Below are 56714 nucleotides of genomic sequence, written 5' to 3'. Positions count from 1 at the left end.
GCGCCGGATTCGGTACGTTGCTGACCAGCGTGGCGTGGCTCAGCGCGCCGCTGGCCGGATCGACCTGCACCCGGTAAACGCCTTCGCCGTTGGGATTGTAGGTGCCAATATAGGCGAAATGAGATGACGTGGAGTTCATTGCATCCTCAGCATGCAGCGCCGGGCCGGTCACGGCCAGCAGCGCCAGGAACAACGCGGTGCGTCGGGTTGGAGCCTGCCAGTTTCGCATAGTAGTCCTCAGTATATACCCGTCATCTTTCAAGCCGCAGCGTTGTTGGCTGCCCACACTCACCCCAGTCACTTACTTAAGTAAGCTCCTGGGGCTCCTGCGCTTGCCGCCTAGCTGCAACTTGAAAGCTATAGGCTATAGGTAACGGCGCGGCATGCCGCGCCACGGGAAAACCTTCGCCTCCCAGCGTTTACCTCATCCCATTGTGCGTTCAGCCCACCAGCTTTTTGGTCATCGCCAGCAGGGTTTTCACGTCCTGCGGACGCGTGTCGCCGCTGGCGGCGTCGATGATCGAGCTGTAGATATGCGGGATCACGCGTTTCACGCCGGCCGCCAGCGCGATCTCGACGATCGGCTCAAAGTTCTCCAGATCGATGCCGCCGGTCGGCTCCAGCATAAAGTCATGCTCGGCGCAGGCCTTGGCGACGTACTGGTATTCGTCCTTGCACTTCAGGCCGCCCATCGGGAAATACTTGATGGAGCTGCCGCCCATGTCCTTCAGCAAGGCGATGGCGGTTTCCACCGGCACGATGCCGTCCGGCGCCGCGGCGCTCAATGGGCCGGTAGAAATCTTCACCCAACCGACGCGGCCGGTCGGCGACACCAGGCCGTTGACCACGCTGTCGTTCTGGCCCAGCAGCGCGCGGCTAGCGCCGACGCCGGTAAACACCTGGTTAACGTGCTGCGGCTGCACCTGCTGAGCGATCAGGCTGACCATCGCCGACTGCTTCGGATCGCCGGCGCCCAGGCCGACCGACAGCGCGTTTTCGATCAGGCGCGCATAGCGCAGCATGTCGGTCACCGCGCTGTCGACGTCCGGGTAGTTCTTGGAGAGCACGCCCACCAGCACATGGCCTTCCGCCGCGGCGTAGATGTCCTGCGCGTTGGCTTTGGAGCCGGCGAGCACGTTCAGGCAGACGCGGTCGCGATAGTAGTTAGGCTGCAGCTTCATGCTTGTTTCTCCGTAAACAGGTTTTTGATACAGCTAAAGACGGTCATCAGCTGTTGCTCGTCGACGCTGCGCACGTCGACCTCAATCTTGCCCTCGTTGGCCTTATAGCCGCGGAAGTAGATGGCGATATCGCCGGTTTTCAACGCCTGGACGATGTCATAGGTCGAACGCCCCAGCACCGCTTCGTCAAAGGCGATCTCGGCGCGGGCGATATCGCGGCCGGCGCTGTCCCAGACGGTCTTGGCGCTGACGCCGGTCAGGGTGTTGAGGCTGTTGAGGAATGGCGTCATCCGCTCCACCATCTGTTGCCCGGTGGTTTTCTCAAGCGTCAGATAGCTTTCAATCGCCTGCGTCAGGCCGAGGATGCCCTCTTTACCGACCTTCATCGCCCGGCCGATGCCGCCGGATTGCAACTTCACCCACTCGACGTACTGTTTCTTGCCGACAACCAGACCGCTGGTCGGCCCCTCGATGGCTTTGGCGCCGCTGTAGATCACCAGATCGGCCCCCATCTGGTAGTAACACATCAGATCTTCTTCCGCCGCGGCGTCGACGATCAGCGGCAGGTTATGCTTGCGCGCCACCACCGCCGCCTGTTCGACGGACAAAATGCTTTTCTGCACGCAGTGGTGCGACTTGACGTACAGGATCGCCGCAGTCTGCGGCGTGATGCAGGCTTCAATCTGCTCCGGCGAACATTCGTTGGCGTACCCCGCCTCCACCACCTTGCCGCCGCCCAGCGCCACCATGGTGTCCACCGGCGCGCCGAAGTTGACGTTGTGACCGCGCGGCAGCACGATCTCGCGCGGCACGGTCACCGGCGCCGAATGCAGGTTCACCAGCAGATTGGCGTTATCTTTAACGATCACCGCCGCCACCGACTGGGCGATGCCCGCCGAGGCGCAGGAGACGATCACCGCATCCTCCACGTTGAGCAGATCGGCGATGTAGGCGCCGGTCTTGTTGACCAGATCCTTGATTTCGAAATAGTGGTTCAGGCCGTAATCAACGGCGTCGATCACGTCCTGGCGCGGCGTAGAAACGCCGAGAATGGTCATGCGGCCGGAGGTGTTGATCACCTGCTTCAAACCGTATTTTTCATAAATCGAAGACATGGCTTGCCTCCCCTTGTTCGGTTAATAGGATTTCCCCGGCCACCACCGCGGCCAGTGGCACCAGCAGCCGTTCGCCCTCGGCGGTTTGCCCTTCGGCGTCAGCGAAGACTTGCGGTTCGCGGCGCAGCTCAAACAGCGTGAAATCGGCGTCATAGCCCGGCTCCAGCCGCCCTTTGCCGCTCAGCTGCAGCGCCGACGCGGCGTTCTCCGTCACGCAGGCGATCACCTGCGGCAGCGTCAGGCCGACGCTGAAGAATTTGGACATCACCGTCGCCAGGCTGTGTACCGGTCCGTTCATGCGGTTGCGGCAGTAAATATCGGAGCTGATGGTGTGCGGCAAAATACCCAGCGTGATCGCCTGGCGCGCCACCTCGAAGCTGAAGCTGGCGGTGCCGTGCCCCACGTCGAGCAATACGCCGCGCCGCAGCGCGCGCTGGATAGACTCGCGCAGCGTGCCCGCCGGCGTCAGAATGCGGTTCGGTTTGCCGTTGTAGCAGTGGGTGATGATGTCGCCACGGGTCAACAGATCGGCAATCTCGTCCAGATCCGGCGGGTTATTGCCGATATGCACCATCAGCGGCAGCTGGCGGTTTTCCTGCTGGATCTCTTTAGCCAACACCAGCGGGCGGGTGCCGTTCTTGCCCACCACGCTGCTGCTCATGCGCGCCTTGATACCGATGATGAAACCGGGATGGTTGGCGATGGCCTGGCCGGCCTCGCGCTTGTCGATGTCCGTCAACTCCGCCAGCTCGTTCTGCCGCAGCAGGCCGATGCGCGAGATATTGAGGAAGGCGAAAACGTTGGTTTTGGCGCTGCGCGTCAGTTGATAAAAGGCGTCGATATCGTCGGCGCCGGTGCTGCCGGCATCGACCACGCTGGTGACGCCGCTGGCGACGCCGACCCGATCCGGCTCGTCATGATAAATCGGCGATTCGGGATAGCAGTGCACGTGCGCATCGATCCAACCGGCGCTCAGGCGGCAGTTGCCCGCCAAATCCAGCTGGCGAACGGCGCTGATGTCCGCCGCCAGCCGCCCCACCGAGGCTATTTTGCCGTCTTTCACCGCCAGATCGATCAGCGTATCGTCCGCCAGTCTGGCGCCTCTGATTACTAAGTCATACATACCGCATTGCTCCTGTTAGCCCGGGCGCCGCCGCAGCATCGGGCGGCGCCTGGCGCAGGCCTCTTAAGAAATGGCTACCGGGAAGATCGCCCCCAGGATCATCGCGCCGAGGATCGCTCCGCCGGTGATCGGTTTACCCCAGATATAGAACAGCAGCGCGCCGAGCAGCGAACCGATGCCGATCGGGATCGAGGCGGTCATCGCCGACAGGATGATCAACGGCCCGAGGAAGCGGCCCGAGGAGTTGCCCGCCCCCATCATCACGTCCGCCCCGTAGGTGGAGTTGCTCTGATTGATGGTGAATTTACGCGCCAGAATGATCACGTAACCGATCGCCAGGCCGATGATCAGGCCGGTGGCCAGCGAAGCGGCGAAGTTGGCGACCGGGAACACGATGCCGGCCCCCAAAAGCAGCGCCGGTACGCCCAGCCCGACGCCGGTCTGGATCGCGCCGCCGATGTCCAGGATGCCCACCAGCGAGCCTTCGATGATGCGCGCGAACAGGAAGCTGGCGCCGAACGCCGCCACCGCGCCATACACGCCGGTATCCATCCCCGCCCGCAGCATGGAAACGAACGCCACTTCGTTAAAGGCGCCGATGCCGTACAGGTAGTACATGTGCGTCCCGGCGAACACGCCGGAGGACAGCAGGCCAACAAAAATCGGGAATGACCAGTCGGCGTACCAGAAGCCTTTTTGGGTTTGTTCTTCCATCATCCCGCTCCTTATTTACCGCTCAGGGTATTGTGAATGGCGTCCAGCCAGCCCGGCACGCCGAGGCTGAAGGACTCGAGAACTTTCATGTCGAAGCCGCGGAAGAAGCCGCTCAGCACGAACAGCAGCACGATCACCGCCATCATGATCTTGGTGATCTTGTTCCAGCCGCTCTCTTCCACGCCTTTGCCGATCAGAATGCCCAGCACCAGGCCCGGTACGGCGTTGCCCATGATCAGCTGCGCCAGGCCGCCGAAGATGGTGCCCCAGAAGCCGGAACGGCGCCCGGCGTCGATCGCCGCCAGCCAGAAGATCACCGGCATCACGGTATTCACCAGCAGGTTGGCCGCCGGCACCAGCACCTTGATCGCGGTGACCTGCAGCGCGGCAGGCACGGCGGAAGCGGTGGTATTGAGGAAGGCCACCACCAGCATGCCGATGATGCCGCAGGCGATGGCCATTTTTTTCGGATCGTGCAGCGTTTGCGCCAGATTGCGGTTCTTGACCATCAGGGCCGCCGCGCCCCAGTGCGGGATGATGCGGTGATCGACGTCCTGCGTGAAGGAACCTGCCGCTACGGAAGACGCCCAGGCGTTGAAGAAGAAGCCCAGACCGAATGAGAAGTGGGAAGCCGGATCGCCCTCGCAGGAGTTCAGCTCGCCCAGGGTGCGAAACGCCCCCATGCCCTGTGTTGTCGGTGCGTGGAACATGCGTGCGGCGCCGGCCCCTACGCCGACTCCCACCAGCCCACCGATAATTATCGATTTAAATAAGATGATTAAAAACATCAGTATACCCTTTCATTTATGCTAACGTTTTTATTTCGTGACGAAGACAACCTTCTCGGTATTGATAATGGTTACGTTCACGGTTATTTCCAGAGAAACGGCATAGCGCTTTCTTTCACGCGGCAAAAAGAAGAAAAGAAATTTCTCTTTAGTTATTTTCTCTTCCGCTTTCACTACGCTGACGTCCTGCGGCTCGATGCGCAGCAGAATATTGTTGGTGGACTTTAATACCGCGCCCTGCACATTAGCCAAGGCGGAAGCAAAAGCTTTCGCTTTGCTGTCGCCTTTACCCTCCACCTTTACCGATGTGGTATATTGCTCTTTCATTATGGGTTGCCATGTTTTTTGACGTAGGCTTCCACCAGTTTCTGGCCCAGCTCTTCTTTATCCATAAAGCCGAAACCCAGCACGTTGCAGCCTTCATTAATTGCCGTCACGCCCTCTTCCACCGAACGCATGCCGTATTTGGCTTTGTAGCCGTATTTGGTTTGCGCGGTAATTGCGCCGGCGCCACCGCTACCGCAAAAAGAGATGCCCAGCTGCGCGTTTTCCGCTTTCATGACGTCGCCCAGCTTCATGTCCGCCGCCACGCCGGGGATAACCACCGCTTTTCCGCCTGCGTTTTCAACACCCTGGCCGACTTTTTGCCCTTTGCCCAAACGATCGCCGATCACTACGGTAATTTGACCCATATTATATTCTCCTGATTTAAATCGATGCATTAACCGCTATGCGTTATTATCTTTCGCCACTTCGAAGTGCACTGACAATAAATAGGCTTCTTCGATAGGCAATGTGTCAAACTGATCCACCACGCGCTCCGCCATTTGCATGGATTCGGCGGAGATTTCGTCGAACAATGATTTATCTACCTCCGGCAACGGCTCGCCGGTTATTGAACGCAGCACCATGGCACGAATATGCGATTCCAGCATCTGTTGCTGCACCGCATTGGTATAAATATTTTCAGCACTCAGCATCGCGGTAATATCCGCCAACACCCGAGCGGTGATCGCCCCGGCCTCGCTGACATCGGATTGTTCAATTTCTTTTATCGAAGCAGATCCATCATTCACTTTTCAGTACCCCTAGATCCCACATTAATCAGTAAGCCGTAAAGCGCATCACCTGAATAACCCGCTTTCTGTGATGTCTTTACCCTACTCCCGGTAGGATTTTCTGTGTAGACCGGTTTTTTCCAGTTCGAAGTGGAAATCGAATGACGCGTGGAGATCCATTTCGCAAAACGGCGCTGCGGCGAAAAAGTGAATGAGATAACAATTACATAACCCGGCTAACGGTTTTTTTTGCCTCGATTGACGATAAAAGCCTTCGTGATCGGGATCTCTTTCTTTTCTTGCCCCAACCGCCTACTATCACTAGGACAAATCGACATTACCCACACCCCCGCTCCTCTGGCGCGGGGGTGTTGCTTTGTGTTGTTTTTCCGAATTTATGGGCGCACAGACTGACGCCCTTTGATTTGACTGGAGAGTGGAATGACCAAACCCATCATTACTATTAATGAGCTGGATGCGGAACGCCTGGATGCGCTATTGGAACAACCGGCCTTTGCCAATACCGACGTCGCCGCCGCGCTGAACGACGAATTGGATCGCGCGGAAATCCTGCCGCCGGAGAAAATGCCGGCCAACGTGGTGACCATGAACAGCCGCGTTCGTTTTCGCGATCTGCACACCGATGAAGAGCACGTGCGCACGCTGGTTTACCCGGCATCGCTGAAAGACAGCCACGATCAGCTGTCGGTGATGGCGCCGCTGGGCGCAGCGCTGCTTGGCATGCACGTCGGCAAGCAGATCTCCTGGCAATTGCCGAACGGTGAAGAAGCGCGGATTGAAGTGCTGGAGTTGTTGTACCAGCCGGAAGCGGCGGGCGAATACCACCGTTAAGCGGTTTTCAGGGCGGCATCCGGCCGCCCTTTCTGTCTCAGACGCAGATAGCGATCAGCACGGCGATCAGCAGCAGCACGTAGATTTTGGCATGCAGCGCATCGCTCACCTTCGGCAAACAGCGCCTGGCAAACACGATCCCCGCAATCCCCGCCACCACCAACAGCCCCAGAATGTTCAGATTGACGTAGCCCAGATACTGCGGCCCGCTCATCTCGTGCCACCCCAACACGATATACATCAGCGCCCCGATCACCGCCACCGGGATCGACAGCGGGTTGGCGGCGCTGACGCAATATTTCATGTCGTAACCATGGCGACGCAGCAGCGGTACGGTCATCACGCTGCCGCCCACTCCCAGCAGGGTGGCGATGCCGCCGATCAGCGGCCCCCCGCCCCACAGCGTGACGGGGGACAGCTCGGCGCGCGCCGGTTTGATCAAAAAACCCCGGCGGAACAGACAATCGGCGATGGTCACCGCCATATAGACCACAAACAGCCCGCGGATCACGCCGTCCGCCAGCAGCGAAGAGGCGAACGCACCCAGCGCCGCGCCGATGCCGATGAAAAAGATCAGCGGCACGATGGTTTCACGCAGCAGGTTGCCGCTGCGCCAGTTGGTCAGCGTGGCGTAACTCGCGTTGAGGATCATCACCGCCGTCGAGGTCGCCACCGCGATATGCATCGCCTGGCCGGGCTGCTCGCCCGAGGCGGAGATCAGGTGGTAGACGAAAGGCACCACCACAAAGCCTCCGCCGAAGCCGAACAGAATGGTGGTGATGCCGGTCAGAAAACCGGCACCCAGTACAATCAAGGTTTCAATCATGGCCGTGCGCCCGCACGAAGTCGTCGAATCCGGCGCAGAACTGCCCCGCCAACGGGTGGAAACGATCGCCGACGAACAGCCCCAGATACTGCTCGCGCACGGCGTCATGGTCCACCAGCTCAATGCCCGCCTGTTCTGCCTGCGCCAGCGTCTGCGCGTCCGGGAAGCCCCAGTAGCGCGAATCGCCCTGCTTTTCCGCCGTTATCGCTTCGCTGTGCTCCGCCCGCATCAGCTGGCGCGCCAAAAAGGTGCCGCTTTGTACGCCCAGCAACATCATGTTTTCCAGGAACGACAGATCGTAGCGCAGCTCGGCGGGCAGACGGGCGATCACCGGGCCGGCGTCCCAGTGCTCATCCATTTCATGCAGCGTTACCGCACAGTCCCTGTCACCGTTCATCATCGCGCGGAACAGCGTCATCACCCCGCGATAGCGCGGCAAATCCCCCGGATGCAGGTTCCACAGCAGCTTGCCGCGTCGGCTGAAGGCGCGCACATAGTCGGCGGAGAATTTCTGATAACAGCGCAGGGAGATCACCCCATCCATATGCCCCAGGCTGCTGATAAACGCGGCGTCATTGATGTCGAGAACGCGATGCGCTTTGACCCCGGCGGCGGCCAGGAACAGAGCCGGCGGCTGATAGGCGCCCTCACAGGCGGCGGCGTTGCGGCCAACGAACGGGAACACGAAATCATTCAGCACCTCGCGCTCATACAGCCCCAGGCGGCGAACCGCCGGCTCCTGCGTGCGCCCGGCGCTTTTCGCCAGGGGAAAATACACCGTAAAAGTACACTCGTCCCTCAGGGTGGCGATCAGATCCTGACACACCAGCCAGGAGAAAATGTCGTTGCCGACAAAGAGCGCTACGTTTTTCATACTTCAGCCTTCTTTGCATTGAAAATAGGGTTGTTGAACACGATCTTGCTGATATCCCGCGTGATGGATTCCATCGCCGAGGTGTAAAACAGATCGCCCTTGGCGGGCGCGCCAAGCGAGTAGAGATGCTGCTCACGGCCGCGTCGGTCGGCGATTTTCAACGTGTGCGGGTTGCACTTCACGCCGCCGAACAGGTTCTCTTGCACCAGCCCGTCTTGCAACAGCTGATGGCTCAGGCGGTTGGGCGGCAGTTGATAAGAAGGCGTGGTGCAGTTGAACAGATACTGCGCATGCACCCGCGTCTCATGGCAACGAAGGATAAACCCGTCCGCCCCCTTACTGATATCCACCAGGCCGCCGCAGGCACGCAGGCGTTGGCTCTCCAGCGCCGCCACGATCTTGCTGGCGTTCTTTAGCGGCATGGCATGTCGATTGCGCATCCAGGAGGAGTTGTAGAAGCGCATGAAGACCTGCCGGTTGTTGGCATCCATCTTGACCCAGGCGGCGCACACCGCCGGGTGGATCGCCGCCAGATAGCTGCAGATATGCTCCCGGGCAAAACGCGCGCGATCGAGACTGTCTGCCAGATCGCGATAGCAATCGCGCCTTTCCCCCAGCGCCGAGAGCACCGTCAGCCGCTCCGGCCCCGGATAGTGGCGCGCCAGCGCGGCATTGATCGCATGTACCAGCTGATGCGCGTCAATAAAATCGCGGCCGGCGACAAAGCGCCGCAGCGCCTCAACAAACGCTTCCGGCGGCGGACGCATCAGCGCCGGCTGCACGCTGGGGAACAGGCCCGAGCGCGACAGGGCACAGATGTCGGTCGCCCCCAGGCGCTCCATCAGCTCAACGATGGCGTCAATCGCCGTCAGGCTGCAGCCGATCACGCCGATGCTCGAATAAGGGTTGATCGGCGGCAGATCCTGGTGGGCCTGATAAGCGATCACGCCATCCACCGGATAGAGACATTCCGGCGGGTTGTGCCCCGAACACAGCACCAGCGCATTCATCTGTTCGGCGCTGCCACAGGTGGTGGTCAGCCGGTAGCCGGCTTCGAGCGGCGCGATGGCATTCACTTCGGCGGTCACGAAATTCAGCGCGACGTTACTGTCCGCCGCCATATAAATCGTCATGTCGCGAATAAAGTCGAGATATTCCCGATACAGCCAGCGCGGCGGATAACGATCCTGGCAAAACTGCGGGAAATGCATGGCGATCCAATCAACGAAGTGCGTTTCGTCGAAAATATCCGCCGACATATTTTCCGGCGTCATATTTAATATATGGCTGTCAAAATCGCTGCTGTATGCCATTCCGCCCTTGAAGCCCTGCTTGTCGAACACCGTCAGGGAAAGCGGCCTTTTGCAATGATTAACCGACTTATTTTTTATAAAGTTATACGCAAAAGCGATCCCGGCGGCTCCGCCGCCAACCACACCGAACTTATACATGAAATATCACCTTATAGTCATTGAACTGCGCTAAGAACTATTGCTTCAGGTGTTGGAATAAAATGACGTTTTATTCCTTATTAACTTCTTGTATTGCGAGAACGAAAACCTTCGTCCCACCCCGGTGTGAAATCTTGCACGGGCTTTATGGCCGATAAAATAACGGCACCGCGAACAAGCATTATTTTTCTGCCCCGATAGTAGGGCGGCGACCGCTGGCTTGCTTTATATGAAAGGCCAACTATCATTGCGTTTCGGCCAATCTGCCAGCCAAAGGAAACACATGCGCAACGTCCGCATTGATGACATCGACCACGTAACGCGCGCGGTGATCGCCATCGGCACCGATTATCCGCCGGGACACCTGCTGCCGATGCACAGCCACCGGCGCGCGCAGTTGCTGTACGGCGCCACCGGCGTCATGCACGTTTTCACGCAGCAAGGCAATTGGGTCGTCCCGCCGCAGCACGCGGTATGGCTGCCGCCGCAGATGCCGCACGCGGTGAGGATGGTCGGCGTCACCACCCGCAGCCTATACCTCGAACCCGGCGCGTTGCCCGCCGAACGGCCGCAGGTATGCCAGGTGGTCAGCGTCACTCCGCTGATGCGCCAGCTGTTGATGGCGGCGGTGGATATGCCGCTGGAGTATGAACAAGAGGGGCGCGACGGAGCGCTGGCAACACTGCTGCTGCATGAGCTGGCCAGGCTGCAGCCCTTGCCGTTGCACATCCCGCTGCCCGCCGATCCTCGGTTAGGCGAGCTGTGCCGCGCCTTTTTGCAGCACCCCGACGCCCACGACTCCGCGCAGCGGTGGGCGCCTCGTCTGTACATGAGCATTCGCACCTTCAGCCGCTTCTTTCGCGCGCAGACCGGCCTGCCGTTTTCGCAATGGCGCCAGCGCGCCTGCGTGGTACTGGCGTTGGCGCTGCTGGCCGAAGGGCGCAGCGTAACGCAGGTGGCGATGGAAATGGGATATGACAGCAGCGCGGCGTTTTCAACCATGTTTCGCCGCGTGCTCGGGCAGGCGCCCTCCTCCTATTTGACGGAAGACGGGCGCGACGGTTGACGGATTAGCGGAATTTCTTGTGGTTGGCGTCGCGGGTTTGCTTGAAGCCCTGCGCCAGCTGCTTCGCTTCGGCGACTTTGCCCTGATTGGCCAGGGCCAGCGCCTGATCGATCTGGCCGATCAGGGTATCCAACCCGCTGCGGAAATCTTTCATCTCCGGGCTGTCGGCGGCTTTGTCTTCCAGCTTCGGCGGAGTGCCCTGTTTGGCATCCTGCGCGGCGGCGCGCATGTTTTGCAGGCTCTGTGTGAGGATAGCGGCGGAATCGGTATTCAGCACCGTTTTATAGTTTTCCGCCAGGGTGTCCATATCGTCGCCCAGATCGGCAGCGACCGCCAGCGAACTGGCTGCCAGCAGCGTCAACGCCGCCAGCGCTTTCAGGGTATTCTGCATGTTTGCTCACCTTCCAGTTATTGTTTTAATTAACCCACCGTTACCATAGGCAAGGCCGGGCAAAACCGAAACCGGAGATTTGTAAGCAAGGTTGAGACGGGATAACGCGCGACCGGCGGGCGCCGGCCGCGCAGAGGATCACTGACCGGCGATCTTCATTTCCGGCAGCAGCACCGAACCGCACTGGATATTGCTGCGGGTTTCAATATCGCTGCCGACGCTGACGATGTTGCGCAGCATGTCTTTCAGGTTGCCGGCAATGGTGATCTCGCTGACCGGGTACTGGATCTCGCCATTTTCCACCCAGAAACCGGCGGCGCCGCGCGAGTAATCGCCGGTGACGCCGCTGACGCCCTGGCCCATCAACTCGGTGACCACCAGGCCGGTGCCAAGCTGTTTCAACATGCCGGCGAAGTCCGCGCCCTGCCCGGCAATGCGCCAGTTATGGATGCCGCCGGCATGGCCGGTGCTGTGCAGGCCCAGCTTGCGCGCCGAGTAGCTGGTCATCAACCAGGTCTGCAGCACGCCGTCCTTGATGATATCGCGCCGCTGGGTGCGTACGCCCTCGCTGTCGAACGGCGTTGACGCCAGCCCTTTCAGCAGGTGCGGATGCTCCTCGACGGTCAACCATTCCGGCAGGATCTGTTTGCCGAGCGAGTCCAGCAGGAAAGTGGATTTACGGTAGACGCTGCTGCCACTGATGGCGCCCACCAGATGGCCGAAAAGCCCGGTGGCCACTTCGGAGGCGAACAGCACCGGCGCCTTCATGGTCGACAGTTTGCGCGGCGCAAGACGTGCCAGCGTGCGGCGGGCGCACTCCTGCCCCACCCACTCGGGGCTGTGCAGATCGCCCATCGCACGGCCGATGGTGTAAGCGTAATCCCGCTCCATATCGCCGTCCTGCTCCGCAATGACGCAGCTGGACAGCGAGTGGCGGCTGGAACAGTAGCTTTGCAGCATGCCGTGGCTGTTGCCGAACACCTTGATGCCGTAGTGGCTGTTGAAGCTGCCGCCTTCGGTATTGGTAATGCGTTTGTCCGCCGCCAGCGAAGCCTGCTCGGCGCGCGCCGCCAGCTCGATGCCGCGCTCGGCGTCCAGCTCGGTCGGGTGGAACAGATCGAGATCCGGCGCCTCGAACGCCAGCAGATCTTTCTCCGCCGGGCCGGCGCAGGGATCTTCAGAGGTGTAGCGCGCGATGTCCAGCGCCGCCTGTACGGTGCGGGCGATGGCGTCCGGACTGAGATCGGTGGAAGAGGCGCTGCCTTTGCGTTGGCGGTGATACACGGTGATGCCCAGCGCGCCATCGCTGTTGAACTCGACGTTTTCCACCTCGCCGAAGCGGGTGCTGACGCTGATGCCGGTCGATTTGGTGACCGCCACTTCCGCCGCGTCGGAACCGGCGCGGGCCAGCTCCAGCGCCTGAGAAACGGCCTGTTCCAGCGCCTTGCGCTGTTCTGCAACTTGAGTGACTACTTTCATCAATCTGCCATAATTAATCAGAAAATCGTTGAGAAAAGTGCCGGAGCGGCGTAGTTGTGCACGCGGAGCGGCGCGCAAAAATCCTGAGATCTCTGCCGTTGAGTCTAACAGGAACCGCGTTGAATTTCGCATAAAGCCGGCAACCTGTTAGGATTAGCCTCTTTTTAACGGAGCCTACCATGAACAAACAGCCTGAAGACTGGCTCGACGATGTCCCGGAGAATGAAAACGAGGACGATGACGAGATTATCTGGGTCAGTAAAAGTGAAATTAAACGTGATGCCGAAGCGCTGAAAGACCTGGGGGCCGAAATGGTCGATCTGGGCAAAAACGCGCTGGATCGCATTCCGTTGGATGAAGATTTGCGCGCCGCCATCGAGCTGGCGCAGAAGATCAAGAAAGAGGGCCGTCGCCGTCAGCTGCAGCTGATCGGCAAGATGCTGCGCGCCCGCGATATCGAGCCGATTCAGACCGCGCTCGACAAGCTGAAAAACCGCCACAACCAGCAGGTTTCGCTGTTCCATAAGCTGGAAGCGCTGCGCGACCGCCTGGTGGAAGAGGGCGATGACGTCATTCCGTCGATCCTGGATCTGTATCCAGCAGCCGATCGTCAACAGCTGCGTTCACTGGTGCGCAACGCGCAGAAAGAGAAGGCCGCCAACAAGCCGCCTAAGGCTTACCGCCAGATCTTCCAATACCTGCGCGAGCTGGCCGAAGCGGCTGACTAAGCGCCGCCGCCGTCCCGGGATGAACCCGTTTCATCCCCGGTGATGCGCCGGTTCGCCGCTGCTTTCGCGGATATTGAAGCGCAGGCTGCCTTCCAGCTCTTCTTCCGCTTCTTCAAACAGCAGAATGATTGCGCCGAAACGACGCTTGCTGCGGGCATTGAGGTGGGTGAACTCGATTTCCACCGGCAGACCGATATCGCCGGTCACCACGTCCCACAGCGCGTCGAGGTTGGCGCCAAACCCCTCGTCCAGCGCAAACTTGTGCGCGAAATCGCGGTAGAAGGTTGGCACGTCCTGGATCTGCTCAAAATCAAACTCTACTTTTGCCATCAAACTCACTCCACACGAATGAAGTTTTTGTAATGGTCGCGCGTGACGAAGATCAGACCGTCGCTCGAATACAACAGGCGATCGGCGCCGCGCCGGCCACACTGGTAATTGATGTCCGCTTCGCGCCAGACCCGGCCGCCGGCGCTCGGCAGTTGCCCTTCACGGTTAGAGAATCGATCGCCGCCAATCGCCTTGCCCGGCAATACTGCACAGAGGTTGCCTGAACGCGGATCCCAGCCCTGCTCGCGCGCCTGCTTCTTGGTGACGTAATAGTCCGGCAGCCGCTGATGCTGCTGCAGGTAGCTCACCACCGTTTGCTGCTGCGTGAGCCGGTCGATGCTCTGCTGCTGGCCCGCCGATGCCGGCACCCTCGCCGGATTGCCGTCGATCGCACGGTGCTCGTTGCCGCGCAGCGCGCTGAAGACGGCGATGACCACGGCGATGACAATCGCCAACAGAATCCGCTTGTTCATGACATTCCCTGAAATTATGCCGCCGAAGGCGCCGCAGCTCCCCCAGGCTAGTTAGGTATATAGTCGACCTGGATGAAACTAAGATGACCGGCACGTCACATTTTCGCGGCGGTAAGCGTTTCATCCATTCATGACAATGATGCCACTTTCCAGCCGTTCTGGCACTCGGAGTCTCTCTGAAAACGGGCCGCCTCTTATGAGACGGCCCGCCAGATCGGGCACTGCTTTCAGTATAGTCAGGGAAGACGCCGCACAACGCGGCGCAACAGGAGGGAACGCATCAATCGATCAAGGCGTGACGATAGCGATGTAGCATATCGGCCAGGCGTTTCACGGGCCCGGTGACGCTGAGCGGCGCCTGATTGTCCACCAGCTTCTGCTGGTACTCATTCATCTCACCCAGCAAGCGATCGTAGTAATAGGCGCGCTTGACGTCGTTCTTGGCGGAGACCACCCGATCGGCGGTGCTGCGGATCTGGCGGTGGAAGGCCGACAGCTCTTCGCTGGCCGGAATTTCCGCTCGCTGCATGCGCTGGTGGGCGATGATCAGGTTCAGCGCCAGACGATACTTGGCGATGTCGTTCGGGAACATCATCAGCAGCTGATTAAGCTGCTGATACAGCGCAGGCAGGTGGTTTTGCCGACGGCGCGCCGCCTTGGTGGTCAGCGCCGACACCGCGCTGCTGACGAACTGGTTGAGCAACGTGCGGCCGGTGCGTTCGCGCGAATTATCGCGGATCAGCAGCAGCACCATCAGCCCAACGCAGCTGCCGAGGAACTGGCCCAGCGCCCCATCGAGAAACTGGGTCACGTTGAACTCCATCGGGTTGCTCAGCACCAGAATGTTGATGGTCCCCGCCAGCAGCCCCAGCGAACCGAGCCGCCGCTTCTGGACCTCGATGCCGATGAAAAACGCCAGCAGGCCGAGGCTGAGACACAGCAGCAAAATGCTCTGCTGGGTCGCCGGCAGGATCACCATGAAGAACAGGGAACCGACCGGGATCGCCGCCAGCATGCCCAGCACGAAATCCATCGCCACCATGCGCGGCGCCGGGGTGCGCATCGCCAGCGAGGTGATCACCGCGATGATCACCATAAAACCGCTGCCGGACGTCCAGCCGGTCCACAGCCACAGCAGGCTGCCGAAGGCCGTCGCCACAAAGGTACGCAAGCCGTTGATCATCGCGTGATGCCCTTCCGCCGAGGTCGGTTTGACCACGGTTTCGTTGCTCAGCACCCCTTCTTCCACCGCGCTGATGCTGCAGTTGGCGTGCACGCCTTTCGACAGCAACAGGTAGCGCGTCGCCGCGCCGACCCAGCCGGTGATGGTCGGCAGCGTTTCCTCGGAACGATGCGTGGTCAGCACCTGGCGCAACAGCTTCATGCGCTTGTGGATCTCCTGCGGGGTTTCCGCCGGGACCATCAGTTGCTCCCGCAGGCTGTCTTTCAGTGCCTCCGGGTGATTCAACAAGATCAGATAGGTTTCGCAGGCCTGGGTGATCAGCGTCAGCGACAGTGTATGCAGCGCCTTCACCCGTCGATTGACCTTCTGCCAGCGCGAGGACTCCATCATCAGGTTGTTGCGCATGCCGTCCAGGGCCGTGGTGCTCTTGACCAGATTGCTCCAGGCGCGATCGATGTCTTCTTTGTCGGCGTTGCTGATGCACATCTGCATCAGGCGGTATTGAGCCACCAGCAGCTGATCCACCGCCCGATCGATGTCCTGTTTGATCGAACGCGGCGAGAACAGCAGATCCGCCAACACGGCGCTGACGATCCCCAGCACGATCTCGCTGCAACGCTCGATGGCGAACTGCGGCGCTTCCAGCAGATGAGACTCGCTGGTAGCGACCGTCACGATGATGATCAGCGCGGTATATCCGGCCAGCCCCCAGGCATAGGAGTTCTCCACCTTGATGAGTGAAGAAAGCCAGGTGCAGAAACCGGCCCAGATGCAGCACAGCAGCAGCATCACCACCGGCGCGCGGGCGGTGGTGATGATAATGATCAGGCCGACGAAGCAGCCGATAAAGGTGCCGATGATACGCAGCCAGCCGCGGTGGCGGATGGCGCCGGAGAAGGGTTCACCGCCGGCGGCAAAGGCCGGGCCGGCGGCGACGATGGCGGCGGTCATCGCCGACCAGCGCGGGGTTTCCAGATTGAGATGGAAGCCGACGAACAGCGCAAACACAATCGCGAAGCTGAGTTTGAAGGCGAATCTCAGCCGGATAAAGGTTGGGCTGCTCATTAGCCGAACTCACGCAGCCGGTGCATCAGGCGCACAAAAGGTGAGCCGCTGTCGGCATTGCGATCGTTTTTGCCAACGATCACCACGGTGGCAGTGGTGCCGGCCGGGTACGGATGCTGTTGATCCTTGGCGTCCAGCAGGATTTTCACCGGCACGCGCTGCGCCAGGCGTACCCACTCCAGGTTGCTGTCGATCGAGGCCAACCCTTTGTTGTTCACCGTGCTGCTGCTGTTGTTCACCGCCGCCGCCACGCTGTCGACGGTGCCGTGCATGATGCGGTTACTGCCGAGCGGAGTGATCTCCGCGCGATCGCCCTTATTCAGGCCGTTCAGCTTGGTCTCTTCCAGGTACGCCAGGATGTAGAAGGAATCTTTCTTCACCAGCGCCACCGCCACCGACCCACGGGTGATGTATTCACCGGCGTGTACGTTGAGGTTGGTGATCCAGCCATCGGCCGGGGCGCGCACCGTGGTGCGCTCCAGATCCAGCTGCGCCAGCTCGCGCGCCGCAATGGCCTTCGCCAGCTGGTGCTGCACGGTCTGCAGCGAGTTGTTCGACTGGTCAATCTCTTCCTGCGACATCGCCTGCACGCCCAACTTCACGCGGCGGCCGGCCTCACGCCGTTTCTCCGCCGCCAACGTCTGATAGTAGGCGACGTCGGCGCCGGCTTCCGCCAAGGCCTGCTCATAACGCGGCCGATCGACCACGAACAGCACCTGACCTTTCTTCACCAGCTGGTTGTCCACCACCGGCACGTCGGTCAGCAGGCCGCTGACGTCCGGCGCGATCGCCACCACGTCGGCGGTGAACTTGGCATCACGCGTCCACGGAGACTCGGTGTAGAACACCCAGGCCTTGAATACCGCGGCAATGCCCAGCAGCACAAGAATCAAAGTGATCGCGATTCGGGTTATTTTTATCGAAAAATTTTTCACAGCGACCTCAAACAAAAAGACACGAAATCAGATAAAACAAGCAGCAATACAGCGCGGTATTAAACAGCGCCGGATGCCAGACAAAATCGTAAATCCCCGTCGGCTGCAGCAGGCGGCGCAAGAGAAAAAACAGCGCCAGCGACACCAGCAGCTCGAAAAACACCGGCGGAAACGACAGTCCGAAGATGACCATAACCGGAAGCAAACTCATCACTTTTTCCTTATTGTTCACTGCGCCGGGGAAAGACACATCTCGCCATTCACATTCTCTTTACATTTTAGCGTGCGCGCGCCACAAATCTTGACCAGACAGCTTGTCCAGGTCACGAACCCGAAAAAAGGTTAAACTTTGGGGCAGACGTCCACGACAGGGATTGCGAGGGTGCCGGAGGAGCGGCAGGATTACGTCGCCGATCGCTCTCGCACGTTGGTAAGGTCTATTCACCCGACCACGTTATATTAGCCTGCTTACTATCAAGGCATCAACAATCTGTGATCTAAATCACTTTTAAGCCAGAGTGAATAATGGAAAGATTAAAACGGATGTCGGTATTCGCCAAAGTGGTTGAGTTCGGGTCGTTTACCGCGGCCGCGCGCCAACTCGGCATGAGCGTTTCATCGATCAGCCAAACCGTCTCGAAACTGGAAAATGAGCTGCAGGTCAAGCTGTTGAACCGCAGCACGCGCAGCATCGGCCTGACTGAGGCCGGCAAAATCTACTATCAGGGCTGCCGACGCATGCTGCAGGAAGTCAGCGAAGTGCATGAGCAGCTGTACGCGTTTAACAATACGCCCGCCGGTACGCTGCGCATCGGCAGCTCATCCACCATGGCGCAAAACGTGCTGGCGAACATGACCGCCGAGATGATGAAAGAGTACCCGGGTCTGACGGTCAACCTGGTGACCGGCATTCCGGCGCCGGATCTGATCACCGACGGGCTGGATCTGGTGATCCGCACCGGGGCGCTGCAGGACTCCAGCCTGTTCTCCCGCCGCCTGGGGCAGATGCCGATGGTGGTGTGCGCCGCCAAAAGCTACCTGAGCCAACACGGCACGCCGCAGAAGCCGAGCGACATGGTCAACTTCTCCTGGCTGGAGTACAGCGTGCGGCCCGACAGCGAATTCGAACTGATGTCGCCGGAAGGCATCACCACGCGCATTTCCCCGCAGGGGCGCTTCGTCACCAACGACTCTTCCACCATGATCCGTTGGCTGAAAAACGGCGCCGGCATCGCCTACGCTCCGCTGATGTGGGTGATCGAAGAGATCAAACGCGGCGAAATTGAGATCCTGTTCAAAAGCTACCATTCGGATCCGCGGCCGATCTACGCGCTCTATACCGAGAAGGACAAATTGCCGCTGAAGGTGCAGGTGTGCATCAATTATTTAACCGACTATTTCGAACGCGTCGCGGCAGTCTATCAGGGCTATCGCTGAGCCGTGCTCAAATAACGGTGCGCCAGCGCACCCAGCAGCGTCAGCGCCAACATACCGAGGCCCCACAACAGCCAGACGGCGTAGCCCGCCCAGGTCAGCAGCAGAGGAAAATAGCTCGCCAGCCCGCTGGCCAGCTGTTTCAGCCACGGTAGCCAGACGTCCAACACCGCCTGCGGCACCAGGTTCAGCGCACCGTTCACCGGCAACGATACTTTCCCGGCTGCCTCCGCCAACGCCGGGAGCCAGGCCAGCACCCCGGCGACGCCCCAGGCTAGCAGCGTCCACAGCACCATGGCGCCCAGCAGCAGCGCGAGTGTCCAACCACCCCGGTTCACGGCACACCGCCGCCGCACTGCGGACAAAAGCGGCTCCCCGGCGGCAGCGGCGCGGCGCACTGTCCGCAGGTGGCGCTCGCCGCGGCAAACGGCTGACCGCAGCGGTGGCAATAACGGGCGCCCGATTTATTCACGGCCCGGCATTCCGGACACTGCGGCCCCGGCTCGCCATGCTGGTTATAGCGGTTGCCATGATGCCCACCGCCGTGGCTCGCACGCAGATGACCGCCGTTAATACCGCCTTGCCCCAACAACCGTTTCAGTAAGCTCATCCCGCCTCTCCTCTGTGCATTGACGCTGAACCTCACTGTAAACCCTGGAGTAAACTCCAGGGTAAAGCCCGACGAGAAGGATTTACGTTTCATTACATCGTAAAAGTGGCAAGGCTTTGATGCCGTTAACAAAAGCACCATCGGCATTATCCCACGCCACCGCGCTGCGTTATGCTGCGGAAACCTCTCCCTGTATCAGGAATAACCATGAAAAAAATCATACTGGACTGTGACCCGGGGCATGACGACGCCATCGCCCTGTTGCTGGCCTGGGGCAATCCGCAGATCGACCTACTGGCGGTCACCACCGTGGTGGGTAACCAAACGCTGGACAAAGTGACGCGCAACGCGCTGGCGGTGGCCCGCATCGCCAATATCACCGGCGTACCCTTCGCCGCCGGCTGCCCGCGCCCGCTGGTGCGCAATATCGAAGTGGCGCCCGACATTCACGGCGATTCCGGCCTCGATGGCCCGGTGCTGCCGGAACCCCACCTGCAGCTGGACTCGCGCCACGCGGTGGATCTGATCATCGAGACCGTGATGGCCCACCCGCCCGGCAGCGTGACGCTGGTGCCTACCGGCGGCCTGACCAATATCGCCATGGCGGTGCGTAAAGAGCCGCGCATTGCCGAGCGGGTCAAGGAAGTGGTGCTGATGGGCGGCGGCTACCATGTGGGCAACTGGAGCGCGGTGGCGGAGTTCAATATCAAAATCGATCCCGAAGCGGCGCACATTGTATTTAACGAAAAATGGCCGCTGACCATGGTCGGGCTGGATCTCACTCACCAGGCTTTGGCCACGCCGGCAGTCTGCGAACGCATCGCCGCCCTCGGCACCCGGCCGGCCGCCTTCGTCGGCGAACTGCTGGCATTCTTTGGCCGTATGTACCGGCAGGCGCAGGGCTTCAGTGCCCCGCCGGTGCACGATCCTTGCGCGGTGGCCTATGTGATCGATCCGAGCGTCATGTCGGTGCGCAAAGCGCCGGTGGATATCGAGTTGACCGGCACCCTGACGTTGGGCATGACGGTCGCGGACTTCCGCGCGCCGCCGCCGCCGGACTGCCACACCCAGGTCGCGGTCAAACTGGATCAGGATAAATTCTGGGATCTGGTGGTGGATGCGCTGGAACGGATCGGCGACGTGGAGTAAGCGCACAAGAGACGAGACTAACGCGCTTGGGCAGGCGCGTTAGTCTGTATTCTGCCGCGGCAACGGGGAGGCTCAAGTCATAACCGCTTTTATTTCCAATGCAGCAGAACAATCCTAATAATAAATCATTTCATGAAAATTTAAAAAAACAGATAAAGACAAGAAGAATCCTAATAAAAATAAAAAAATGAAAATCATATTTAATTTTAAAATCAGCAATGAGAAACGATGAGATAAATTTCCGCCGTCACGCCGACACTGACGACATCAATTAAAAAAGCAGGTACCTCTTTTATTCTTCACAGGGCCTGCCAATATAGGCCATTGCCGGGATACTCCACGATATTCACGCACGCAGGAATCACAACCAACCATTTGATTTCAATTGATAAAAACAAGAGTTAGATAATGAATTGACTGAATCACAATAGATTTGAGAAAATGACGCGTCTGTTTTGCAAACAACAAACATACCTTTTGCGGGTGAAAAATACGGCTTAACCTTTCTTTGGGTACACAGCCTCGCGCATTCTCAGGGCAAACATTATTTATCGCTTCACCATAAAGACGGTTTAAATTTTCCGTGAGACATTTGCGAATTGAACATTACACGCATTTCAATATCAGGACAAAGGAAAGGGAATAATAAAAACATGCATTCAATAAACGCTATCAGGCCATGGCAGGTTAACCATGGCCGATAAATCTTCCGCTAACGCAGCGACCATCGCCGTGCTGCCCCTGCTGCTGATCTGGATGACGGTGATCCTGCCGATTTATTACCCCAATATGGGCGGCGACGGTCTGGCGCTGCCGCAAAACATTCTGGCCTGGGCCGTCATGGCGCTCACCACGCTGATAGTGACGTTCACCGTTTGCCTTGGCCGCACCCGTCTTTCGCTGACCCCCACCGCACGCCTGTTGCTGCTCGGCATCGCCGTGCTGGCGCTGCCGCTGCTGTATACTCGCTCCGAGTGGCGCGAAGACGCCCTGTGGCGCTGTGCCGGTCTGCTCGGTGGTTGGCTTTTCTATGTCGCCTGCCTGCAACTGCGCCTAACCCCCAGGCAGCGCAACCTGTTGCTGTACGGTCTGCTGTTCGCCGTCGGCGTTCAGGCACTGCTGGCGGCTCTGCAACTGTTCGCCCCCGCGCTGGCTTGGGTATCCCCTAACGGCAGCCGGGTCTACGGCGTCTTTCAGCAACCGAACGTGCTGGGCAGCTTTATCGCCACCGGGTTGGCTTTGGCGCTCTGGCAGCTGCTGGCTCCCCTCTCTGCGCCAACGCGGCGGCGGCAAATCCCGCTGCTCGCGCTGCTGGCCGCTTTCTCAGCCCTGCTGGTGCTGATCCAGTCGCGCGCCGCCTGGTTGGGGGCCGCATTGGCGGCGCTGCTACTGCTGTGGCGCTTTGCCCGCCACCGCACGCTCGAAAGCCGCTGGGCGGGTGGCGCGCTGCTGCTGGGCGCCGCGATCGGTCTGACGGTGCTGTTCACCGGCTTTGGCCTGGATGGCCGCGCAGGTCTCATCGCACGCGAAGGTTCTAATTATTCACGTCTGACCATGCTGCAAGACACCGTCGCCATGATTTTCGCCAAACCGCTGCTGGGCTGGGGCTATGGCGGCTTTGAATACAGCTTCGCGCACTTCCGCCTGCAGACAATGCCCTGGCGAGAAGTGCTGGAAGTCGCCGGGCATCCGCACAATGAAATCCTGCTGTGGTGGGTTGAGGGCGGCCTGCCGGCGCTGGCAGGTATCGCTATCGTCATCGTCGCCGGCGCGCTGCTGCTGAAACGCGCCTGGCAACGGGATCGCGAAGCGCCGGCCGGTGCGCGCGTCGGGCTGTTTCTGGTGCTGCTGCCAATGTTGATACACACCCAACTGGAATACCCTTTCTATCTGTCTGCGCCGCATTGGCTGGCGTTTCTGCTGCTGCTGGCACTGTTGGACGGCCAAACCGTCGCCCCACGCCCGCTGCCGTTAGCCAAAGCCCTGAGTCTGCCTGTAGCAATGGCGGCGCTCGGCGTGTTAGTGATGGCGGTCTTCGCCTGGCAAGGGCGCATGGCGCTCACCCAATCGGAGCGCACGATGCTGGCCACCATCGACAGCATCGAGCAGATGCCGCCGCCGGCCGCCTGGATCTATCGGGAGCGCAAAACGTTCGACGAGCAATCTCACGCGCTGCTGGTCTATAACCAAACGCGCGATGATGCCCTGTTGACCGGCTATCGGCAGTGGGCCAATGCCTATCTGCAGCGCCGTATCGACGCCAACGTCTACGCCACGCTGATCATGATCTTGCGCTATCAGGGGGATCAGGCACAAGCCGAGGCTCGCCTGCGGGAAGCCGCTTTTCTGTTTTCTCGGGATGCGCGGTTTAGGTAAACCCTATAGAGGTTGGAATGGCGGAAATCAATTTTATTGCTCCCGCCGTTTCAACTTAAACCCAACGTTTAATGATGATGGAGGTATTGATGCCGCCAAACGCGAAATTATTGCTCTGTAAGTATTCACAATCGATGCGCCGGCTTTCCCCCATAATATAATCCAGCTCACCACACTGCTCATCCGGCTGATGAAGGTTAAGCGTTGGCGCAAACCAGCCTTCTCGCATCATTTGCAAACTCATCCAGGCCTCCAGCGCGCCGCAGGCTCCCAGCGTATGGCCAAAATAGCTTTTCAGCGATGAAATCGGCGTTTGACCGCCAAAAATAGCTGCCGTAGCCTGGCTTTCAGCGATATCCCCTCGATCGGTGGCAGTGCCATGAGCGGAAATATAGCCGATGTCCCGCACATTCAAGCCAGCTATCTTCAACGCCTGCTCCATGCATATTTGCATCGTTTCACGCTGCGGTTGAGTGATATGCGCCGCATCGCAATTGGTGGCAAAACCGACAATTTCACCGTAGATAACGGCGCCGCGCGCTTTCGCATGTTCCAACTCTTCCAGGACCAACGTCCCGGCACCTTCGCCAATCACCAGGCCATCACGCTGCCGATCGAAAGGGGACGGTGTGCTTTTAGGGCTATCGTTACGCTGGCTCGTTGCGAATAGCGTATCGAACACCGCGGCCTCCGAGGGGCAAAGCTCTTCTGCGCCACCAGCAACCATAACCTTCTGATAACCGTGACGAATAGCCTCCCAGGCATAGCCAATCGCCTGGCTCCCTGAGGTGCATGCGCTGGAGGTCGGGATCACTCGGCCGCGCAGGCCGAAAAACAGACCGGTGTTAACCGCTGTGGTATGTGGCATCATCTGCACATAAGTGGTGCCAGTGATGTTGTTGGTATGTTTTTCAGTAAGCATAGTGGCAAATTCGCTCACGGGGCCGGTACTTCCCGTCGAAGAACCGTAGGCGATGCCGGTTTGGCCGTTAGTCAGTACCGGATCGTCAATCAGCCCCGCTTGTTCCAATGCCAGTTCAGTAGCGCGAGTGGAAAGGAGTGAGACTCGCCCCATTGCGCGAATGCGCTTTCGGGTGTAATGCTCAGGCAGGACGAAATCATCGATTGGTGCGCCCAGTAAGGTATGCAATCCATCATAAATCTGCCACTCGGGCATTGTCCGCACCGCATTTTCATATGCCAACAGACGCCGGGAAACATCCTGCCACCGTTCCCCAAAGGCGGTTACGCCGCCCATGCCGGTGATGACAACACGACAAGTCATAACATTCCTCCGTTGATGGAAATGACCTGGCGGGTGATGTAGCCCGCAATATCGGACATTAAATAGCTCGCCAGGCCGGCAACTTCATCCGTCTGGCCCATGCGCTTCATTGGAATGATCGCCATCGCTTCTTTCAATGCGGCCTCTTCCATTTCGATCATCCCCGTGTCGATCAGGCCTGGAGCAATGCAGTTAACGGTGATTTTGCGCTTCGCAAGCTCAATGGCCAATGCTTTGGTGGCGCCGATGATCCCCGCTTTAGCGGCGCTATAATTGACCTGACCGCGATTGCCCATCATTCCCGATACCGACGACAACGTAATGATTCGACCACCTCTACGTGCGCCGATCATCGGCATGATGCAAGGATGAATGACGTTATAAAAACCGTCGAGATTGGTGTGGATCACGTTGTCCCAATCGTTCTCGCTAAGCGCAGGGAACGCCCCATCCCGGGCGATGCCTGCATTGCAGACCACACCGTACCAGGCGCCATGGGCAGCCATATCCTTTTCCAGCACTTCACGGCACTGATCACGTTCACTTACGTCAAAGTTCAGCAGGCGACCTTGCCCCCCAGACTGTTCAATGGCTGCGAGGGTTTCCTGGGCGCCAGCCTGATCTCGGTGATAATGGACGCCGACGATAAAACCATCAGCGGCAAGCTGACGAGCAATCGCGCTCCCAATTCCCTTACTAGCCCCGGTGACCAGAACTGAACGACTCATGCGGTCTCTCCCTGATTAAAAAGCGATGTCAATTCTTCTGACGTTGGCTGGAAAGTATTCACACGGCCAGATGCCAGGCACTCTTCCCCTACGGTAATGGTACAGTCAAAGCTGCCGAAACGTTCGTCTTGCATCAGCAACCTAGCTTGAACATTCAACGTCGCATTGCCTGGTAGATGCCCGGCCGCACAGGTTAACTCGCGGGCGCCAAGCACCATGCCCAATGAAATTTCATGCAACCCCGCTTGGCGGCGATGCCAGCCGGACCAAACCCCCACCGTTTGCGCCATCAACTCCAGCGCAAACCATCCCGGCAGATTGCCCTGAGCATCGAGAAAGGGTCCCAACACTCCGCCAAGATGCACGCTAACCTGACAGTGAACATCGTTTTCAGTCACGTTGACGACCTCATCCAGTAGCATCATCGGCTCAGCATGAGGCAAGTACTCGGACGGCGGCAAATATTCGTTCATACATCTTTCCCTAATAGAATACTGGCGTTATTTCCGCCAAAGGCGAAAGAGTTAGAGAGGATTATCGGTCGAGCCAACGGTTGGCTGGTATGCATGACACCGCAAGCGGGGAGCGCGGGGTCTGCTGGCGAAGCGCTGAAATCTTGGGCGGGTAAAGGTAAATTGCGCAGTAAAATCAGCGCGCTGATAGCCGCCTCCGTGATCCCCGCAGCCCCCAGAGTATGGCCGGTTAAATGCTTGGTCGAACTGCATGGTACCTGTTCACCAAACAGCGAATGCACTACGCGGGACTCGATTTGGTCGTTAAGCAGTGTCGCGGTGCCGTGCAGATTAATGTAACCAACCTGTTTCGCCTCGATATCCGCTTCGGCCAAGGCTTGTTCAATGGCACGAATGGCACCCTCTCCCTGAGGATGCGGTGCTGATATATGCCAAGCATCGCTGGATTCCCCCACCCCTAATAGAACAAGAGGCTGAGGCTCGCGGGTCAGCACCATGAGTGCAGCGCCTTCACCGATAGTGATGCCGCAACGGTTTTGGGCGAACGGCTGGCAAAGCTCAGACGATAGCGACTCAAGGCTGTGAAAACCGTTGATCGGCATTCTGCTCAACGTATCGGCGCCGCCAACAATGGCGACATCGGCAAGCCCCGCTTCGATCAGCCGCCGCCCGCTGATAATGGCTCGGGCGCTGGAAGAGCAAGCTGTCGAAAGCGTAAATGCTGGCCCATCGACCTGTAGCCAGCGGCTGAGAAATCGCGACGGATCGCCGAGCTCCTGCTGAGGATACCGCCAACGCGGGCTAACTTCGCCGTTGAGCGTCAGCTGTACATGCTCATCGCCTTCGTTTAACCCGGAGGTGCTGGTGCCCATCACGACGGCAATCCGATCGCGGCCAAACCTGGCGATGGCTTCATCAACCTGCGGCTGGATCTGCTCCAGCGCGGCCAGCAACAGTTGATTATTACGGGAACGATGAGCGGAAAACGACGCAGGGATAACGGGTAACTCTCCCTCAACGCCGCCCAGCACGGCTTCCGGGTTCCCCTGTAGCCACCCCGCTCTCGGACGCATACCCGGCGCAGAGCCGCGAGCGAGGTTTGCGGCTATCTCATCCAGAGAATTCCCAAGCGCATTAATCATACCGACGGCAGAGATGTAAATCATGTTATTCACCCAGGTATTGAATGGTGATTTGGTATTTAAAAGCATGTTGTTGAATGCTAATCGGCTCTCGCAGGCCATTACGCTGAAGATAGGCGATCTCGGTCACCAGCTTGCCGCTGGCGTTGCGCAGCTCGCGCTGATTACCCTTATCGACGATCGTCCAGCCATTCGGCAGCCGCGCCCGCCAAGTTTCAAGCGGCCAAAGGCTAAGCATGACATCGGCCAACACCTGGCTTGCCGGTGGTAATTGAGGAACGATGATAGATTGCTCGGCGTGTAACCCATTCTCATCATAGGTAAGCTTAAACAGCCGAATTCCCACGGAGGAAAGCCCGGCGAGGGTGATTTTCTGCTCATCAGCATGCAACATGACCAACAGCGACTGGCTTTTGCCGTTGAAAGTACCGGTCAGCAGTTGCTGCTTATCGATCGCAGGTGACAAACCAGGCGCAGGCAACACCACGCGGGTGCCCGGTTCTAGCCAGGCCTGTGGGAACGTGTCATTCCCCGGAGCAATCGAATGGCTGCAGCCGGCTATCCCCATCACAACGAGCAGCGCAGCGAATCGCCAGCAATTACGTACCATCATCTTTTTTCTCTTTTTTTATTTGGCATCGCCAGTGGTGAAAGTAGCCAGGCGACGAAAATTCCGCTGACCAAAACAATTCCGAAACAGCTGATTGCCTGCGTGTCACTGAACAACAACATGCCAAGCGTTAGCAAAGTCGTCATCATCGCCAACGTAATGGCTAGCAGCGAAGTCAGCGGCGTCCCCTGCGGGTTACTGAAAAACAGTGTGTAATTGATGCCAATGCCCAATACCAGCACTAATGCCAACAGCGAGAATAGGTTTACGCTATACCCGCAAAACGAGAGCACAGCCAACCCACATCCCAGCGACAACAGGGACGGTATCAGGCTGACAAGCCCTTTACGCCACCCTTGGCGAACCATCGCGCCACAGGCGATCACAACCAACGCGATACCCAACAACCCCGTCAATACGGAACGGTAGAGCGCGAAGAGCGAATCAAAAGACTGTTTGCGGTCCACCCATGCCACACCGGCCTGCTTGTCCGCCAGCTCTCCCAATTGATTGCCTGACGTTACACCATCGACGGGAACCAGCGCCCCACTCTGGCCGTTGGGCAGAGTCAGCCACAACAAACGCCAACCTTCGCTGATGCTGCTTTCCAGCCATGTGGGTACGGAAACCGGCATTGCGTTCAGATCGGGGTTAGCCATATCAAGCCCCGCATTTTTTAGCGCAAGAAGCACGGTTGGTGCCGCGTCACGCAGCAGACGTAAATCCTGCTCTTGGCGCGCCAGCGAATTAAGGGGGATCGCGCGGAAATGGCTAATCATTCCCTCATGTTGCGCTCGCTCCAGGTGCGGCAGGAAAGTTTCCAACCGCCGCAGCGTCTGTTCTGGAGTAGCGCCATAGACCACGAACCATTTTTGATCGACGTTTTGCCCGATCAATCGGCTAATCTTGTTCTCCTGCGCCAGCAGTGAAGACGGCAACGCCTGCAGTTGGGAAATATCATCATTCACACGCAACGTGGCAATCCCAGCCATTGACAGCAGAGCCAAGGCCGTCGGCACCCCTACGCGCACTGCTTTATTGCGCCGCCAGGCCGCCAACCAACGCAGCATCACCCCCATCGCCGGAACCGGCCGCACCGGTAAGCCGCGGCACAACCAGGGATGCCAAAAAAATACGGTCAGGCACGATGCGCTAAGTCCGATGGCGGCAAACACGGCCATCTGGCGAATGCCGGGGAAAGGAGCCAACATCATGATTAGATAGGCCGCCACCGTCGTCAACAATGCCAACAAAAGCGCTTTGCCAACCTTCGTCAGGCTTTGCCAGGGCGACATGACCGCGCCATGCACCATGCGTTCGGTCAGATAGTAGAGCGTATAATCGGCAGAAATCCCGATGATGCTCATGCTCATCACCAACGTCATCAGGTGCAGTTCGCCATACAGCACCAACGTGGCCACCGTCCCCGCCAATGCTCCGACGCTGAGAGAAAGTAGACACAACAGCAACGGTCGCAATGAACGAAAGACCACGATAATTAACAGAACCACGCCCAGGATCGTGGCAGCGCCGAGGGTGGCGATATCCCGCTTCGCTTGCTGGCTGGCGTAGTCGCTGTAGAACACCGTCCCCCGAGAAAGCAGCTGCGCCTGCGGATAGAGCGCCTTCAGTGACGCTTCCTGTACCGCGAGCTCCGCCACCAAGCGATGGGTTTGTTGCATATCGAAGGAGTCACCCACCAGCTCCCCGTGTAACAAATACCAGTAGTTTTGCTGCTCGTCCTGAGTGACAAGCCAGCCATCCATCAGCCGCAGTCGCTGACCGTTTTGCGCAAGCGCCAACTGGGAGCCACGCATCAGCATCAATGGATCGTTCCGCAACTCTTTGCCACTAACGCCAGAAAAAGCGGAATAGAGCTGTGACAGAACCCATTGCGCTTGCGCTTCACCGCCATTTTGCAAGCGCATGCGAGTGGCGCTATCGATAAGCCCGTTGCGGTGCTGCCAGAAAAAGGCTCCCCAGGCTTTCTGGCTTTCGGCGTTCATCTTTCCTTTAACTTCAGACAACGCGGGTGACTGTTGAAGTTGCGCCAACCACGTTTCTGCTACTCGCGGATCCGGCTGTTTACCGGGGCTGACCAACCACACTACCTGTTTATCCAGGCGCTGCATAAAGCCGTCACTTATCGCGAGCGGAACCGAACCCAGCGCCTGCTTGGGCAGCATCGCCAACACGCTGCTGTTCAAACGTGCGCCCGGCAGCAACGCCAACAACACGCCGAGCAGCATCAAACATACCAATCCCCATAACAGGGCGAGGCGGCGGGAATTAGTCGGCGGCAAAGCGTTGGCGTTCGTCATCAGTCAGGGTCGCAGGGGTCAGTCGATGTTGAGAAAGTATAATTTCCGTACGATCGCCTTGTTTATCATAGAGCTGAATAGACTCCAGATAAGTTTCACCAGACAAATCGATTGAGGAGAAAATTTTATCCAATGGCGTGGTCGTCGGCGTCAGGCGAAGTACCCAACGCCCCTCTCCCTTATCCTGAAAACCTACGCGGAAATTCTGTTCCAGCGCCTTGCGATCGGCCTGAAATAGTCCGCGCAACAGATGGTTAAACTGGAACATCTGCGGATTATTTTCGGCGGTAACCGTTTGTTGAGGCTGGCCATTCACCTGTTGAACCATACGAAAATCGTTCAGCATCAGCAGCATGGGGAAAGGACTCTTTTGATCCCACAACAACCCTTGATCGCGGGCAAGCAGCATTTCCCCCTGTGAGCGAAGCGGTTGCGGCATGTCCTTAATCGTACGCGTCTGTGCGAAATGAGCCCGGATCACCAGCTGCCCGGTAAAACGTTGCTGAAGCTCATCCAGCGTGACGGCATGCACCCACGGCGCCAGCAAAAGCAGGCATAAAGGCAAAAGTCTCATGGCGCTACTCCCATTCGTTCAAACAAAATATCTGGACTCACGAAGCACATTTCACGGCTTTTCTCTTCTACCGCAACCTGAATGGTGTAACCCGTTGTGGTCCGTTTCGCAGTCAAGACATCGAATATCTGGTAAGCGATGCGCAAGCGGTTTTCATACTCTTCCAACTGTGCGCGAACGCGGATGCGCTGCTCAAATGTCAGCACGTCGCGGTATTTCACCCGAGTATCGACAACCGGCCAAACATACCCGGACGCCTGCATTTGCCGGTAACCGTAATCAAACTGGTTCAGCAGCGCCTCACGAGCGATCTCAAAATAACGAAAATAGTTGCCGTGCCACACCACTCCCATCATGTCGACATCATGAAACGGGATGGTGAGTTCAACGTCAGCCGTAAAGCGAGGGTCGTTAAGCACCCATTACTCCTTATCGGCGGTGTCAGGCAGCCGCCAAAAATCGAAAAAGTTAAACCAGTCCAACGGGGACATCAGTGCGAAATGTTCAAGACGGGCAGCATAGCGATCGATAGCCAGCTGAAGGGCCTGTTGACGTTCAGCTCGCGGTAATGGCAGCGGATCGGCGAAAGCCTCACAATGTATGTGCAGTTTTCCCTCCCGTTGCAAAGCAAAGATCAACAATACCGGGCAACGCAGCAGTGCGGCTAGAATAAACGGCCCTTGCGGGAAAGGCGCGGGCTGCCCCATAAACGAACTCCAGCTGACGCGCCAATCGCCACCACGCTGCGGATTTACCGCAATGCGATCGCCAACGATAGCCACCCACTCACCGCGATCCAATTTATCCTTCAGCAACATTGCCGTTTCAGGGCCAATGTCATTCACCGGGAGCAGGTTTATTCCCGCCTGCGGCGCCATTTCTTCCATCACCTGTTTAAAGCGTTGGGCGTTTTCGCTGAAGACCAGGGCGTTCACCACTTTCCCACCTTGCCGCTGCGCCAGCGCCCGACACGCTTCCACATCCCCCAGGTGTGAAGCCAATAACAGCTTCCCCTGCGTACTGGCGCTGTTTAGTGCCTCTTCCGCCCCCGGAGCAAAAACGATATCTCGCCCCAATTTCAGCTCACCCCGCCAACCGGCGACCTTATCCAACATGGCGTGCCCAAATCGCAGAAAGTGGCGGTAGCTATTCAGATACGGGGGAATTGCCTGCCGGCGCAAAACAAGCTGTTGACGTACGCGTGCAAGCCACTGCCGGGATGCCCGTCTCGGCGCCGCCGCGCTCAACCAATAGACGCCAACCACCGGCCACAGCAAAAGCGAAAATGCGCGGCGACCGAGCAACCGCCACACCGCTAACATGAAGCGCATGCCCCACATTCCTTTGACTTCCGCTTGTTTCGCCCAATGCGCATTTGTGCTGCGACACAACAGTGAAGGAATGCGCGGCAACATGCCGAAAAATAAGCGGGTGTGCATCATCGAAATACGAACGTTGTCCTTCAATGTATCGAAATGCGATACACCATCCTGGGGATAGGTCACTCGCGTCGGGACGAAATAGCTGGTGTTACCCTGCCAATAAAGGCGCACCATCACCTCCGTATCGAAATCCATCCGCCTCCCCAGTGAAACGCGCCCGGCAAGCCGTAAAGTCGGGGCTAACGGGTAAACGCGAAAGCCGCACATACTATCTTTCAACTGCAGAGAAAGCGTTTCAATCCATACCCAAACATGCGTCACCCAACGTCCGTAGAGGCGCGCTCGCGGCACGGAATCATCGTATATCGGCAACCCGGAAATCAGCGCTTCCGGATACCGTTCGCTGAGCGCTAACAGTGCAGGGATGTCTTCAATCGCATGTTGCCCATCGGCATCGACCTGCACCGCATGGGTAAAACCAGCGCATGCCGCCGCCTCCAAACCGCGAATAACGGCCACGCCTTTACCAGCGTTGACATCCAGACGAACCAGAGTCACTCGTTCATATTGCTCAGCCAGAGCATCAAGCTCCCGCCGCGTGGTGGCATCGCTGCCGTCATCGACGATGATGCAAGGCAAGGCCAACGGCTCAAGACGTGACAGTACGCGCGCCATCATCGCGCCGTGGTTGTAGCAGGGGATCACGACACAGGGAAAATAACTCAACGACATAACCGGATTTTCCCGCTGCTGGCGGTATGAAGGGTTGCGCCATCATGCCGCAAGTAAGCGAAAGTAAGGCTGCCTCGCTCCTCATGCCAATTGAGCCTCAGCGTCACTCGATTTTCCGGCAACAACGGCGCTTGAAATTTGACGTTCTGAATACTGTGGAAGTAAAAACCCGGCGTGAGCAACATCGCGGAAAAATGCATTACCCAGTCGAGTTGCGCTACGCCCGGTAACAGCGGCTGCACGGCGAAATGCCCTTTGAACCAGAACAGTTCCGGCTCAAGAGAAAAGGTGATCTCGGCTTGACCAGGCTGCGGCTGGTGGCATTCGATTTTATGGGGCGTCATTGAAAAACTCCTGTAATTGCGTATCAACGCGCTTATTCATGCTGTTTACCGGGATTTCATTAACCACCCGCCAATAACGAGGAATAGCCATCGGCTCAAGCCACGGGGACAGTGCACGACGCCACGACAACTCCAACGCGTTACCGTGCTTTTCTCGCCAGGCATCCTGCCGTTCACGATCTAACACCAGCAGTGCGCCGATACCTTGGCGTCCTCGACGAACAACCGGCAACGCCGCCGCGTCCTGAATGCCGTCCAGCGCCATCAGCCGGCGTTCAACTTCACTCAGTGAGATGCGTTTTTCTTCTATTTTCACCACTCGTCCACGGCGCCCTTGCAAACGGAAACGGCCATGCCCGATAAACTGCAGCTCATCATCCAATAATTGCCCGTCAGGTTGCGCAATCAACGGTGATACGGCGCGGAAGGCATCGCCCTCCGCCGTGAGCCTCACCCCCGGAAACAGTTGCCACGGAATGTCATCTTGTTCACGGTAGCGCCAAGCAAGAATGCCGGTTTCAGTACAGCCGTAAATTTCATCCGGCCAGACGCCAAGCCATGCCTGCGTCGCCATAACGTCTTTCCATGGCAACATGCCGCCTGCGGAGAAAATCATGCTGACCGATGGCGCAGCCAACCGGGGATCGAGCCGTTTGAGGAAAGCAGGGCTGCTGACGAATAGATAGCGATAAGAACGATCAAAAGCGGCCAGCTGTTCGGCGTAATGAACCATTGCCGCATGCAGAGGTAATCCCTGCGACATAGGCAAGAAAATGCGAAACGTGAGGCCATAGAGATGCAGGGGAGCAACCGATGCCACCACACGGCAACCGTCCAACTGCCCAGAAAAGCGGGTTGCCAACAGCCTGGCTTCATAATCCAGAACCGCGACCCGCTTAACGACTCTTTTGGGTTGCCCGGTGGATCCGGAAGTAAACAGTTCGATGCTGGCGTCATCGGCGATCGCCGGTAGACATATCTTCGTCGGCGCCGACTTTTGGGCTGACGCCACAACGAGCAGCCCCTCGCTCCAGCACAGTTCGGCATCACTTAACACGCCGCTGAACAGCAACCGTTGCTCCTCAAGCAGTGAGAGCCGGCGATGGCCTGGGATCACCGGTGTTTTGCCGGCGTACAAGACAGCCAACAACGCCACAATGAACAAATAGCTGTTTTCAAAGCACAGCGCCCAGCGATCGGCTTCTTGCTGACGCAAACGATCGAGCAATATCGATACGTCATAGCGCAATTGGCCGAGTGTCCAGGTCTGTTCGCCAAGCCAAGCAATGGGCGTTTCATCGGAGCGCGATGCACTTAACCATTGCGACAGTGAAAGAGGGGGAGTCATCGCACATCTCGCTGCATTACTCGACGACGCACCAACCATTCGCCGGCCATCAGCGCGCCTATCAGCAGATAAGCAATCATGCCGTTCCACATTGTCCAAAGCGCCATATCTCCATGCAAGGCGGTTAAACAGGCCATGGAGCCGTTGAACACGAAAAAGATGCACCAGACCAGGGTAACTCGACGCGTATAACGAACGCCTTCGGGCGGCAGCCGCGGCTCGCGCAGCCGAGCCAAACGCTCAACCAACGGCATATCACTCCACAGCGAACCCCCAAAGCCGCACAGCATCACCAAATTGACAATTACGGGCCACCACAGCAGCAGTTGATGGGCGCGTAACAGCGCGCTGGCAACGCATAACGCAACCCCAGCAAATGCCACGCACTGCATAATGCGATGCATCGGCCCGGCTTTTCGCCGCAGCTGACGTAAGCGTAGAAACAGCATCAGTGCCATCGATGGCAGCAGCCAATGCAGGCCGTCATGCAGCAGGCCAAACCAAACCAAAAACGGCCAAGCTAACAATATTAGCGCCATCATAACCTGTAGCACCGACAACCTTTTCCCCTGCACGATGGATCAGGCTTCCCGCAGCAAACGTTCTACCGCTTCGACGACATCTTGAACGGTTCGCACAGCTTTAAACTCTTCCGGTTTGATCTTCCTGCCGGTTTTCTTTTGCAATTGCACAATCATGTCGACCGCATCGATGCTGTCGAGCTCAAGATCTTCATACAAGCGGGCTTCCGGTGTAATCGACGCGGGATCAATTTCAAAGAGTTTGATCAGAAGCGCGGAGACTTCTTCATAAATAGCGTGTTGTTCTGTCATGGCGGATTCTTTCTCAGGCTCGTTGCGAATGAATAAAAGAAGCCAGCGTTGCTACAGAGTAAAAGTGCTGGCGCATTTCTTCACTTTCGGCGGAAAGCACGATGCCGTACTTATTTTTTACCGCCAGCCCGAGTTCAAGCGCATCGATGGAGTCCAGTCCTAATCCTTCCCCGAACAGAGCCGCCTGCGTTTCAATATCATCCGCCGTCAGCTCCTCCAAATTCAATGTATCAATAATGAGATTTTTAATTTCTAGATAAAGCGCTTGCATCATTAAGTTCCGAAAAAGGTATTTCAACGAATTGTAATTGTTGCGAAAGGTACCGGTTCAGCTGCCTTGCCGCCAATGCCGGCTCTGGTGTTTTGCCATCATAAAAATGCTCGATCGGCACTCGACCGCGTACTTTGATCTCAAAGAGCGGCTTTGTAAGGGGGACATCGTACCATTTGCTCTGTTTATCCAATAAATGTTCACTGCAGCAAATCGCCACAATACGCAGATCGCGGCGGCAACGGACGGCAATATTGGCCGCCCCGCGCTGCAGAGACATCTTTTTCCCCGGTTCGGTACGCGTGCCCTCAGGAAAAATTAAAAGGGTGTCACCACGCCCCAATCTTTCCTGACACTGTGGCAACAAAGTCTCAGCCTGGCTGTTAACCAGATAATCCGCTGCACGAATCACCCCGCTGACAAACGGATTTTTCAGTAATGCACTTTTCACCAGGCAATCCGTTTCCGGCATCACGGAAGCCAGCAGCACATAATCAATCAACGTAGGATGGTTCGCCACTACCAGACAGCCGCGTTCATTACGCAGGCAATCGGCGCCATGGATACGGTAATCTAATACGCCAATGCTCCTCGCCACCGTCAAGAACAATCGAAAACTGGCTGAAATACTGCGCCGCGCTATGCGGCAGCGCTTATTGTCATCACGTACAACAAGCAACAGCAAATTAAACCAGGTCAGGGAAAGCAGCAGCCCGCCGAGCCCGAATAACGCGAAGCAAAACCCGGTCATTACCAGGCGCCAGATGCGATTTAATCCGGTTACAGCATTCATTTCATGAGACTCCAACGCCACTGCACTCGTTCTCCGTCAATCGTAAAGTGGGGCGTCTGCGCGAGATAGTGCCTTAAAAACCGCAAGCTTTGCGGCAAAGACATTTCATTGCCTGCATAATCACTCTCCGTGGAGCATTGCAACGTATCCCCCGCCTCAAACAGCAGCGCCACGGCATACGCCCAGGTGGGCATTTGCGCAGGCAGCCCCGGATGGTAAAACGCTGGGATCACACCATCAAAATCCACCATCAATACACGCTGATGGCCGGCCTGCAGCAAGCAAACCACTTCACAAAGCCCTTGCTGAAACGTATCCATGCCAGCAGAAAGCGAAGAAGATACTATCGGTTGCCTAGCAACGATCGTCAGATTTCCAACCGCGGAATTATGAACCGACATGGTAAAATCCGTCGGCGAAACAGACTGGCCGGTCGCCAATGCATGGAGGATACGGTAGTTGCGCTCCAGCTCCCCGTGACGGCTGGTATAGAGCACTGCATCAACGGCATGACGACGCAGCAAAGAAAGCCCGCAATCAACCGCCAGCTTACTGCCGGAGCTCAAGCGACGCGCGGCCATCATCGGCAATTCATCAGGCAACGCCTGAGGCGCGCTCGAATCAATGGCATCAGGCTGGTGCGCCCATGCAAGCCACTGGGACGCGGCGCTCAGGCCGGGTGCTCGTGCCTGCCAGTCGACAATGTTCAAGGCAAATTTCATTAACGCAAATCCGTGGTGTATCCGTTATCCCTGGCACAAAGCGCCAAACTGACGCCTCTTTTCAAGTCAAATTTTCTTGCATATGAGTAAGGTATGACCAACTCCGAGATGATCGACGCGTTGTTCCACCTCAAATCCTGCCGCTTCCAGGTAGCGATAAAATTTCTCTACGCTGTAAAAACGGCTATTACCGTTAGCCATGCACGTGAAATAAAGCGACGTGGCGTTCAGGCTGAATGACGCCGCCTCAAATTTTTGCGCATCCCAGAACAGCTCCATAACGCACAACCGAGCGCCGGGTTTCATCACCTTAGCGATACGCTCCAACATGCCAATTATCTGCTGCGGAGCGAAACAGTCGAGGAACTGGCTCATCCACCAGATATCCGCTTCGCCAGGCAAGGTGGCCTCTTCGAGCATATCAACCGCATGAAAGCCAATGCGGTGAGAAAAACCGGCATTTTCGACATTTTGGCGGGCAAGTGCAATTTGTTGCGGCAAATCCAGTATCGTAATCGTGACGTCGTCATCGTATTGGCAGCAACGCAGCGCCCATTTTCCCGTATTTCCCCCAACATCGTACAGGCTTAAGGGTTTGCCGGCGAAAATATGCGGCAATGCCGCACTAAAGGCCGCATCAGAGTAGTAATGATCGAATGCAAACCAACTTTCGCGAGCTGGGGATGGTAACTGGGACAGCACAGGATAGATAGTTTCCGTGTCACTGAACACCTGGAGCCCCGCAGGCTTGGACTCCTTCAGCGCTTGCGCCAGAAAGAACAACCCCTGGTAACAGACATCCTGTGTGAAATCCATATTCACACGGGTCATCGCGTCATGCAGCAGGAAGTGCCCCACTTTGGACAGGCGGTAGCGCTCGTCGCGACAGATAATGATGCGGCCACTCAATCCCATATCCAACAGCACGCTGGTGGCATAATCATTCAGACTGCTATTAGCAACGATTTCATCCAGAAACGCGCCTTGTTCACCTTGCTTATCCAGATAGGCCAACACCCCCCCATTGCGCAAACAAAGCGCCGTTTGAAACAGCATGGGAGCGAAAGCTATGCGTTGCGCTTCGGTTATGGCATCAAGCGCATTAAAGGTGTCTTGTTCGTACATAACGATGATAAGCGTCCTGTGCTAAAAATATTTATCGGGCCATACTTGGCCCGACTAAAAAGATATTACTGCAGTACATTCGTGGCGAGACTGACCTGAATATCTTTATCCAGATTGCGTACCCAACGATTATAATTCTTATGAATCTTACCTTGAGAAGCGAGCAGATTCTGGCTGCTGTCATAATCGATAGAATAAGCTGTTGCCGAGTAGGTAATACGCACCTCCGCACTGTGATTGCGGTTTTGCTGACGCGCCTTGATGACACCTGGCCCCACATCATTCATGATCCATTGGCGTTGGGCGCCAGCCTTAAGGATTGCGTTTCTGACTTGAGCCTCACTATGCCCGGCACTAACCGTCGAATGAACATTATCAACGGGTGCTGTACGCGCGCATCCCACTAAGGCCACCGCCACGGAAAATGCGATTAACAACTTGGAAACCCTTTTCATACAACCTCCATATTAAAGTAATTCTGATAACTTTCATCAATGGATAAATGAATACCGGCACACTCACCGCCAGATGAAACCGCGATTTATTTATTAACCGGAAACCTTACTGTATTTCAAAATAAATTCATCAGCCATCGGCAGGCTGAAAAATCAATATAAAAAACTGAAAGACTCGCAATTCAATGAACTATTGGACAGGTTTAACTTGTAACCATTAAATATTCATTTAAGCTATCGGTGATTACATCGATTAAATTAACATCATCAAAGCGCTTATTCATGTCCATCAGCTCCGGCCATTAAAGTACTCCAATCAATACCCTTACTCAAGAAAAAATGTAACCAAATTATACCATCCCTCTGGCTCTCAAAGCCAAGTATGGCTGGCTAAATGGGAACTGCAGGGATAATGGCTGATACACCTGCACAGGCCGGTTAATCAGCATCGTGTAGCGAGACATTCTTGAGCTCAACGCGGCAATATCGCGCACTCTTTATCCAGCAGCGACTCTACCGACGCGCGGTTGCCAACGTCCCAGCCGCGCTTCGAGGCCAGCAAGATAAAACCCCGTTGGCCGGCAAACGTAGTGGGCACTAACGCCACGCCATATTCCGCCAGCTGCTGCGGCGACAGATGGAAATAACCCGCCAGATCCTTAATCGGGTAAATGCCCATCGCGGTTGGCTGCATCACGCGTCGGGCATAGTAAGTGTGGCGCAACAGCTTATCCGGCAAAGGCCGCCATTGTTCCTGTATGTAGGGGCGTTCCGCCTGCAATTGACGCCGAACATCTTCGCGCAGACAGGTCAGGTGAATATGCAATTGGTTCTGGCTACGGCCGTAAGCGGAGTTGATCGCCATGCCCAACATATCATCCGGCACCGGCCCGCCATACTCGGCGGCCAACCGGTAACGCATCAGCCATGCATAGCCAAAATAGTCCGTCCGTTCCCCGGCCAGCAGCTGCGGGCTTTCAATACCGGAGAGCGGCGCCGTCGGCACCAGGATGAAGTGATAGGGATAACGCGGGTTTTGCAGCACGCTGAAGCCTTGCGCTTTCCCCTGCGGCATATAAATCTGCTCACACGGGGCCGGATCGCGCTTTTGCTGATAGTTGGCCATGCAGAGCTTATCGACCACGCCCCACAGCGCATCGGAACGGGCGCACCCCGTCAAGGAGAGAACCCCCAGCACCAGCAGCCAACGCCGGGTAGACACACCAAAGCACGCCATCGTCATCTTTCTCGGCATCATCGCCGCACAGCACTCTTTGCGCGGGCGAGAGAAAACTCAAAATGGGGAATGAACAAGGGGCCAATGCGGCCCCTTGAGGAAAAATTACGCCGTGCCGCCGACGGTCAGCGTGTCCAGTTTCAGCGTCGGTTGGCCGACGCCCACCGGCACACTCTGGCCTTCCTTGCCGCACACACCCACGCCTTTATCAAGCGCCAGATCGTTGCCGACCATCGAAATCTGCTGCATCGCCTCGATGCCGGAGCCGATCAGCGTCGCCCCCTTCACCGGCTTGGTGATACGCCCTTTCTCGATCAGATAGGCTTCGGTGGTGGAGAACACGAACTTGCCGGAGGTGATGTCCACCTGGCCGCCGCCAAAGTTCGGCGCGTACAGACCGTACTCGACGCTGGCGATGATCTCTTCCGGCGTCGATTTACCCGCCAGCATGTAGGTGTTGGTCATGCGCGGCATCGGCAGATGCGCATAGGACTCGCGGCGGCCGTTGCCGGTCGGCGCAACGCCCATCAGCCGCGCGTTGAGCTTGTCCTGCATGTAGCCTTTCAGCACGCCGTTTTCGATCAGTACGTTGTACTGGCCCGGCACGCCTTCGTCGTCGATCGCCAGCGAGCCGCGGCGCCCTTGCAGGGTGCCGTCATCCACCACGGTGCACAGCTCGGACGCCACCAGCTCGCCCATATGGCCGCTGAACACCGAGGTGCCGCGCCGGTTGAAGTCGCCTTCCAGGCCGTGGCCCACCGCCTCGTGCAGCAGTACGCCTGGCCAACCGGCCCCCAGCACCACCGGCATATTGCCGGCCGGCGCCGCCACTGCGCCAAGATTGACCAGCGCCATGCGCACCGCCTCTTGGGCATAGATATCGGCGCGCACCTCGCCGTCGACGGCTTCCAGGAAGTAGTCATAGCCGAAACGGCCGCCGCCGCCGCTGGAGCCGCGCTCACGCTTGCCGTCCTGCTCCACCAGCACGCTGACGGAAAGGCGCACCAGCGGGCGAACGTCCGCTGCCAGCGTGCCGTCGGTGGCGGCTACCAGCACCTGCTCGTAAACGCCGGTGATGCTGGCGTTCACTTCCTGCACCCGCGCATCGGCGGCGCGCGCCACCTTGTCGAGGCGGTGCAGCAGGGCGATTTTCTCTTCGCGCGGCAGGCTTTGCAGCGGATCGAGCAGCGGGTACAGCGCCTGATAACCGATTTCGCCCAGAGTATGCGCCCGCCCGTCGCCCTGCTCGCGCACGATGCTGCGCGCCGCCTGGGCGCTTTGCTGCAGCGCATTCAGGGTGATCTGATCGGCATAGGCGAAGCCGGTCTTCTCGCCGCTGACGGCGCGCACGCCGACGCCCTGATCGATATTGTAAGAGCCATCCTTGATGATGCCGTCCTCGATCACCCAGGCTTCGTGATAGCTGGACTGGAAATAGAGATCGGCGTAGTCGATACGGCGTTCTGCCAGTTGACCCAATACCCTGTACAGGTCTTGATGACTCAGCTTGTTGGTAGCGAGTAACTGCTCACTGACAAACGTCAGGCTCATAATGGTTTCACTCTTGATTGGAGGATTACTTGTCAGACGGCGCCGTCAGCGACGTCTGGAATCGGTTGTGCTGCAGCACCGGCATCTGCGCACGAATATTTTTCAGGCTTGCGGCGTCCACACGCACCTTCAGTGCCGCCACGGCGTCCGCGTTCTCGGCCAACACCTTGCCCCAGCCGTCGACAGCCATCGAGTGGCCCCAGGTGCGGCGGGTCGGCCCGTGGCGCCCCACCTGCGCCGGCGCCAGGATCATGCACTGGTTTTCGATCGCCCGGGCGCGCAGCAGGATTTCCCAATGCGCCTCGCCGGTCACCCGGGTAAAGGCAGCCGGCACCGAAATCAGTTCGGCGCCCTGCGCCCGCAGTGCCTGGAACAGCGCAGGGAAGCGCAGATCGTAACATATGGTCATGCCCAAACGCCCGACCGGCGTATCCACCACCGTCAGGTGCTGCCCGTGCTGGTAGGTATCCGACTCGCGGTAATGGCCGTGCGCGTCGTTGATGTCCACATCGAACATGTGCAGCTTGTCGTAGCGGGCGCGGATCTCGCCCTGCTCGTCGAACAACAGGCTGCTGGTGGTGATAAGCTCCGGGTTCTCACGGCTGACGAGCGGCATCGAGCCCACCAGCAACCACACGCCATAACGGCGCGCCAGTTCGCGCACCGCGTTCTGCAGCGGACCATCGCCCTGTTTTTCCGCCTGTTGGCGATAGGCCGCGGAGTTGGCGAACAACAACGCGTTCTCCGGCGTCATGACCAGTTTTACCCCGGCATTGAGCTGCTTGATCTGCTGTTCAATCTGGGCCAGGTTATCGCGCACCTGATCGCCACTGCACAACTGCAACAACGCAACGTTAGCATTCCTCATGACGCCTTATCCTCCTTTGCCTTACGAAGTACCTCATTGATCTTCGGCTGGTCGAGATCGCCGCTGATATGGTAGCGAATCAGCGAAATCTTGCTCCACAGCGGCCCCAGCACCTGCGAGGCGGCAAATACCGCCGCGCCGACGATCGGGTTGACGACAAACGCCGTGGCCACGCCGACCGTCGCCGAAATCGCCGGCGCCACCACCGCCTCCATATCGATGCGACGGCGCGCCAGATCGATCTGGCCGCTCATGGCGATATCCGCCGCCAGGCCGTCGATCAATAGATTATCTGTATGCATTATGCCATCTTTCAGCCAGGCGGTACTGCGGATGGAATCAAAGTAGAAGCCTTTGCCGAAGGTATCGCTGAAATCGAACTGCAGCTTGCGCAGCAGAGCATCGAAACTGACCAGCCGCAGCAGCTGACCGGCACGGCCACCGCCCATACTGTCGATTTCACCCTTGCCCATCTTGACCTGCAGCGCACCGCTCAGCGTATCGACCCGTGGCTGCCACGGCGTGCCATGCCAGTACAGATCGAAATCCACGTCATAAGGCGCGCCCTTAAGCGGAATGGTGATGCCGAAGAAGGCGGCGGTTTCATCGATCTTGCCGCCAAGCAGCTTGCCTTTCAGCGAGCTGCGCTCTTCCTGCGCATTTTGTTTCCACAGGCCGGTGGCGGTCATGCGCCCTTTGCCGGTATCGACCAGGCCGTGATCCAGCGTCAGGGTATCGCCCCGATTGGTCAGATCTGCCTCGACCTTACCGAGGTTCTGCCCCAGCACCCAGCACGATTTGCAGCGCAGCATCAACGAAGGCCAGTCGCGGAAGGAAACGTTCTCGGTCGACGGCGGCGGCGTGCCCCCCGCGTTTTTCGTCTCTGCGAACTGCGGGTTGTAATACAGGTAGTTGATATCGGCGCGCCACGGCCCGCGATCGGCCACCCGCAGGCTACCATCCACTTCGTCGCTCTTGGCGCTCACCAGGGTAGCGCCAAGCTGTTTCTCGGCCGACAGCGTCAGCTTATGCCAGGCCTGGCCGCCCAACAGCAGCTGCGGCGTGGTCAGCGCCACGGTGGTGGGGAAGCTGAAACCGCCCACCTGACCGCTGCCGCCGCCCTGTTTCAGCGCCGGTGCCAGCAGCGCCAGCCACTGCTCGCCGTCCAGCGCCGGCAGGTTCAACGTCATCGACTTGCCGGCCGGCAGAGGCGGGGTGCCGCCCCCGTTGGTTTGCCAGGCGGCGCGCGCCAGGTTCACCTGTTTTTTATCGAAGTTCCATTCGCTGTTGAAGCGGTTCTGTTTGCCCGCGCTGCCGGTCAACATAAAGCCGTTCAAACCGCCTTTGACCTTGACGTTCACCGGCAGCGCCTCTCCCGACGCCTTGTCCAGTGGCGAAGGTAAGTGACTGCTCACTTTCTTCAGGTCTGCGTCAAGGCCGATATCGTAGCTGGCCGAGCCCTGATGCGGCAGCGTGATGGCCACCTGGCTCTGCCAGGGCGCACTGCCGCTGAGCGCATCGGCGGCCTCTTTTGGCAGGCCGGGGAACTTGCCCGGCTGCCAGTCTCCTTTCAGACCGACGTTGACCTTGTAGTCACGCTCGCCTTCCTGCGTAGTGAAGTTGACCGCCACCGGTTGCCCGAACCAGTTGGCCGACAGGGTGTCGCTCTCCAGATTGCCATTGTCGAAGCGGAACTTGCCGCTGAGCTTCTGCAGCTCGCTTTCCAGCGGTTTTATCAGCAACGAATTGTTGTTCAGCGCCACTTCACCGGTGGCTCTGACCTGCTCGCCGTCCAGGGGGATATCGAGATGTAAGCGCCCACTGACATCACCGCCAATCTGCAGCTGATCCAGCGCCGCCCCCAGCGAATCGTGCAACGGTGTCTGCATGAAGTAGTCATGTACGTCGCTGCCCGCACCCGCGACTTCGGCGTCGATCAGCAACCGCTCTTTCAGGTAATCCGGGATCACCGCGCTGATATTTTTGCCCGCCACCTTGCCCAAGCGGGTTTGCGGCGCATGCATCCACAGCCCCTCGTTGGCGAAATCGAGATCGATCGCCAAATCGGTCAGCGCCGGCCAGCCCGGTTGGAACTGGAAGGTGGCGTGACGCAGCGGTACGAAGACTTCGAACTGCCCTTCGTTTTTGCGGTACGGGAAATGCTGCGGATCGCCGGAATAAATCAGCGTGGCGTTATCCACCTGGCCGCCCTGAATGGCGCCGCCCAGGTAGTCCACCAGATGCTTGCCCATCAGCGGTTCCGGGAAATAGCGCCAGGCGTCGGCGCCGTCATACAGGCGGATGCCCGCCAGGATATTCAGCCACGGATCGCCCTTGGCCGGCTGCTGATAACGGAAATCGCCGTTGACCCACAGCGACTTCGCCTTGACGTCCAGCCCCTGACTCGCCAGCTCCCAGCCTTGATCGTTGTAACGCCAGGTCAGCGCGCCACGCGCGCTGCTGATTTCAAGCGGGGCGCGGAACATGTCGCCGTAAGGCAGGGTGCTGTCGGTGAGCCCCAGCGTCAGGCGGCCGTTCTCCACCCCGCCGCTCAACGCGCCGGAGAAGTGGTTGACGCCCGGCAGCAGTTCCCAACGCTGCCAGCTGACATCGCGCCACAGCGCCTGAAAACGGCTCTTTTCCGGCTGCTTGAGCGGGATGTCCAGCGCCAGCGCTTCCATCTTCCCCTGCGGCTGCAGATCGTTCCAGCGATCGAGCACGTCCGGGCTGAGGAACGAGAAGGTCGGCAGCAACGCCGACAGACGCTCCAACTGAAGATGGGTCGCGCGCACCCGCAGCTCTTCATTCTGCGCCGGCCCCATAAATTCGGTGTTTTCCGGCAGCCACAGCGCAGAAAGCGCGCCCTGCGGCCAGGCCTGGCCGTCGGTGCTCAACCGCAGCTGCGGCACGTCGAGCTGCCAACCGGTGCCCTGGCGGCGCAGCGACAGCGCCAGATTGTCGACGTCCAGCCGGTGCTGCGCGGCGCCGGTATTCCAGTTGGCCGCCCCCTGCTTGAGCAACGCATGGCCGCCGGCGATCTCGCCGTTTTGCACCTGCAGCCAGGCTGCCAGGCTGAAGTCGGCGCTTTCCAGCCCGGTGTTGGCGCGCAGCCAGCGGGTAAACCAGGGTTTCATGTCGATGTTATCGGCCTGCAGATAGACCGTGCCGGTGTCCAGCAGGCCCTGATTATCGCGCAGGTCCATGCGCAGCTGCACCACACCGTGCTGGCCGTTCAGCGTCGACAGGCTGATCTGCCCCTCGGCGCGGTGGCGATCGCGGCCGTTGAGCCAGGTCAGTTGGGGAATGTCGAATTCGGCGCGCGCGCCGGCGGGCGTCAGGAACGAGATACGGCTGTCGCGCAGATCGAAATGGTCGAGCTGGCGCAGCATCAGATCGCTGATTTTACCGGGCTCAAGGCCGTCGCCCTCACGATCGCCGCCCAGCGTGGCGTTCAGATCGAGGCGGAATTGATAGAAGGTCAGATCGCGGAACTGCCAGCGCCAGTGCAGCAGCGATTGCCACACGTCCAGCGCCAGCGTCACGCGTTCGATATGCACATCGCTTTTGGGCAGCGTAACGCTCAGGTTGCGCACTTCAAGCTGTGGGCCGAACGTTTCCCAACTGCCCTGCAGGAAATCCATCTGCACAGGCACACCGGATAGCTTCTCCACCTGCGCCAGCAGTTGGGGACGATAGTCGTTCAGCTTCGGCAGCATCAGGCGCAGCCCGCTGATCAGCAGCGCCACAATCACGATTAGGGTGGCGCCTGTTGCTAACAGAATCCCAGGCAGTCGCCTCACGCAGTTCTCCTTGCTCCGCTGCCTGGCAACGGGAATATCTATGCACTGACGGGCCCGGCGTGCCGGGCCCCTACCGATGTCGGGCGGGCTACATCATGACGACGTCGAACTGCTCCTGGCTGTACAACGGTTCGATCTGCACCTTCACCTGTTTGCCGACGAAGATCTCCACTTCGGCCAGCGCATGCGACTCTTCGCTCTTCAGCGCTTCGCCAACCGCCGCGGAGGCGTACACCAGGAAGCGATCGGAATCGTAAGCATGGTGCACGCGTACAATCTCGCGCAGGATCTCGTAGCACACGGTTTCCACCGTTTTCACGGTGCCGCGCCCATTGCAAGTAGGACAATCGTGACAGAGCACATGTTCAATGCTTTCACGCGTGCGTTTACGCGTCATTTCAACTAAGCCTAGCTGAGAGAAGCCGTTGATCGTGGTTTTTACCCGATCTTTACTCAATGCCTGCTCCAGCGAGTGCAGCACCCGGCGGCGATGCTCTTCGTTGTTCATATCGATAAAGTCGATGATGATAATGCCGCCCAGGTTGCGCAGCCGCAGCTGGCGCGCGATGGCCTGCGTCGCCTCGATGTTGGTATTGAAGATGGTTTCGTCGAGGTTGCGGTGGCCGACGAAGGCGCCGGTATTGATATCGACGGTGGTCATCGCCTCGGTCTGATCGATGATCAGATAGCCACCGGACTTTAGCTCAACCTTGCGCTCCAGCGCGCGCTGGATTTCGTTTTCCACGTCGTACAGATCGAAAATTGGCTGGCTGCCGGTGTAGAGTTCGAGCTTGTTGGTAATGTCCGGGATGTACTCGCCGGTAAACTCCACCAACAGATCGTGCGTCAGCCGCGAATCGACGCGAATGCGATCCAGCGCCGCGCCGGCGAAATCGCGCAAGATGCGCTGCGCCAGCGCCAGCTCGCCGTACAGCTTGTATTTGGTCTGGTTGCGCTTCTTGCGCTCCATCACCTTGGTCCACAGGCGTTTGAGGAACGCGGCATCCTGCGCCAGCTCTTCCTCGCCGATGCCTTCCGCCGCGGTGCGGATAATAAAGCCGCCCAGCTCGTCGCAGTGCGGCGCAACGATGGACTTCAGGCGCTCGCGCTCGGCTTCGCTGTCGATGCGCTGCGAAACGCCGACGTGCGCCGCGCCCGGCATGAAGACCAGATAGCGCGAAGGCAGCGTGATATCCGTGGTCAGACGCGCGCCCTTGGTCCCGAGCGGATCTTTCACCACCTGCACCATCAGGTCTTGCCCCTGGCGCACCAGCTCGGCGATGTCGCGCACGTGGAAGTTTTTCCGCTCGTCGCCGGCGACGCATTCGGTATGCGGCATGATGTCGGAGGCGTGCAGGAAGGCGGCCTTGTCCAGGCCGATGTCGACGAACGCCGCCTGCATCCCCGGCAGGACGCGGCTGACGCGCCCTTTATAGATATTGCCGACGATGCCGCGTTTGGATTCGCGTTCGATATGAATCTCTTGCAGAATGCCGCCATCGATATAGGCGACCCGCGTTTCAGACGGTGTGATATTAACCAGTAGCTCAGCTGTCATGCCTTCTCCTCAGAGCCGGTCGATAATGGCAGCGCCCATCAACCGGTTCTTACATCACGTAATGCGACAAAATTACTGAGCAGCTCATGTGTTTCGACCAGCGGCAGACCGACCACCGCGTGATAACTCCCGGTTATCGTTCTGACGAAACAACCACCCTTTCCTTGAATTCCATAGGCGCCCGCTTTATCCATCGGTTCGCCCGTAGCAATATAGTCGCGGATATCCTGTTGTGACAGGCTGCGGAACGTCACGTCGGTCACCACCAGCTGGCAGCGCACGTCGTGGCGATCGGCGATCGCCACCGCCGTCATCACCTGATGCTGTTTGCCCGACAGAGCCGCCAGCATGTCCGCCGCATGGGCTTCGTCGCGCGGCTTCTCCAGCACCCGGCCGTTGAGCACCACGATGGTGTCTGCGCCCAGCACCGGCCGATCTTCCTGCGCCAGCGCCACGCCCGCCTTGGCCTTGTCCTGCGCCAGACGGCGCACATAGGCCTCTGCGGCTTCGCCTTCCCGGCGCTGCTCTTCGGTATGCGTCAGCAGAATGTCAAACGACACGCCTAACAGGGTCAACAGTTCACGTCGACGTGGGGAGCCGGAGGCCAGATAAAGCGAAGTCATTGATATACCCTTACTGTACGGCGAACTGACGGCGGATTTTGCGCATCAACAGGAATAACCACGGCCACAAAATGCCGTTTACCACACTACTCCAGAATACCTCTGGGCGGAAAGAGACGTTGATCACTAAAAATTCAGCCCAGAACACCACCACATCCATCGACAGCGACAGCAGCACGACGATCAGCGCCTGTTGCCACAGCGCCATATTGCGGAACAGTTGGAATTTGAACGCCACCAGATAGGCGATGATGCCCAGCGCCAGCGCGCGTACGCCCAGCGTAGAGCCGAGGATCAGATCCATGATCAACCCCAGCACGAAGCCGGTACCGACGTTGACACGATGCGGCAAGGCCATCACCCAGTAGATCAGGATCAGCACCAGCCAGGAAGGCCGGAACATGTAGATCTGCTCCGGCCACGGCATGATTTGCAGCACCAACGCCACCAGGAACGACAGCCAGATGATCCAGCGCCCGTGGCTGCGGTAACTGTTCATTGCACCACTCCCGCCGCGGCAGGCTGAGCCGATGGCGTAGCGCCGGCGGGTTGCGGCGCCACGCCGGTGGCCGGTGCGGGCAGCTGCGGCCCAACGGAACCGGCAGGCGGCAGCACCTGCGGCATCATCTGCATCAGGCGCTCATTGGCGACGCGGTGCACTTCGTCCGGCGGCAGCGGCATGTCGCCGTTGCGATCGGCGCCCCACAGCAGCAGCAGGTAGCGCAAGCGCTGCAGACCGGCGGTCGGCCGCGCCTGAATCACGGTGTAAGCGCGCTGATTGTCGACCTTGACCGAGGAAACGACCGCCACCGGATACCCTTCCGGGAAACGGCCGCCGAGGCCAGAGGTCACCAGCACGTCGCCAACGCGGATATCGGTATTGTTCGGCAGGTGTTCCAGCTGCAGATCGTCGGCGCAGCCGCTGCCTGCGGCAATCACCCGAATATCGTTGCGCAGCACCTGAATCGGCAGCGCGTGAGAAGCATCGCAGATCAGCAGCACGCGGCTGGTCATCTTCGCCACCGCCACCACCTGACCAACCACACCCTTGTCGCTGATCACCGGCTGGCCTTCATAGACGCCGTTGTCCGACCCTTTGTCGATAACGACCTGGTCGCTATACGGATCGGAACCGGTGGAGATGACCTGGGTGACCATCTTGTGTTCGTCCTGGCGCAGCGGGGAACCCAGCAGCTCGCGCAAGCGGGCGTTTTCCTGCTTGAATTGGCCAAGAAGAAGAATATCGCTGTTTTTCAGCAGCAGTTCCTGCCGCAGAGCGCGGTTTTCCAGCTCCAGCTGTTGGCGGGTGGCCAGCGTTTCTGACACGCTGTCCAAAACTTTACGCGGCCCGTTGGCCAGAAAATAGAAAGGGCTGACTGCGGTGTCCATGTAGTTACGTATCTTCACGAACGTGCCGAGCCGGCTGTCGGCAACGATCAGGCCAATGGCCGCGATCACCGCCAAAAAAAGTCGCAGTTGCAGGGAAGGCCCCCTGCTAAAAATCGGCTTCATAAATTATGCGAGTTCCTCGACAACAGAAAGAGGAACCGTACCCGATTTTCGCTGTGCGCATTCATCCGATACGATTCCTCCTTCCAGGGGCTGACTATTCTTCGCTGAACAAATCGCCGCCGTGCATGTCGATCATTTCCAACGCCTTGCCGCCGCCGCGCGCCACGCAGGTCAGCGGATCTTCCGCTACCACGACCGGGATGCCGGTTTCTTCCATCAGCAGGCGATCGAGGTTGCGCAGCAACGCGCCGCCGCCGGTCAAGACCATGCCGCGTTCGGAAATGTCAGAGGCCAATTCTGGCGGGCACTGCTCCAGCGCAACCATCACCGCGCTGACGATGCCGGTCAGCGGCTCTTGCAGGGCTTCGAGGATTTCATTGGAGTTCAGGGTAAAGCCGCGCGGTACGCCTTCAGCCAGGTTACGGCCGCGCACTTCGATTTCGCGCACTTCGTCGCCCGGATAGGCAGAACCGATTTCGTGCTTGATGCGCTCTGCCGTGGCTTCGCCGATCAGCGAGCCATAGTTGCGACGCACATAATTGATGATGGCTTCATCGAAGCGGTCACCGCCGATGCGCACGGAAGAGGAATACACCACGCCGTTCAGCGAGATCACCGCCACTTCAGTGGTACCGCCACCGATATCCACCACCATGGAACCGGTCGCTTCGGAAACCGGCAACCCTGCGCCGATCGCCGCCGCCATCGGCTCTTCAATCAGGAACACTTCACGCGCGCCGGCCCCTTGGGCGGACTCGCGGATAGCGCGGCGTTCAACCTGGGTTGCGCCGACCGGCACACAGACCAGCACGCGCGGGCTTGGGCGCATAAAGCTGTTGCTGTGAACCTGTTTGATAAAGTGCTGCAGCATTTTTTCAGTCACGAAGAAATCGGCGATCACGCCGTCTTTCATCGGGCGAATAGCCGCGATGTTGCCGGGGGTGCGGCCCAGCATCTGTTTGGCGTCATGACCGACGGCCGCGACGCTCTTTGGGGAGCCGGCACGATCCTGACGAATGGCAACCACCGAAGGTTCATTCAGTACGATGCCTTGCCCTTTAACATAAATCAGGGTATTGGCGGTACCCAAGTCGATGGACAAGTCGTTGGAAAACATGCCACGAAATTTCTTAAACATAACGAAAGGATAATCCTGCAAGCTGGGGGCGGAAAATAAAATCCGCCTACTTTACCAACCACACGAAGCAGCGACAAGGCGCAAAAACGTTCTACTTCGGTGAAAAATAGTCTGTATTGTTTCTGCTCGAATGCACGGAAATTGGATGAGGCCTGAATTCCCTGAACAAAGGCTCAGTTTACCACCCTGTCAACGCACGAAACGGCGTAACACAGCTCATAAAATCTAACATATTCCCTGATTGCCGCCGATGGTAAGCACCTACCAACGCCAACCAGATAAAAGCTGACAAGAGCCTATCTCAAATAGGCGTCGTTGTCGCAGGCAGATTGGAGAAAACTCCAAAATGACGGGTGACATGGCCCAGATGGATCCGGCGCTCATTCTACGTCAATTTTTGTCCGGCAATCAGCTTAAACACGATAACGACGTGAATATTTTTTACGCCCCGCGTCGATAGGTTCCGGCGATGCGAAAAAGTCGCCCTGCCCGCCGTGGATCCCCCGCTCTTTCAGCGTCTGCCATTCGTTGCGCGTACGTACGCTGGCGGCGAACACCTGAGCACGCGTGCCCGCGCAGGCGCCGGTCAGGCTCTGCACGAACAGCTGGTTTTCGTCCCGCTTATCGATGCTCCGCACCAGCCCCGGGTGGAGCTTGACGATCTCCACCTGCAGCGACTTGATATAGGACGTACTGACCACGGTTAAACCCGCTTTGGACACCGCGAGACGGCAGCCCAGCCCTGACAACAGCCTCAGCACCGGACGCAAACGGTCGATATGTTGACACACATCTGCCTCCGCAAGTTCAATCAGAATTCGCCGACGTTGGCTTTTTTCGCATTGCAACAGCGTATCGCGCAGCCAGCGCTGGAAAGAGCGCTGCAAAATCGAGTCCACGCACAGCGGAAACGCCAGCGTTTCCTCGGGCCACTGCGCCAACAAGGGAATGATGCGGCTCACCTGTTGGCGATCGTAACTCTCCGCCAAACCGAGCTGCTGCACCAGCGGCATATATTCCGCCGGCAGCAATTCCTGGGTGCCGTCATAGATCCGGCTCATGATCTCACGATGGTGCACCTCGCCTTCCACGGTCACCGCCGGTTTCTGATACAGCCGCGGGCCGCCGCGCGCCAGCACCTGTTCCAGCAGCGTGCGCCACTTGACGCTGCCGCGCCCCTTTTCCGGCACCTGGCTGTCGTACACATACCACCCGTTTTCGCCCTGCAGCGTAGCGTGGCGCGTCGCCTGCTCCGCATAGTCGATTACCTGCTCGGTGGTTTGACCGCTGCGGTACGCCACGATGCCGATGTGCAGGAAGGCCTCGCGATCGATCAGCGCCGTGGAAGGCAAGGCATCGATGGCGTTGACCAGTTGTGAAGCGATGCCGTCGGCTTCCTTCAGGGTTCGATGCGGCAACAGCACGGTAAAATCGCTGTGGAAGTAGCGCGCCAGCAGCGCCGACGGGTAGCGCATCACGAAGGTAGACAGCAGGTTGACCAGCGAATACATCAGCTCTTGCACCGCCATGCTGCCGTGCGTCTCGCGCAGGGTCTCGAAGTCGGGCAGCCGCACCATCATCACGATGCCGTGCGAGCCTTCATCTTCCAACTGAGTGGTCAATTGATTATCGAAAAACAGGCGATTATTCAGCCCGGTTTTGGCATCCTGCGCGGCGAAGGCGCGGATCAGCGTATCGACCCGGCTGCGCTCTTCCCGCGCTTCCGCCAGATCGGCCAGCAGGCGGTCGAGCGCGCCGCTGACGTTGGCTGGCCACTCACGCACGTCGCCCTGCATGACGTTTTCACGCTCGCCGTTCAGAATGCGCCGCGCACGGCGTTCCAGACGATCTTCGCCGTCGGCCTGCTCACGCAGCCAGCGCAGGCTGAACAGCAAAACCACCACCATGACGACGATCGACAGCGTGACGGCGGCGGTGGATTGCAGCGTGCGCACGTCGCTGGCGAAGGGATCGAGGTAGGTGATGTGCAGCGTACTGCCCGGGTGCTGCAACAGAGTTCGCGAGACCTGACGATAGCCGTTCAGCGCATCCCAGGGCTCTTTTTTCAGCGTCGGCAATTTATAGTCGAGGAGCTTGCTGGTACCGGCCTCTACGCGGATCGACACAATGCCGAGCGGACGCATGACAATCGGCAACCATTTCTCCTGATCGCGCGGCGATTCCTGCAACATGGCTTGATCGAGAGAGGTGACGAGCGAATCAAAGCGGCGCTCCTGGCGATCCTGGGTAACGTAAAAGAAGCTGTATGAGCATCCCATCAGCATCAAAAACATCGCCAGCGCGACCAACAGAGTGATCAATGCAGAGAGTTTGGTGGTAAATCGCATCCCTGTGCCTTGTCCGCTATGGTTAAGTGAGTGTTCACCCTTTAGCTAAAAGGGGCCGTCCAACCCTAACAAGCCTTGCCGAGGAATTAAACCTGCAAGCGCCGTTTTTGTCCTTTATCAGGACTTGGGCCGCTTATTATGCATATAGTCAAATAAATGTGATTCAGCCATTGATAGAAAAGTGTAAACGAGAGGAAGAGTGACATGCGTGCACTGTTATTGGAACAACAAGACGACCAAACTCTGGCTCATATCAAAGATATCGGCAGCGATCGGTTGCCGGAAGGCGATGTCACCGTCGACATCAACTGGTCAAGCCTGAACTATAAAGATGCGCTGGCGATCACCGGCAAAGGCAAGATCGTGCGCAACTTCCCGATGGTGCCGGGCATCGACTTCGCCGGCACCGTGCGCCACAGCCGCGACGATCGCTTCAAAGAGGGGCAAAGCGTGGTGCTCACCGGTTGGGGCGTGGGCGAACACCATTGGGGCGGCCTGGCCGAGCAGGCGCGCGTCTCCGGTGAGTGGCTGGTGCCGCTGCCGAACGGCCTGGATGAGCGCAAGGCGATGATCATCGGCACCGCCGGCTTTACCGCCATGCTGTGCGTGATGGCGCTGGAAGAAGGCGGCGTACACCCGGACGACGGCGATATCCTGGTCACCGGCGCCAGCGGCGGCGTGGGCAGCACCGCCATCGCCCTGCTGGCGGCGCTGGGTTACCGGGTGACCGCCATCAGCGGCCGCGACAGCAATACCGAGTACCTGAAAGCGCTCGGCGCCAAAGAGGTCATGTCGCGCGATGGCTATATCGACACGCCGCGTCCGCTGGAGAAACAGCTGTGGGCCGGCGCGGTGGACACCGTCGGCGACAAACTGCTGGCGCGGGTGCTGGCGCAGATGAACTATAACGGCACCGTCGCCGCCTGCGGCCTGGCGGGCGGTTATCAACTGCCGACCACCGTGATGCCGTTCATTCTGCGCAACGTGCGCCTGCAGGGCGTGGATTCGGTGCATACGCCGCTGCACCGCCGCCAAACCGCCTGGGAACGGCTGGCCGGTATTCTGCCGGACAGTTTCTATCAGCAAGCCACGCACGAAATCACCCTCGAACAGGCGCCGGCCACCGCCGCCGCGCTGCTGAACAACCAAATCACCGGCCGCACCCTGGTGAAAATCCGCTGACGGACTCCCCCCGGCGACGGGGGGCTCACCGGCGTCTGCGAAATTTCATATTTTCCCGCGTCCCCTCGCTTCCGGCCGGCTTTAGCGCCATGCTTATTTCATGAAGACCCGTTAACCGCTCGCAGGCGGCGGGCATCAGTCGCGGAGAACATAAGCATGAACAAACACCCCAAATTGACCGAGGCCGACGTCACACCGGAGAGCGTATTCCATCAGCGGCGCAAAGTGCTGCAGGCGCTCGGCATCACCGCCGCCACGCTGGCGCTGCCTACCGGCGCACAGGCGGACCTGCTGTCGTGGTTCAAGGGCAACGATCGCCCCAAGGCGCCGCCGGGCAAAGCGCTGGAATTCAGCAAACCGGCCGCCTGGCAGGCGCAGCTGGCGATGACGCCGGAAGACAAGGTCACCGGCTACAACAACTTCTATGAGTTCGGCCTCGACAAAGCCGATCCGGCCGCCAACGCCGGCGGGCTAAAGACCGAAGGCTGGAAAGTGCGCATCGACGGCGAAGTGACGAAGCCGATCACGCTGGATATCGACGATCTGATGAAGCGTTTCCCGCTGGAACAGCGCATTTACCGCATGCGCTGCGTCGAGGCCTGGTCGATGGTGGTGCCGTGGATCGGTTTCGAACTGGGCAAGCTTCTCAAGCTGGCCGAACCGAACAGCAATGCGCGCTACGTGGCCTTCCAGACGCTGTACGATCCGGAGCAGATGCCCGGCCAGAAAGATCGCTTTATCGGCGGTGGCCTGAAATACCCCTACGTCGAAGGGCTGCGGCTGGACGAGGCGATGCATCCGCTGGCGCTGCTGACCGTCGGCGTGTACGGCAAAACCCTGCCGCCGCAAAACGGCGCGCCGCTGCGGCTGATCACGCCGTGGAAATACGGCTTCAAAGGCATCAAATCGATCGTGCATATCCGTTTGGTGCGCGATCAACCGCCGACCACCTGGAACCAATCTGCGCCGAACGAGTACGGTTTTTACGCCAACGTGAATCCGCACGTCGATCATCCGCGCTGGTCGCAGGCCACCGAGCGTTTTATCGGCTCCGGCGGCATTCTCGACGTTAAACGCCAACCGACGTTGCTGTTCAACGGCTATGCCGACCAGGTAGCGTCGCTGTATCGCGGTATGGATCTGCGGGAGAATTTCTAAGTGCGCCTGACGCCTGTTCATATCAAATGGCTGAAAGCCGCCCTGCATCTGGCGGCGTTTTTGCCCTTTCTCTGGCTGGTGTTGGCGGTGGATCAAGGCTGGTTCAGCGCCGATCCGTCCAAGGACATCCAGCATTTTACCGGCAGGATGACGCTGAAACTGCTGCTGGCCACGCTGGCTATCGCCCCGCTGGCGCGCTATGCCCGTCAGCCGCTGCTGATCCGCTGTCGCCGTCTGGTGGGGCTGTGGTGCTTTGCCTGGGGCACGCTGCACCTGATAAGCTACTCCACGCTGGAGCTGGGGCTGAGCAATCTCGGCCTGCTGGGCAGCGAGCTGGTGAACCGCCCTTATCTGACGCTCGGCATCCTCACCTGGCTGATCCTGCTGGCGCTGGCGGCCACGTCAACGCTGTGGGCAATGCGCAAGCTGGGGGCCAAATGGCAAACGTTGCACAACTTCGTCTATCTGGCGGCGATCCTCGCCCCCATCCACTACCTGTGGTCGGTCAAAACATTCTCCCCCCAGCCGTTCATTTACGCGCTGTTGGCGGTGGCGCTGTTGGGCCTGCGTTACAAGAAGTTCCGCGCCTGGTGGCGCTGAATCGCGCGGCGGCGCGCGGGATTGCCGCTGAAAAACGCGCGCCGCCGGCGGGAACTTTTTCTGTGTTCCAGCGCTCATATTCCTGTCACGGATCCCCCAGTTCCTCGATTTGGGGTTGAATATCTTCGCTGATAAGACCAGTATTTAGCTGCGAATTGCTACGATATCGTTATAATGCCCGACCTTGTTTCTGTTCTCAGGGTGAATTTGCCCCTTAACAGGTGACAAATCGGTAACATCGGGTTATTTTCTACGATGATGGTTTTATTGCCGGAGATACCAGCACAATGGCGGATAAGTTTCACATTTTGCTTCTGAACGGCCCCAATCTCAATCTGCTGGGGACGCGTGAGCCGGAGAAGTACGGCAGCACGACGCTGACAGAGATTGTTAACGGATTGGAAAACCAGGCATCCGCATTGGATATTACCCTGAGCCATCTGCAATCCAACGCCGAGCATCAGCTGATCGATCGCATTCATCAGGCGCGCGGCAACACCGATTTCATTCTGATAAACCCGGCGGCGTTCACGCATACCAGCGTGGCGCTGCGCGATGCGTTGCTGGCGGTGCAGATCCCGTTCATCGAGATCCACCTGTCCAACGTGCACGCCCGCGAACCTTTCCGCCATCACTCTTATCTCTCAGACGTAGCGGTAGGCGTGATTTGCGGCCTCGGCGCGGATGGCTACGCTTTCGCTTTACAGGCAGCGGTTAACCGTCTGTCGAAAACCCACTAATTGCTCCACAAAAAGAGTACGGAATCACACTCATGGATATTCGTAAAATCAAGAAACTGA

At 58.5% G+C, this 56714-nt stretch carries 60 protein-coding genes (2 of these 60 running past the window's edge); 11 read left to right on the top strand and 49 right to left on the bottom strand.

Going from position 1 to position 56714, the window contains the following annotated elements; all coding sequences use genetic code 11:
* From WA302_RS16435 to WA302_RS16395, 9 genes are all read right to left on the bottom strand, one after another.
* Nucleotides 1-229, bottom strand: partial view of a lactonase family protein gene (locus WA302_RS16435; RefSeq protein ID WP_089181374.1) — the beginning only. 986 nt of this gene lie to the left of the window's left edge; 229 of the gene's 1215 nt are visible here — the first part of the coding sequence; it begins with the start codon at nt 227-229; its stop codon lies beyond the left edge, outside the window.
* Between the two features lie 211 nt (nt 230-440).
* A complete protein-coding gene (gene dagF / locus WA302_RS16430) occupies nt 441-1181 on the bottom strand; it encodes a 2-dehydro-3-deoxy-phosphogluconate aldolase (protein WP_025304381.1) in 741 nt (246 codons plus the stop codon).
* The gene (locus WA302_RS16425; RefSeq protein ID WP_043141950.1) at nt 1178-2296 is read right to left on the bottom strand and encodes a DgaE family pyridoxal phosphate-dependent ammonia lyase; all 1119 of its coding nucleotides are present in this window, start codon (nt 2294-2296) and stop codon (nt 1178-1180) included. Before WA302_RS16425 ends, dagF begins: the two co-directional genes overlap by 4 nt.
* Nucleotides 2280-3419: an amidohydrolase/deacetylase family metallohydrolase gene (locus WA302_RS16420; RefSeq protein ID WP_099816649.1), complete on the bottom strand. Its 1140-nt coding sequence runs from the start codon at nt 3417-3419 to the stop codon at nt 2280-2282. The genes WA302_RS16425 and WA302_RS16420 overlap by 17 nt, the downstream gene beginning before the upstream one ends.
* Nucleotides 3420-3482: 63 nt before the next feature.
* Nucleotides 3483-4133 (bottom strand): DUF4310 family protein, encoded by a 651-nt coding sequence (locus tag WA302_RS16415; protein WP_004937013.1) that lies wholly within the window; start codon nt 4131-4133, stop codon nt 3483-3485.
* Between the two features lie 11 nt (nt 4134-4144).
* Complete coding sequence (locus tag WA302_RS16410; RefSeq protein WP_004937006.1) at nt 4145-4921, bottom strand: DUF4311 domain-containing protein; 777 nt, start codon at nt 4919-4921, stop codon at nt 4145-4147.
* 30 nt (nt 4922-4951) lie between these two features.
* A complete protein-coding gene (locus tag WA302_RS16405) occupies nt 4952-5248 on the bottom strand; it encodes a DUF4312 family protein (protein WP_047729783.1) in 297 nt (98 codons plus the stop codon).
* Nucleotides 5248-5613, bottom strand: a complete 366-nt coding sequence (locus WA302_RS16400; RefSeq protein ID WP_004937000.1) for a glycine-rich SFCGS family protein — start codon at nt 5611-5613, stop codon at nt 5248-5250. The genes WA302_RS16405 and WA302_RS16400 overlap by 1 nt, the downstream gene beginning before the upstream one ends.
* Before the next feature lie 36 nt (nt 5614-5649).
* Nucleotides 5650-5976, bottom strand: a complete 327-nt coding sequence (locus tag WA302_RS16395; protein WP_443018045.1) for a glycine dehydrogenase — start codon at nt 5974-5976, stop codon at nt 5650-5652.
* Between the two features lie 444 nt (nt 5977-6420).
* Here WA302_RS16395 and rnk point away from each other — a divergent pair, with 444 nt between their 5' ends.
* Nucleotides 6421-6831 carry a nucleoside diphosphate kinase regulator gene (gene rnk / locus WA302_RS16390; RefSeq protein ID WP_004936993.1) on the top strand — a complete coding sequence of 137 codons (411 nt, stop codon included), beginning with the start codon at nt 6421-6423 and terminating at the stop codon, nt 6829-6831.
* A gap of 37 nt (nt 6832-6868) precedes the next feature.
* Here rnk and WA302_RS16385 read toward each other — a convergent pair whose 3' ends face one another.
* From WA302_RS16385 to WA302_RS16375, 3 genes are read right to left on the bottom strand one after another with little or no spacing between them, the layout of a single operon-like run.
* Nucleotides 6869-7657, bottom strand: a complete 789-nt coding sequence (locus tag WA302_RS16385; RefSeq protein ID WP_261456608.1) for a sulfite exporter TauE/SafE family protein — start codon at nt 7655-7657, stop codon at nt 6869-6871.
* Nucleotides 7650-8531 (bottom strand): formyltransferase family protein, encoded by an 882-nt coding sequence (locus WA302_RS16380; RefSeq protein ID WP_261456607.1) that lies wholly within the window; start codon nt 8529-8531, stop codon nt 7650-7652. The genes WA302_RS16385 and WA302_RS16380 overlap by 8 nt, the downstream gene beginning before the upstream one ends.
* Nucleotides 8528-9982 (bottom strand): FAD/NAD(P)-binding protein, encoded by a 1455-nt coding sequence (locus WA302_RS16375; protein ID WP_261456606.1) that lies wholly within the window; start codon nt 9980-9982, stop codon nt 8528-8530. Before WA302_RS16375 ends, WA302_RS16380 begins: the two co-directional genes overlap by 4 nt.
* A gap of 283 nt (nt 9983-10265) precedes the next feature.
* On the opposite strand from WA302_RS16375, the gene WA302_RS16370 reads away from it, so the two are divergent.
* Complete coding sequence (locus WA302_RS16370) at nt 10266-11048, top strand: AraC family transcriptional regulator (RefSeq protein WP_025304388.1); 783 nt, start codon at nt 10266-10268, stop codon at nt 11046-11048.
* Nucleotides 11049-11052: 4 nt separating this feature from the next.
* Here WA302_RS16370 and cybC read toward each other — a convergent pair whose 3' ends face one another.
* Both cybC and pmbA read right to left on the bottom strand, forming a co-directional pair.
* Nucleotides 11053-11439, bottom strand: coding sequence for a cytochrome b562 (gene cybC / locus WA302_RS16365; protein ID WP_025304389.1), 387 nt, complete (start codon nt 11437-11439; stop codon nt 11053-11055).
* A gap of 138 nt (nt 11440-11577) precedes the next feature.
* On the bottom strand, nt 11578-12918 hold the full coding sequence (gene pmbA, locus WA302_RS16360) for a metalloprotease PmbA (RefSeq protein WP_025304390.1): 1341 nt from the start codon (nt 12916-12918) through the stop codon (nt 11578-11580).
* A 179-nt stretch (nt 12919-13097) separates the two neighbouring features.
* On the opposite strand from pmbA, the gene yjgA reads away from it, so the two are divergent.
* Nucleotides 13098-13646 (top strand): ribosome biogenesis factor YjgA, encoded by a 549-nt coding sequence (yjgA, locus tag WA302_RS16355; protein ID WP_004936968.1) that lies wholly within the window; start codon nt 13098-13100, stop codon nt 13644-13646.
* Nucleotides 13647-13676: 30 nt separating this feature from the next.
* Here the strand turns inward: yjgA and WA302_RS16350 are convergent, their stop codons facing one another.
* The 5 genes from WA302_RS16350 to aaeX form a co-directional block, all read right to left on the bottom strand.
* Nucleotides 13677-13976 carry a barstar family protein gene (locus tag WA302_RS16350; protein WP_004936963.1) on the bottom strand — a complete coding sequence of 100 codons (300 nt, stop codon included), beginning with the start codon at nt 13974-13976 and terminating at the stop codon, nt 13677-13679.
* Between the two features lie 5 nt (nt 13977-13981).
* Nucleotides 13982-14449, bottom strand: coding sequence for a ribonuclease (locus WA302_RS16345; protein ID WP_043141934.1), 468 nt, complete (start codon nt 14447-14449; stop codon nt 13982-13984).
* Nucleotides 14450-14729: 280 nt separating this feature from the next.
* Entirely contained in the window at nt 14730-16697 is a 1968-nt protein-coding gene (gene aaeB, locus WA302_RS16340; protein ID WP_025304392.1) for a p-hydroxybenzoic acid efflux pump subunit AaeB, read from the bottom strand.
* Entirely contained in the window at nt 16697-17632 is a 936-nt protein-coding gene (aaeA, locus tag WA302_RS16335) for a p-hydroxybenzoic acid efflux pump subunit AaeA (RefSeq protein WP_033644462.1), read from the bottom strand. Before aaeA ends, aaeB begins: the two co-directional genes overlap by 1 nt.
* Nucleotides 17633-17639: 7 nt before the next feature.
* Nucleotides 17640-17843, bottom strand: a complete 204-nt coding sequence (gene aaeX, locus WA302_RS16330; RefSeq protein WP_004936952.1) for a p-hydroxybenzoic acid efflux pump operon protein AaeX — start codon at nt 17841-17843, stop codon at nt 17640-17642.
* Nucleotides 17844-18157: 314 nt separating this feature from the next.
* Between aaeX and aaeR the strand changes: the two genes are divergently transcribed.
* Complete coding sequence (gene aaeR / locus WA302_RS16325) at nt 18158-19069, top strand: HTH-type transcriptional activator AaeR (RefSeq protein WP_025304394.1); 912 nt, start codon at nt 18158-18160, stop codon at nt 19067-19069.
* On the opposite strand, the gene WA302_RS16320 is transcribed toward aaeR, so the two are convergent.
* Nucleotides 19060-19404 carry a hypothetical protein gene (locus WA302_RS16320; RefSeq protein WP_089196292.1) on the bottom strand — a complete coding sequence of 115 codons (345 nt, stop codon included), beginning with the start codon at nt 19402-19404 and terminating at the stop codon, nt 19060-19062. The genes aaeR and WA302_RS16320 overlap by 10 nt on opposite strands.
* Complete coding sequence (locus WA302_RS16315) at nt 19401-19676, bottom strand: zinc ribbon domain-containing protein (RefSeq protein ID WP_025304396.1); 276 nt, start codon at nt 19674-19676, stop codon at nt 19401-19403. The genes WA302_RS16320 and WA302_RS16315 overlap by 4 nt, the downstream gene beginning before the upstream one ends.
* A 207-nt stretch (nt 19677-19883) precedes the next feature.
* On the opposite strand from WA302_RS16315, the gene uriH reads away from it, so the two are divergent.
* Complete coding sequence (uriH, locus tag WA302_RS16310) at nt 19884-20825, top strand: uridine-preferring nucleoside hydrolase UriH (protein WP_025304397.1); 942 nt, start codon at nt 19884-19886, stop codon at nt 20823-20825.
* A 693-nt stretch (nt 20826-21518) separates the two neighbouring features.
* Nucleotides 21519-23201 carry a PglL family O-oligosaccharyltransferase gene (locus WA302_RS16305; protein WP_325978525.1) on the top strand — a complete coding sequence of 561 codons (1683 nt, stop codon included), beginning with the start codon at nt 21519-21521 and terminating at the stop codon, nt 23199-23201.
* A 55-nt stretch (nt 23202-23256) separates the two neighbouring features.
* Here WA302_RS16305 and WA302_RS16300 read toward each other — a convergent pair whose 3' ends face one another.
* The 28 genes from WA302_RS16300 to csrD form a co-directional block, all read right to left on the bottom strand.
* Nucleotides 23257-24486, bottom strand: a complete 1230-nt coding sequence (locus WA302_RS16300; RefSeq protein ID WP_025304399.1) for a beta-ketoacyl-ACP synthase — start codon at nt 24484-24486, stop codon at nt 23257-23259.
* The gene (locus tag WA302_RS16295) at nt 24483-25214 is read right to left on the bottom strand and encodes a 3-ketoacyl-ACP reductase FabG2 (protein WP_049204354.1); all 732 of its coding nucleotides are present in this window, start codon (nt 25212-25214) and stop codon (nt 24483-24485) included. Before WA302_RS16295 ends, WA302_RS16300 begins: the two co-directional genes overlap by 4 nt.
* Nucleotides 25211-25687, bottom strand: a complete 477-nt coding sequence (locus tag WA302_RS16290) for an ApeP family dehydratase (protein ID WP_004144507.1) — start codon at nt 25685-25687, stop codon at nt 25211-25213. Before WA302_RS16290 ends, WA302_RS16295 begins: the two co-directional genes overlap by 4 nt.
* Nucleotides 25684-26853 (bottom strand): beta-ketoacyl-[acyl-carrier-protein] synthase family protein, encoded by a 1170-nt coding sequence (locus WA302_RS16285; RefSeq protein ID WP_025304400.1) that lies wholly within the window; start codon nt 26851-26853, stop codon nt 25684-25686. Before WA302_RS16285 ends, WA302_RS16290 begins: the two co-directional genes overlap by 4 nt.
* A 1-nt stretch (nt 26854) precedes the next feature.
* The gene (locus WA302_RS16280) at nt 26855-27442 is read right to left on the bottom strand and encodes a DUF3261 domain-containing protein (protein ID WP_004144509.1); all 588 of its coding nucleotides are present in this window, start codon (nt 27440-27442) and stop codon (nt 26855-26857) included.
* Nucleotides 27439-29760 (bottom strand): MMPL family transporter, encoded by a 2322-nt coding sequence (locus tag WA302_RS16275; protein WP_049204349.1) that lies wholly within the window; start codon nt 29758-29760, stop codon nt 27439-27441. Before WA302_RS16275 ends, WA302_RS16280 begins: the two co-directional genes overlap by 4 nt.
* Nucleotides 29729-30334, bottom strand: coding sequence for an outer membrane lipoprotein carrier protein LolA (locus WA302_RS16270; protein ID WP_049204347.1), 606 nt, complete (start codon nt 30332-30334; stop codon nt 29729-29731). The genes WA302_RS16275 and WA302_RS16270 overlap by 32 nt, the downstream gene beginning before the upstream one ends.
* On the bottom strand, nt 30331-30753 hold the full coding sequence (locus WA302_RS16265; RefSeq protein WP_025304404.1) for an acyl-CoA thioesterase: 423 nt from the start codon (nt 30751-30753) through the stop codon (nt 30331-30333). The genes WA302_RS16270 and WA302_RS16265 overlap by 4 nt, the downstream gene beginning before the upstream one ends.
* 3 nt (nt 30754-30756) lie before the next feature.
* A complete protein-coding gene (locus tag WA302_RS16260) occupies nt 30757-32448 on the bottom strand; it encodes a glycosyltransferase family 2 protein (protein ID WP_025304405.1) in 1692 nt (563 codons plus the stop codon).
* On the bottom strand, nt 32439-32792 hold the full coding sequence (locus tag WA302_RS16255; protein ID WP_025304406.1) for an ApeI family dehydratase: 354 nt from the start codon (nt 32790-32792) through the stop codon (nt 32439-32441). The genes WA302_RS16260 and WA302_RS16255 overlap by 10 nt, the downstream gene beginning before the upstream one ends.
* Entirely contained in the window at nt 32779-34140 is a 1362-nt protein-coding gene (locus WA302_RS16250; RefSeq protein WP_261456604.1) for an AMP-binding protein, read from the bottom strand. Before WA302_RS16250 ends, WA302_RS16255 begins: the two co-directional genes overlap by 14 nt.
* Nucleotides 34137-34715, bottom strand: coding sequence for a hypothetical protein (locus WA302_RS16245; protein WP_261456603.1), 579 nt, complete (start codon nt 34713-34715; stop codon nt 34137-34139). Before WA302_RS16245 ends, WA302_RS16250 begins: the two co-directional genes overlap by 4 nt.
* Before the next feature lie 6 nt (nt 34716-34721).
* Nucleotides 34722-34973, bottom strand: a complete 252-nt coding sequence (locus tag WA302_RS16240) for an acyl carrier protein (protein WP_025304409.1) — start codon at nt 34971-34973, stop codon at nt 34722-34724.
* Between the two features lie 13 nt (nt 34974-34986).
* A complete protein-coding gene (locus tag WA302_RS16235) occupies nt 34987-35244 on the bottom strand; it encodes a phosphopantetheine-binding protein (RefSeq protein ID WP_049204340.1) in 258 nt (85 codons plus the stop codon).
* Nucleotides 35219-36037 carry a lysophospholipid acyltransferase family protein gene (locus tag WA302_RS16230; protein ID WP_025304411.1) on the bottom strand — a complete coding sequence of 273 codons (819 nt, stop codon included), beginning with the start codon at nt 36035-36037 and terminating at the stop codon, nt 35219-35221. Before WA302_RS16230 ends, WA302_RS16235 begins: the two co-directional genes overlap by 26 nt.
* Nucleotides 36034-36759 carry a beta-ketoacyl synthase chain length factor gene (locus WA302_RS16225; protein WP_049204337.1) on the bottom strand — a complete coding sequence of 242 codons (726 nt, stop codon included), beginning with the start codon at nt 36757-36759 and terminating at the stop codon, nt 36034-36036. Before WA302_RS16225 ends, WA302_RS16230 begins: the two co-directional genes overlap by 4 nt.
* 66 nt (nt 36760-36825) lie before the next feature.
* Nucleotides 36826-37884: a methyltransferase gene (locus tag WA302_RS16220; protein ID WP_025304413.1), complete on the bottom strand. Its 1059-nt coding sequence runs from the start codon at nt 37882-37884 to the stop codon at nt 36826-36828.
* A 65-nt stretch (nt 37885-37949) separates the two neighbouring features.
* Nucleotides 37950-38339: a hypothetical protein gene (locus WA302_RS16215; RefSeq protein ID WP_261456602.1), complete on the bottom strand. Its 390-nt coding sequence runs from the start codon at nt 38337-38339 to the stop codon at nt 37950-37952.
* Between the two features lie 472 nt (nt 38340-38811).
* On the bottom strand, nt 38812-39576 hold the full coding sequence (locus WA302_RS16210) for a CDP-diacylglycerol diphosphatase (RefSeq protein WP_043142154.1): 765 nt from the start codon (nt 39574-39576) through the stop codon (nt 38812-38814).
* 105 nt (nt 39577-39681) lie between these two features.
* Entirely contained in the window at nt 39682-41127 is a 1446-nt protein-coding gene (gene tldD / locus WA302_RS16205) for a metalloprotease TldD (protein WP_336064533.1), read from the bottom strand.
* Between the two features lie 25 nt (nt 41128-41152).
* On the bottom strand, nt 41153-41995 hold the full coding sequence (nit1, locus tag WA302_RS16200) for a deaminated glutathione amidase (RefSeq protein WP_038629939.1): 843 nt from the start codon (nt 41993-41995) through the stop codon (nt 41153-41155).
* Nucleotides 41992-45795 carry an AsmA2 domain-containing protein YhdP gene (yhdP, locus tag WA302_RS16195; RefSeq protein WP_261456601.1) on the bottom strand — a complete coding sequence of 1268 codons (3804 nt, stop codon included), beginning with the start codon at nt 45793-45795 and terminating at the stop codon, nt 41992-41994. The genes nit1 and yhdP overlap by 4 nt, the downstream gene beginning before the upstream one ends.
* A gap of 88 nt (nt 45796-45883) precedes the next feature.
* Nucleotides 45884-47353 carry a ribonuclease G gene (gene rng, locus WA302_RS16190; RefSeq protein ID WP_025304418.1) on the bottom strand — a complete coding sequence of 490 codons (1470 nt, stop codon included), beginning with the start codon at nt 47351-47353 and terminating at the stop codon, nt 45884-45886.
* A 38-nt stretch (nt 47354-47391) separates the two neighbouring features.
* Nucleotides 47392-47976, bottom strand: coding sequence for a Maf family protein (locus WA302_RS16185; protein WP_004936921.1), 585 nt, complete (start codon nt 47974-47976; stop codon nt 47392-47394).
* Nucleotides 47977-47986: 10 nt separating this feature from the next.
* Nucleotides 47987-48475, bottom strand: coding sequence for a rod shape-determining protein MreD (gene mreD, locus WA302_RS16180; RefSeq protein WP_004936918.1), 489 nt, complete (start codon nt 48473-48475; stop codon nt 47987-47989).
* Nucleotides 48472-49488 (bottom strand): rod shape-determining protein MreC, encoded by a 1017-nt coding sequence (mreC, locus tag WA302_RS16175; protein ID WP_141972340.1) that lies wholly within the window; start codon nt 49486-49488, stop codon nt 48472-48474. Before mreC ends, mreD begins: the two co-directional genes overlap by 4 nt.
* A gap of 94 nt (nt 49489-49582) precedes the next feature.
* Entirely contained in the window at nt 49583-50626 is a 1044-nt protein-coding gene (gene mreB / locus WA302_RS16170) for a rod shape-determining protein MreB (RefSeq protein WP_003855260.1), read from the bottom strand.
* Nucleotides 50627-51039: 413 nt separating this feature from the next.
* A complete protein-coding gene (gene csrD, locus WA302_RS16165; RefSeq protein ID WP_025304421.1) occupies nt 51040-52974 on the bottom strand; it encodes an RNase E specificity factor CsrD in 1935 nt (644 codons plus the stop codon).
* Nucleotides 52975-53178: 204 nt separating this feature from the next.
* Here csrD and acuI point away from each other — a divergent pair, with 204 nt between their 5' ends.
* From acuI to accB, 5 genes are all read left to right on the top strand, one after another.
* The gene (gene acuI, locus WA302_RS16160; RefSeq protein WP_021505125.1) at nt 53179-54156 is read left to right on the top strand and encodes an acrylyl-CoA reductase (NADPH); all 978 of its coding nucleotides are present in this window, start codon (nt 53179-53181) and stop codon (nt 54154-54156) included.
* 156 nt (nt 54157-54312) lie between these two features.
* Nucleotides 54313-55314: a protein-methionine-sulfoxide reductase catalytic subunit MsrP gene (msrP, locus tag WA302_RS16155; protein WP_197759129.1), complete on the top strand. Its 1002-nt coding sequence runs from the start codon at nt 54313-54315 to the stop codon at nt 55312-55314.
* Complete coding sequence (msrQ, locus tag WA302_RS16150) at nt 55315-55914, top strand: protein-methionine-sulfoxide reductase heme-binding subunit MsrQ (RefSeq protein ID WP_016930241.1); 600 nt, start codon at nt 55315-55317, stop codon at nt 55912-55914.
* Between the two features lie 287 nt (nt 55915-56201).
* Complete coding sequence (aroQ, locus tag WA302_RS16145; RefSeq protein ID WP_004936891.1) at nt 56202-56654, top strand: type II 3-dehydroquinate dehydratase; 453 nt, start codon at nt 56202-56204, stop codon at nt 56652-56654.
* A 32-nt stretch (nt 56655-56686) separates the two neighbouring features.
* Nucleotides 56687-56714, top strand: partial view of an acetyl-CoA carboxylase biotin carboxyl carrier protein gene (gene accB, locus WA302_RS16140; RefSeq protein WP_004936889.1) — the 5' portion only. 440 nt of this gene lie beyond the right edge of the window; the window shows 28 of its 468 coding nt (coding positions 1-28); it begins with the start codon at nt 56687-56689; the stop codon falls past the right edge of the window.

It is taken from the genome of Serratia sp. 201, assembly GCF_037027545.1.
GTDB classification, from domain to species: Bacteria; Pseudomonadota; Gammaproteobacteria; order Enterobacterales; family Enterobacteriaceae; genus Serratia; species Serratia bockelmannii.
The sequence above is the reverse complement of the archived record's forward strand: the minus strand, read 5'-3'. Positions and strand labels throughout refer to the sequence as shown.

Bases quoted from the DNA above. Each gene is read 5' to 3' on its own strand.
- rng (WP_025304418.1), bottom strand. From the start codon at position 47,353: ATGACAGCTGAGCTACTGGTTAATATCACACCGTCTGAAACGCGGGTC.
- mreD (WP_004936918.1), bottom strand. From the start codon at position 48,475: ATGAACAGTTACCGCAGCCACGGGCGCTGGATCATCTGGCTGTCGTTC.
- aaeB (WP_025304392.1), bottom strand. From the start codon at position 16,697: ATGAGCAGCCCAACCTTTATCCGGCTGAGATTCGCCTTCAAACTCAGC.
- aaeR (WP_025304394.1), top strand. From the start codon at position 18,158: ATGGAAAGATTAAAACGGATGTCGGTATTCGCCAAAGTGGTTGAGTTC.
- WA302_RS16290 (WP_004144507.1), bottom strand. From the start codon at position 25,687: ATGAACGAATATTTGCCGCCGTCCGAGTACTTGCCTCATGCTGAGCCG.
- WA302_RS16240 (WP_025304409.1), bottom strand. From the start codon at position 34,973: ATGACAGAACAACACGCTATTTATGAAGAAGTCTCCGCGCTTCTGATC.
- WA302_RS16275 (WP_049204349.1), bottom strand. From the start codon at position 29,760: ATGACGAACGCCAACGCTTTGCCGCCGACTAATTCCCGCCGCCTCGCC.
- WA302_RS16210 (WP_043142154.1), bottom strand. From the start codon at position 39,576: ATGGCGTGCTTTGGTGTGTCTACCCGGCGTTGGCTGCTGGTGCTGGGG.
- cybC (WP_025304389.1), bottom strand. From the start codon at position 11,439: ATGCAGAATACCCTGAAAGCGCTGGCGGCGTTGACGCTGCTGGCAGCC.
- WA302_RS16260 (WP_025304405.1), bottom strand. From the start codon at position 32,448: ATGTCGTTGAGTTATTTTCCCTGTGTCGTGATCCCCTGCTACAACCAC.
- pmbA (WP_025304390.1), bottom strand. From the start codon at position 12,918: ATGAAAGTAGTCACTCAAGTTGCAGAACAGCGCAAGGCGCTGGAACAG.
- WA302_RS16415 (WP_004937013.1), bottom strand. From the start codon at position 4,133: ATGGAAGAACAAACCCAAAAAGGCTTCTGGTACGCCGACTGGTCATTC.
- WA302_RS16295 (WP_049204354.1), bottom strand. From the start codon at position 25,214: ATGAGTCGTTCAGTTCTGGTCACCGGGGCTAGTAAGGGAATTGGGAGC.
- WA302_RS16405 (WP_047729783.1), bottom strand. From the start codon at position 5,248: ATGAAAGAGCAATATACCACATCGGTAAAGGTGGAGGGTAAAGGCGAC.
- WA302_RS16235 (WP_049204340.1), bottom strand. From the start codon at position 35,244: ATGCAAGCGCTTTATCTAGAAATTAAAAATCTCATTATTGATACATTG.
- WA302_RS16410 (WP_004937006.1), bottom strand. From the start codon at position 4,921: ATGTTTTTAATCATCTTATTTAAATCGATAATTATCGGTGGGCTGGTG.
- aroQ (WP_004936891.1), top strand. From the start codon at position 56,202: ATGGCGGATAAGTTTCACATTTTGCTTCTGAACGGCCCCAATCTCAAT.
- WA302_RS16400 (WP_004937000.1), bottom strand. From the start codon at position 5,613: ATGGGTCAAATTACCGTAGTGATCGGCGATCGTTTGGGCAAAGGGCAA.
- WA302_RS16185 (WP_004936921.1), bottom strand. From the start codon at position 47,976: ATGACTTCGCTTTATCTGGCCTCCGGCTCCCCACGTCGACGTGAACTG.
- tldD (WP_336064533.1), bottom strand. From the start codon at position 41,127: ATGAGCCTGACGTTTGTCAGTGAGCAGTTACTCGCTACCAACAAGCTG.
- dagF (WP_025304381.1), bottom strand. From the start codon at position 1,181: ATGAAGCTGCAGCCTAACTACTATCGCGACCGCGTCTGCCTGAACGTG.
- WA302_RS16425 (WP_043141950.1), bottom strand. From the start codon at position 2,296: ATGTCTTCGATTTATGAAAAATACGGTTTGAAGCAGGTGATCAACACC.
- WA302_RS16345 (WP_043141934.1), bottom strand. From the start codon at position 14,449: ATGAACAAGCGGATTCTGTTGGCGATTGTCATCGCCGTGGTCATCGCC.
- WA302_RS16380 (WP_261456607.1), bottom strand. From the start codon at position 8,531: ATGAAAAACGTAGCGCTCTTTGTCGGCAACGACATTTTCTCCTGGCTG.
- WA302_RS16285 (WP_025304400.1), bottom strand. From the start codon at position 26,853: ATGATTTACATCTCTGCCGTCGGTATGATTAATGCGCTTGGGAATTCT.
- aaeX (WP_004936952.1), bottom strand. From the start codon at position 17,843: ATGAGTTTGCTTCCGGTTATGGTCATCTTCGGACTGTCGTTTCCGCCG.
- mreB (WP_003855260.1), bottom strand. From the start codon at position 50,626: ATGTTTAAGAAATTTCGTGGCATGTTTTCCAACGACTTGTCCATCGAC.
- yjgA (WP_004936968.1), top strand. From the start codon at position 13,098: ATGAACAAACAGCCTGAAGACTGGCTCGACGATGTCCCGGAGAATGAA.
- WA302_RS16305 (WP_325978525.1), top strand. From the start codon at position 21,519: ATGGCCGATAAATCTTCCGCTAACGCAGCGACCATCGCCGTGCTGCCC.
- WA302_RS16270 (WP_049204347.1), bottom strand. From the start codon at position 30,334: ATGAGACTTTTGCCTTTATGCCTGCTTTTGCTGGCGCCGTGGGTGCAT.
- WA302_RS16225 (WP_049204337.1), bottom strand. From the start codon at position 36,759: ATGAAATTTGCCTTGAACATTGTCGACTGGCAGGCACGAGCACCCGGC.
- WA302_RS16420 (WP_099816649.1), bottom strand. From the start codon at position 3,419: ATGTATGACTTAGTAATCAGAGGCGCCAGACTGGCGGACGATACGCTG.
- WA302_RS16375 (WP_261456606.1), bottom strand. From the start codon at position 9,982: ATGTATAAGTTCGGTGTGGTTGGCGGCGGAGCCGCCGGGATCGCTTTT.
- WA302_RS16220 (WP_025304413.1), bottom strand. From the start codon at position 37,884: ATGTACGAACAAGACACCTTTAATGCGCTTGATGCCATAACCGAAGCG.
- csrD (WP_025304421.1), bottom strand. From the start codon at position 52,974: ATGCGATTTACCACCAAACTCTCTGCATTGATCACTCTGTTGGTCGCG.
- WA302_RS16250 (WP_261456604.1), bottom strand. From the start codon at position 34,140: ATGACTCCCCCTCTTTCACTGTCGCAATGGTTAAGTGCATCGCGCTCC.
- WA302_RS16255 (WP_025304406.1), bottom strand. From the start codon at position 32,792: ATGACGCCCCATAAAATCGAATGCCACCAGCCGCAGCCTGGTCAAGCC.
- mreC (WP_141972340.1), bottom strand. From the start codon at position 49,488: ATGAAGCCGATTTTTAGCAGGGGGCCTTCCCTGCAACTGCGACTTTTT.
- WA302_RS16385 (WP_261456608.1), bottom strand. From the start codon at position 7,657: ATGATTGAAACCTTGATTGTACTGGGTGCCGGTTTTCTGACCGGCATC.
- WA302_RS16215 (WP_261456602.1), bottom strand. From the start codon at position 38,339: ATGAAAAGGGTTTCCAAGTTGTTAATCGCATTTTCCGTGGCGGTGGCC.
- WA302_RS16315 (WP_025304396.1), bottom strand. From the start codon at position 19,676: ATGAGCTTACTGAAACGGTTGTTGGGGCAAGGCGGTATTAACGGCGGT.
- WA302_RS16230 (WP_025304411.1), bottom strand. From the start codon at position 36,037: ATGAATGCTGTAACCGGATTAAATCGCATCTGGCGCCTGGTAATGACC.
- acuI (WP_021505125.1), top strand. From the start codon at position 53,179: ATGCGTGCACTGTTATTGGAACAACAAGACGACCAAACTCTGGCTCAT.
- msrP (WP_197759129.1), top strand. From the start codon at position 54,313: ATGAACAAACACCCCAAATTGACCGAGGCCGACGTCACACCGGAGAGC.
- WA302_RS16300 (WP_025304399.1), bottom strand. From the start codon at position 24,486: ATGACTTGTCGTGTTGTCATCACCGGCATGGGCGGCGTAACCGCCTTT.
- nit1 (WP_038629939.1), bottom strand. From the start codon at position 41,995: ATGAGGAATGCTAACGTTGCGTTGTTGCAGTTGTGCAGTGGCGATCAG.
- WA302_RS16350 (WP_004936963.1), bottom strand. From the start codon at position 13,976: ATGGCAAAAGTAGAGTTTGATTTTGAGCAGATCCAGGACGTGCCAACC.
- uriH (WP_025304397.1), top strand. From the start codon at position 19,884: ATGAAAAAAATCATACTGGACTGTGACCCGGGGCATGACGACGCCATC.
- WA302_RS16280 (WP_004144509.1), bottom strand. From the start codon at position 27,442: ATGATGGTACGTAATTGCTGGCGATTCGCTGCGCTGCTCGTTGTGATG.
- WA302_RS16370 (WP_025304388.1), top strand. From the start codon at position 10,266: ATGCGCAACGTCCGCATTGATGACATCGACCACGTAACGCGCGCGGTG.
- rnk (WP_004936993.1), top strand. From the start codon at position 6,421: ATGACCAAACCCATCATTACTATTAATGAGCTGGATGCGGAACGCCTG.